A 52,688-nucleotide genomic window follows, 5' to 3' on the forward strand; every position below is an offset into this window, starting at 1 on the left:
TGCGGTGGCCATGACGTAGAGCAGCGCCTCGGGTCTGCGCCAGCGCGGCAGCTCGTGGGCCTCGTCGAGAGGGACGGATCGGAACTTCATCATGCCTTCCTTAGACGCGACGGCAGCGCCTGCGGCAAGTCTGCAAAAGGTGCGACCTGACTCAGATCAATGTGCGTTTCTGCGGTTTCTGGCAGAACCCGTGCGCGAACGGGAGATCGTATCATGGACATCATCGCACTCATCGAGCGGATCGGCGAAGGCCCCACGGCGGCGCTTTTCGGGGTGATCACCGGGCTTATCTTCGGCGTGGCCGCGCAGAAATCCAACTTCTGCCTGCGGGCCGCGACGGTGGAATTCGCGCGCGGCAAGCTGGGCGGCAAGGTCGCGGTATGGTTCCTGACCTTCTCGACCGCGCTGGTCTGGGTGCAGAGCGCGCAACTGCTCGATCTGTTCCGGCAGGGCGACAGCCGGATGATGTCGGTGCCCGGCTCGTGGTCGGGCGCGATCATCGGCGGGCTGATCTTCGGTGTCGGCATGGTGCTGTCGCGCGGCTGTTCGGGACGGCTTCTCGTGCTGGCGGCGACGGGCAACCTGCGCTCGGTCGTCTCGGGGCTGATCTTCGCGGTGACCGCCACGATGAGCCTCAAGGGCATCCTTGCGCCGCTGCGTGACCGGCTGGCGAGCCTCTGGATCACCGGCGCGCAGAACGTGAATATCCTCGACGCGCTCCACCTGCCCAACTGGACCGGACTGGCCGTCGGCATCGTCTTCGCCATCGCGGGCATGTATCTGGCCAAGCGCAACGAGATCGGCGTGAAGACATGGATCTTCGCCTCCGGCGTCGGCTTCGCCGTCGCGGTGGGCTGGGTTCTGACCTTCATGCTGAGCCAGGTCGCTTTCGACCCGGTGCCGGTGAATTCCGTCACCTTCTCGGGCCCCTCTGCCAATACGCTGATGTTCTTCCTCGACCGCAACTCGGTGCTGGAATTCGACGTGGGCCTCGTGCCCGGCGTGGTTCTGGGCGCTTTCCTGAGCTCGCTCTTCTCGCGCCAGTTCGCATGGCAGGGCTTCGACTCGATGCCGGTGATGCGGCGCTCGATGATCGGGGCGATCTTCATGGGCTTCGGCGCGATGCTCGCCGGCGGCTGCGCCATCGGCAACGGCGTGACGGGCACCTCCGTTCTGGCAGGCACCGCGTGGCTGGCGCTGTTCTGCATGTGGATCGGCGCGATGGTGACCGACTTCCTGCTCGACCAGCGCACGATGACGCCCGCCACCGCTTGCTAAGTACGCTCTCCGTCGCGTGCTTTCATATGGCGCGTCCCGGCAAGGTCGGGACGCGCCTAGGCCAGTTCCTGCCGGTTCGCTGAAACCTGCGCGAATCCTTACCTAACGTCACCCATTAGAACACGTTACGAATTCAGCATAAGACGCCTTCGGAATGCAGGTGATCGCGACCTCTTGGCTCTGCAATTCGTCGACACCGCAACCGCGTCACGAAAAACGTAGAAGAAAATCGTGTTTGGCGGAAATCGTGATCGCAACCGTGTCATATGACACTGGGCGAAATGGGTTTCTTCGGGGCATAGGTGGAATTATGAGAGCCTGCGCATGAATACCTCTATGCCCCCTCCGCTGACCGGTGAAGAACGGTCCAAACTCGCCGATCCGGCGCGCCTTCGGGCGTTGCGCGAGACCGGTCTTCTGGAGAGTGCGCCTGCGGAAATCTTCGAGCGCGCGACACGGCTCGCCACCCGTGTGACCGGAGTGCCTGTCTCGTTGGTTTCCATGGTCGATGAGAACCGACAGGTCTTCGTGGCGCAAACCGGGCTGGACGCCCCTGCCCCCTCGGAGACGCCGCTCAGCCATTCCTTCTGCCGCTATGTCGTCGAATCCGATGCCCCGCTGAACGTGCCCGATGCGCGCACGGACGCGGTGCTGCGCGAAAATGGTGCCGTGCGCGATCTGGGCGTGACCGCCTATCTCGGGGTGCCGCTGCGCACGGTCGACGGGCAGCCGCTGGGGGCGTTCTGCCTGATCGACCGGGAAGCGCGGCAGTGGACCGAGGAAGAATACGAGGCGCTGTCCGACATCGCCGCCGGGGTCGAGGCGGAAATCCGTCTTCGGCGCCAGATCAACGTCGCCCATCGTGAGGAAAACCGGTTCCGCGCTGTTCTCGACCAGATGCCGATCGGCGTCGGTGTGGCCGAGCTGGGCACCGGTCGACTTATCGATCTGAATGCCACCGCGATCGAGATGTTCGGCGTGACGGACGGCGACGTGACCAAGCAGCTCGCCTTCGACGCTTACACGCCAGAAGGGCGCAAGCTCAGCCTGAGCGAGTTTCCGATCGTGCGCGCGGCGCGCAACGAAGAGACGATCAGCCATATGGAACTGCGCTGCGTGCGCCATGACGGGCCGGAACGCAATCTCTTGGTCTCGGCGCAGCGGGTCGAAAGCGAGCCGCCCGTGGCCGTGGCCACCGCGCTCGACATTTCCGATCTGAACGCGGCGCGCGAACATGCGGCCGAAGTCGACCGGCGGCTCGCGCATTTTCACGAAATCACCTTCGACGCGATTGTCGAACTCGATAGCGAAGACAAGATCCGGTTCGCCAATTCGGTCATGCGCGCCCGCATCCGCGACTCGGTCGGAGCCGAGGCGGAAGCACAGGCGGTCGGGCGGTCGCTTTGGGAGACCGCGCCCCATCTGATCGGAAGCAATTTCGAAAAAGCTCTGGAAGAGGCCCGCCGCACAGGTGTCCCGACGGTCACCGATCAGGACGGGCGAGACGGCCGCATTCTGGAGGCACGCCTTTACCCCGAGCACGGCGCGATCCTCGCCTATCTCCGCGACGTGACCGAGGAGCGGCAGATCGCGAAAGCGCGCGACACGCTGACGCGCGAGCTCAACCACCGGGTCAAGAACGCCTTCGCAATGATGTCGGGGCTGGTCGGCATGACCGCGCGCCATGCGAAGACGCCGGAGGAAATGGCGCGGGGCCTGCGCGAGCGGATCGGTGCGCTGGCCCGCGCCCATGAGCTGATCAATCCGACCGCCACGCCCGAGCGCGATTTCCGCGGCATGGTCGAGTTGCGCGAATTGTTGCTGGGCGTTCTTTCGCCTTACACCAATCTCGACGATCCGCGCCTGATCCTCGACGGTCCTCCTGTTGCGCTGAACCACGCGGGGTCGACCAACCTCGCGCTGGTGATCCACGAACTGGCCACTAACGCCGTGAAATACGGGGCGCTTTCGCATGAAGCAGGCCTGCTGGAACTGACCTGGCGCGACACGTCCGGGCAGCTCGAACTCGACTGGCGAGAAAGCGGCTATCCCGAAGAACTGGTGCAGCCGAGCAACAGCGGCTTCGGATCCAAGCTCATCGACCTGACCATTCAGGGCCAATTGCGGGGAACCTATGGAACCGAATGGGTTCCCGACGGGTTCCAAGCTCGCATGACCGTGCCAATGGACCTGATAAAAGGGTAGTGTAGCCCATGTTACAGAGCAGTATGACTTGCCTCGAGGGCAGCAATGTCCTCGTGGTCGAAGACGAATTATTCATTGCCTACGACATCGCCTTCTCGGTCGAGGAGGCGGGCGGTCAGGTTGCCGGGCCCTTCGCGACCTTGGCGCGCGCGCGTGCCGCGCTGTCCGATAGCTCGATGAACGTCGATGGCGCGATCCTCGACATGAACCTGCTCGACGGATCGGCAGAAGCCCTGATCGTCGAGCTGTGGAAACGCGAAGTGCCCTTGGTGGTGAACACGGCCGAGCCGCTGCCGCTCGCCTTGCAATCGATCATGCCGGAAATCCCCGTCTTCTCGAAGCCGACGAACCCGTGGGAACTGGCCGAGGCGCTGGGACGCCAGATGCGCAACTGAGCTTCGGCGTGGCGTATCTGCAGCCGCCCCCTGCCCGCTTTACAGCGGCATTCCATAGTCCTTGGCGATCGCCCAGATCTCGGCATTGATCGCCTGCATTTCGGCAAGCGCGGCTTCCAACTCGGCAAGCGTCGCGCGGTCCAGAATGCTTTCCTCTCCAATCCTCAGACTGGTCTTGCGATCCGCGATCCGCATCTGGATTGCGCGCACTGGCCCGCCGCCCTCGTCGAAGGCGTAGAGGCAGTGGTTGAAGTGATTACGCAGCCCCGAGACCTTCTTCATCCGCGCGGACACCGCCAGCACCCGTTCGCAGGCCTTCGGCGCGCAGGGGCAGTCGTCGCGCTTGGCCAGCCGATCCACCAGATCGAGCCGCGCCCGCGTCGTGTTCAGCGTCAAATGGATAATCGTCGCGACGCCCTTGTCGGTCCCGGCGAGCCCCGCAATCAGATGGATCAGCAGGCTCTCGGTATTGGTCCACGCGTAGTTGATGCGCCCGATCTGCATCAGGAACTGATCGAAATCCGGCGGCCGCATCTCCGTCGGCGTGGGCGGGTCCTTAGGCACTTCGGTTTCGGTGATACCAGATCGCCGCCTCGGTGCGGTTGGTGACGCCGAGCTTCCCGATGATGCGGTGGATATGCAGCTTCACCGTATGCTCCGACAGGTTCAGCTGCCCCGCGATGATCTTGTTCGGCTGCCCCGAGGCGAGCATCTCGAGCACCTCGGTTTCGCGCGGCGTCAGCCCCGATACGTCGATCGCGTGCGACGCGTTGGCTGCAGCCGATCCGTTCAGCGCCGAGATCGGTGGATCTGCCGGACGGCAGCGCAGAAGCGCGGGCGGGATATAATGCCCCCCCGAGACGATCATCCGCAGGATCAAGAGCCACGTCGTCAGATTGACGTTCATCGGCAGCAGACTGATGTGATGGGACAGAATCGCAGCGCTATGGCGCGTCATCAGATCTTGCGCATAGGCCTCGTCTTCAATCGCGACGATCAGCTTCACGCGCGACAGAAGCGGCTCACGGCGTTCCGCCAGCGCGACGAGACCATCGGCGTGATCCTCGTCCACGATAAGCGAACAGAGCGCACCATGCTGCGCGATCCGACCATCGGGATGCAATTCCTCAAGCAGCGTCTCGAAGTCATCCAGACGCAGACATGTCGCCGGTGCCACCTCGGCATCGACGGTTCTCAATACGGTATCGGAAAAAATCTGCGACGCGCCCAGAAAACAGATCGCAGCATCCTGTTTGCGGCAAGACGGCATTACGCGTTTCCCCGCGGGTTCACTCTTATGCAACGCATTCATGGCGGCCCCCTCCTCCTACCCTGAACTCAATATGCGGACGGTTAACCCCACGTCATACCGTCCGCATCAACCATATCACGGACCAGTGAGATCAGCGTTACCCGAAGTGTTTACCCGATGGTAAGGATTCTCTTACGTAGCGTAATCTTACTCGAATCGGCGCGCGAGTGGTGGGATTTCTGCGCTGCGGCACTTACTGGCGCGCGCCAGTGGTAGCGCGCATTAGCTTCGCCACTAGACCTTGTCCCAATTTCTGCATTTGCAACGGCTTTGTGAAAATCACAGCAATCCTCCGGGATTCCGCAGGTGCCTGCGCGTGGAAATTCGGAAAATGGATGCGTTTCAGGCGGTTAATAAGATGCCCCGACCGGCTAGACCCATTTGCTAGCTAGGTCCTCAGGATCACGGGGCGCAGGATGTTGGTGTCGCAGCTGGGGGCTGTGACTCGTCTGTTTCCACACTCCGCCCGGAAAGGGTGACCCACCTGCGAATCGCTCGATTCGGGGATCGGGATCGGGGTGCCGAGCGGTTGGGGAAGCGGACATTCACCGGGGCGAAAGCCCTTAATCACGAAGGTCCGACCATATCCGTTTTAGACAGAGTGACGGATCCCGGACCGATCAACTGGGAGAAGACAAATGGTATTTAGAAATAACTTGTTCGATCCGAGCATTCAGGTGCAGGGTCAAAATCAGGACCAGACCGAAGCTCAGGGCCAGGCTCAGGCCGAAATGCAGGGTCAGGGCCAAGGCCAGGGCCAGTACCAGCACTCGACCACCGAGAACAGCAGCGACTCCGGTTCGCTGGCGGGATCGGGCGCTGGCAGCCTTGCGGGTTCGGGCGCGATGTCGGGTGCCGGTGCCGGTGCGCTTGCGGGCTCCGGCTCGAACAGCGATTCCGGCTCGCATAGCGGTTCGCATGCAGGGGCTGGCGCTCATAGCTCCAGCGACAACACGAACATGAACGGCAATGGCAACCTCAACGCCAATGCGAACCTCAACGCCAACCTGACTGCGGTCGATGTTCAGGTCGGTCTGAACCTCGACGGCTACGAGCCGTCCGATGACGACTTTGCCGATTTCGATCTGAGCGGCTCGTCGAAGATCGGCGATGTTCTGATGGCCGATGGCAACATGAACTACGCCTATGATCCCGGCGATGACATGAACTTTACCGACGTGCTCAACGGCGCTGGTAACGACAACATGCTCATCAACGCGCAGTCGAACAGCCTGAACGACAACGACACGCTGAACAATCCGAGCGTTTCCAACCACTCGAGTTTCGCGGTCGACGCTACGATCAAGGACAATTCGGCAGAGGCGGATGACGGGATCGATGCAGCCTCCGAAGGCGGCAACGGTGCCGAAGATGTCGGCTCGACCGGTGGCGCTGCACTTGCCGGTGGCGGTATCGCCCTGTCGGGCGGCGGCGTGTCGATCGCGGCCTCGGACACCGAGGGTGAAGGCGATGACGGCGGTGACGGCGGCGCAGGCCTCGGTCTCGGCGTCGGGCTGGGTGTGGGCGCCTCGGGTGCCGCAGCGCAAGACGGCGGCGCCGGTGCGATCGCTGGCGGCGGCGACACGGGAAGCCTGGACATCCTTCCGATCGTTTCGCCGGAACTGGCGACGGGCGGCGATGCCGGTGCGATGGAGTTCGGCGGCGCGACCGCAGGCTCGATGGGCGTCGGCCATGGTATGGGCCTCGGCGCCGGTGAAGGCGGCAACGGCGGTGCTGGCGGCGACGGCTACGGCTGGTCCTCGACCGGTTCGCAAGCCTCGGGCGGCGGTTCCTGGGCGACGGGCGGCTATGCTGGCGGTGGTAACGGCGGTGGCGACGTCACCGCAGGCGGCGGCGGCAATGGCGGCAGCCTCGGCAACTGGGGTTCGGGCAATGGCGATGATGGTATCGTCACCGGCCAGTCCTACGCCGATGCGAGCGCGGCCATCGACACCACCGCGTTCAACCAGTCGATCGTGATGGGTGCCAACATCCTCGGCAACGCCGTGGATACCACCGTGGTCGGTGGCTCGCTGTCCTCGACCTATATCGGCGACGACGACACCACCGGGGCATAAGCTCCTGCGCGGCGCGCCTCCCCGGAGGCGCGCCGCATCTCGTTCCCGGCGTTTCACATCGCATCACGCCCGGACCTGACCTCGGCGGCATTCGCCCGCCCGATGCGATGAACCGACAGTCTGACGACCCGCATCCAAGCGCGGGTCTCCAGCGTCATGAAGGGGGGAAGTAAGATGCTTGACCGGCAGACCGAAATCATCGCCCATTTCATCGGTGCCTTCAATCAGACGACCGAGACCTATGTCGCCCGACAGGAATACGACGCTTTCCGCGCACTGCAGGCCTCCACGCCTGCTCCGGGGGTTCTGCTCTCCGTCACTGTCAACGTCGACTCGAATTACCTGCTCGGAGATTTCGATCCGGCGCTGCAGCTGAGACTGCCACTGGCGCCGCCGCCCGGCGCGCCCTGGCTGCCCTTCGTCGACGATTACCAGTTGCGCGACATCGCACCGCCCGGGTTGCCGCCCGGCCAGTTCGCGATCCCGCCCTATGATTTTCCGCCAGTTCCGGTGCCGTTTCAGGTGTTCCTCGGAATGGCCCCGCCCTCCTCGGTGCTCCACATTACCTCGCAGATCAACACGCTGAACGATCATGACGTGCTCTACGACAAGCCCTTCATGATGCCGGCGGAGCTGATGGACGAATACGGCCCGGAGGCCTCCGCGTCGAAGCTGATGGCGCTGGCCGATTATGCCGATGCGCTGACGGTGAGCACCGCGCCTGTGGGCACGACCATCGAAGCGCAGACAGAGACGCTGATGGCTCAGATCGACGCGCTCGATCCCGAGGCCGTGCCCAGCGGCGCAACGGCCGCGATGTTCCGTAGCGAGACGATCTTCGCCGCGCCCTCCGACACCGATGCGGAAGACGACGCAGGAGCGGGCGCTTCCGATCCTGAAACCATGACCGAGTTGGAAAACGAAAGCCTCGAAGGCGGTGAAGCGGAAGCCTCCTCCCCCCTTCCGCCCGCCTTCTCCGGCCAAGTGGTGTTCGACGGACAGCTCATGGACGAGATGCCCGAGACGCTGACGCTGCGTCTGGAAGCGCGCGATCCGTCTGAGGACGAGGATGCACCGCTTGGCGAAGGTGTGGTCGAGGTCGAGATCGACGGGATCGGCGGCGAAGACGGTGCGGCCGGGCTGGTCCAAAGCCCCGACATGCCCGTTGATCCGGCCGGCTTGGCGCTGGAAATCGTGCAGAGCCTGAGCACCGGCAACAACCTTCTGCTGAACCAGTCGCAGGCGGTGCATGACTGGCTCGATGCGCCGGTCATCGCAGTGGGCGGGTCGATGACCTCGCTCTCGGTGATCTCGCAGGTCAACGTGCTGCGCGACGTGGATATGAAGCTCGGACTGGGCCATCACGGCACCGGAAACAGCGCTGGCGGGAACGGCCTCGGAAACGCGGGGGGCTATGATCCGCTCGCCTCGCAGGCTCACAACGTCGCGGTCTACACCCAAGAGGCCAATCCCGCGAACTTCCTCAATCTCGTCATGCCGGCTGGCAGCAGCCTGATCGCGATGACGGCAATTCGCGGCGACCTGATCATCGACAACCATACGACGCAGGTAAACGCGGTCTCCGACGGGGATCTGGTGAGCTTCGGATTCGGCTCCTATTCCGCCGAGATCGTGATGGGTGACAACTCGACCGTCAACTTGCAGCTGTTGCTGGAAATCGGTTCGCAGTTCGATCTGATCATGATCGGCGGCAACATGTACGAGATCGCGCAGCTCGAGCAGATCAACGTGCTGCTCGACGACGATCTGGTGATGAGCGGATCTGGCGGCGTCGGGCATGGCGGCGCGGGCCATGTGTCGAGCGAGGATAACCTTCTGTGGAACGAGGCGCATCTGACCAAGGTGGGCATCGACCAGTACATGGAGATGGACGCGCAATATCAGAGCGTCCTCGATCAGCTTGCCAAGATTTACGGCGGCCTCGGTCCGAACGCGGGCGAAGACCATTCGATGCCTCCGGGCGCGGCCTTCGAGGCGGTCGAAGGGCTTCTGGGCGATGAGCTTCTCGGCGGCCAGATGGCGCTGCGGGTGCTCTATATCGAGGGCGACCTCGTCATCCGGGACAACTTCACCCAGATCAACATTCTCGATGACGCCGACCTGATTTCGATCGACGGGCCGGGCGAGTTCGGCGTCGAGGCTGGCGGCAACACGCTTGGCAATGTCGCGTCGCTGACCGTCGCGGGCGTCGACAGCACGATCATGGCCGCCGATGGCGTCTATTCCGACGCGGTGATCTGGCAGGCGGGCATGATGGATGACGGCAGCGGTGATCCTCTGGGTCCGACGAGTTCCAGCGAAGGGGCGCTCGCCTCGGAGGCAGTCGCCTTCCTCGCGGACGGGATGATCGAGAACACGCCGAATTACGACGACGAGGAATTCCAGGTGCATCCGGGCTCCCACGGGGGAAGCGGGTCGCTCGATGCATTGCACACGGTTCTGGCCTGACGGGGGCGCGGAACTACACATACTAGGGGAACTTCGATGCAAGACAGGACTGACGACGCCGCCGGGGGGCAGGCGCACCGCCAAGATGGTCATGACGCGATGGCTCAGAACGAGGACCGGCCAGAGGTCGATCCGACAGACAAACGGCAGGCGGAAGCCACCACGGGAGACGGTCCCGAGGCGGAGACGCAAGCCGAAGAGACCGGCGCGGAGGGGACTGTCGAAACAGTCGCCGCCCGGACGGAGGGTGGTGCTGACACCCAAAAGGAGGCGGGTCGTGTCCCCGCGCAAAATGCCTCCGGCTCCCCACCGGCGCCACCCTCCACTCCAACCTTTCACAAGCGCCTCGGTCCGGTGGATTTCACCCGCACGCTGCATGACATGAAGAAGCGCCTGCGCGCGAACATTGCCTTCGTTGCTTTGATGACCTGCGCCACGAATATCCTGATCCTCGCGGTGCCGATCTACCTGTTCCAGATTTCCGACCGGGTCTTCACCTCGCGCTCGACCGATACGCTGGTGATGCTGACCATCGTGATCGTTGGGGCGATCGTGGTGCAGACGCTGCTCGACGCAGTGCGCAGGTTGGTGCTGATGCGCTCGGCGGTGGATGTGGCAGCCCGTCTGGGCGCGCCGGTCCTGTCGGCGGCGGCACAGGCCTCGCTGCATTCCAACGGGCGCGAATATCAGGTTCTGGGCGATCTCAACGCGCTGCGGAGCTTCCTCGTGTCCGGCACGCTTCTGTCCTTTCTGGACGTGCCCTTCACACCGATCTTCGTCCTCGCGGTTTTCCTGATCCACCCGCATCTCGGCACGATCGTGGTGATCACCGCGCTGATCCTGATGGTCTTCGCCTGGATCAACCAGAAGATCACCTCGGAGGGCTTCCGCCGCGCCAATATCGCGCAGACCAAGGCGAACCTTCACCTCGAGTCGATGTCGCGTAACAGCCAGATCATCAACGCGATGGCGATGATCCCCGAGGCCGTGTCGATCTGGGGCCGCGATACCGCCGCCTCGCTGCGCGCACAGACCGAGGCGCAGGACCGCAACGTCTTCACCGCCTCCGCCTCGCGGATGTTCCGCCTGTTCACCCAGATCGGGATGCTCGGCTGGGGCGCCTATCTCGCGCTCGACGGGCAGATCACCGGCGGCATGGTGATCGCCGCCTCGATCGTGGCGGGCCGCGCGCTCGCGCCGATCGAAGGGGCAATCGAGGGCTGGAACTCGTTCCTGCTGGCACGCGGCGCCTATGACCGGGTCGGTCAGCTTCTGGCCTCGGCCAAGACCCGCAACGACAAGCTGCGCCTGCCCAAGGTTGAGGGGCGGCTCGACATCGAGCGTCTTCTCTATGTTCCGCAGGGCACCAAACATGTCGTGCTCAATGCGCTGACCTTCTCGCTCGCGCCGGGCGATCAACTGGCGATCATCGGCAATTCGGGCGCGGGCAAGACGACGCTCGGAAAGATGCTGGTGGGATCGGTCCTGCCGACCTCGGGGGCTGTGCGGCTGGATCTGATGGACATCCGCAACTGGGATCCGCGGCAATTCGGGGAATGCATCGGCTACCTGCCGCAGGACGTGCAGCTCTTCCCGGGCACGATCAAGCAGAACATCGCCCGGATGCGCGAGGATGCGAGCGACGCCGCGATCCACCGCGCCGCCGCGCTCGCCGATGTGCATGAGATGATCGCCTCGCTGCCGCAGGGCTACGAGACGGTCGTGGCCTCGGACGGCTCACCGCTCTCGGGCGGGCAGAAACAGCGGATCGGTCTGGCCCGCGCCTTCTTCGGCGATCCGAAATTCGTGGTGCTGGACGAGCCCAACTCGAACCTCGACACCCAAGGCGATGCGGCTCTCGTGCGCGCGCTCGGCCATGCGAAGGCGAACGGGATCACGGTGGTCGTGGTCACGCAGAAACCCTCGCTGCTCAGCGCGGTCGACAAGATCATGCTGCTCAATGACGGCAATATCGCGATGTTCGGCTGGCGCGATCAGATGCTGGCAGAACTGGAGCGGCGCAAGCAGGCCAAGGCTCAGCAGGTCCAGCAACAGCGTGCCGCAGCCCAACCCGCTACCACCACCGCGAACGCACCCATGCAAGGAGCGCCGGCATGACACTCCTTCTGACCAACCCGATCCAATCTGCCGAAACCCGCGACTGGTCGACCGAGGTTCCGCGCAACATCAAGACTCTCGTCATCATCGGCCTGACGATCTTCGCGATGGCCTTCGGAGGCTTCGGTGTCTGGGCATTCAGCGCACCGCTCGCCGCCGCCGTGATGGCGCCGGGCTCGTTCGTGGCCACGGGCCGGAACAAGATGATCCAGCACCTCGAAGGCGGGATCATCAAGGAGATCAACGTCTCCGAGGGCGATTTCGTCACCGCAGGACAACCGCTCCTGCGCCTCGACGAGACCTCGGCTCTGGCCAATGAACGCGCGTTGTTTCTGCGCCGTGCGCGACTGACTTCGATGGAGGCCCGGATTCAGGCTGAATATGACGGCTGGCGCGAATTGGTCTTCCCGGAATGGCTTCAGGAGGCCCGGCGCGATGCGGAGATCGCCGCGATGATGGACTCGCAGCGGCTCGCCTTCGAGGTGACACGGGCGAAAGTGCAGAGCGAGCTGGACCTTCTGGCCCGCAACATCGCCGCCATGGAAAGCCGCGCGGAAGGCTATCGCGCGCAGTTGACCGCCACGGAGGCCCAGCGCGACCTGCTGGCCCAGGACCATGAGAGCAAGGCGAAACTCTACGAGAGCGGCCTGATCCGGCGGACCGAATTGAACGCAATGCTGCGCGCTCTGGCAGATGCGGAGGGGCAGATCGGACGCCTCAAAGCGGAGATCGGCGAGAGCGAGGAGATGCGCGCAAAATATCAGGCGCAGACCACGCAGACGATCGAAACCCACAAGCAGGCCGCGCTCGACGAGCTGGAGACCGTGCAGGCGGAGCTGGATTCCGTGCGCGAACAAGAGCGCAAGGCAACCTCCATCCTGAAGCGCGTCGTGATCGACAGCCCCGTTTCCGGCACCGTGGTGCGGCTGAACTATTCCGGCGCGGGCGGCGTGATCGAGGCGGGCAAGGTGATCGCCGAGATCTTGCCCTCGGAAGCGCCGCTCATCATCGAGACGATGATCGCACGCACCGATATCGACGCGATCAAGGTCGGACAGGAGGCCTCGGTGCGGCTGTCGGCGCTCAACCAGCGTACGACGCCGATCCTGATCGGGGAGGTCTATTACATCTCCGCCGACGCGATCGTGGAACGCTCGGGCGAACATCCGCGCGAGGTCTATATCGCGCGCATCCGCCTGCCCGCCTCGGAGTTGCGCCGGGTGCCGGGCTTCGCGCCGATGCCCGGGATGCCGGTCGAAGTGATGATCCAGACCGCGTCGCGAACCTTCGCCCAATACATCGCGAAACCGGTGGTGGATTCGATGAACCGCGCTTTCCGCGAGCATTGAGGGGTCGATCCGGCGGAAAACCGGCCTGAAGGCGTCGCTCCCAAGGGGGCGGCGCTTTTCTTAGTCACCTAAACGATTTCAGACACTTATCTAATAATTTAGAGTCCTTCTAAATTCCTGACTAAAATAATCGATCACGAAGGCGGGAAAATACCAGACTTCATTTGTCAGAGATCAATTTCCAGACTATCTCCAATCTGTAGGAAGCGAAGACCAACTCGCGACCCATCACGGAGGTGCCCTCATGAAGGCCAGCCCTATCGAGAACGAAACCTGCAAATGCGCGCTGCCGCTTGGCCAGTGCCGTCGTGGGTTCCGGGGCACTCTGGTATCGGTCTGCCCGCTTGCCGGGAATGACGGCTATGACGCGGACGAGTTGGAACTGCGCCTGCTGGAGCTTGGCTTCATCGAGGGCGCTTCGGTCCACATCCTTCACGAAGGTCCGTTCGGGCGCGATCCGATCGCGGTGCGCGTGAACGACACCACCGTCGCTCTGCGGCGTGCCGAGGCGATGGCCATCCTCGCGGAATGACGTCGGCACCTGCCATAAACCAGCCCAAAGCCTCTCTGACCGACCCCGACGCCCAGCCGATCGAGGCCGCGCTTGTCGGTGCGCCGAATTGCGGCAAGACGGCACTGTTCAACGCGATGACCGGCGCGACCCAGAAGGTCGGCAACTATTCCGGCGTGACCGTGGAGCGCAAAGTCGGCGTGGCCACCACGCCCGAGGGCCGCAAGTTCGCGCTGATCGACCTGCCCGGCACCCATAGCCTGCGCGCCCGCTCCCCCGATGAGGAAGTGACCCGCGACGTGCTGCTGGGCCAACGCCCGGGCGAGCGTGTCCCCGACATGATCCTCGCGGTGGGCGATGCGACCAACCTGCGCGGCGCGCTGCGTCTGGTCTCGGAACTGAAGAAGATCGGCCTGCCGATCGTGATGATCCTCAACATGATCGATATCGCGCGCCATCGCGGCTTGCAGATCGACCATGTGGCGCTGAGCGAGGAGCTGGGCATCCCGGTGATCCCGGCCACCGCCGTGCGCCGTGGCGGGCTGGACGAGCTGTGGTCCGCAGTGGACCCAATGCTGGAAGCCGGCCTAGACGCACCGCAACCGTCGAGCTGGGCCGTTCCCAGCACCCATGACATGCGGGTCTCGATGCGGGAGGCGGAACGGCTGGTGAAGACCCATGTGATCCAGCCGCCAGAGCCGGACACGGTCTCTGCCAAAATCGACCGCGTCGTGCTGCACCCGATCGCCGGGCCGATCATCCTGCTCGCGATCCTCTTCGTGATGTTTCAGGCGGTCTTTTCCTGGGCCGCGCCGTTCATGGATGCGATCGACTGGGCCTTTACCTCCGTTGGCGCGGCGGTGACGCAGCTGCTGCCGGACGGGCTGATCCAGAGCTTCATCGCGGACGGGCTGATCGCGGGCATCGGCTCGGTCATCATCTTCCTGCCGCAGATCCTGTTCACCTTCCTCTTCATCCTGCTGCTGGAAGATTTCGGCTACATGGCGCGAGCCGCCTTCCTGATGGACCGGATCATGGGCCGCGCGGGGCTGAACGGGCGCGCCTTCATCCCGCTCCTGTCGAGCTTTGCCTGCGCGATCCCCGGCATCATGGCGGCGCGGGTGATCGACAACAAACGCGACCGGCTGACGACGATCCTCGTGGCACCGCTGATGACCTGCTCGGCGCGCATTCCCGTCTATACGCTGATCATCGCGGCCTTCATCCCGAACACGAAAGTCCTCGGCGGGCTGAGCCTGCAGGGTCTGGTGATGTTCGGCCTCTATGCGGCGGGCGTCTTCTCGGTCCTCGCGGTGGCCTTCGTCGCGCGCTACCTCTTTGCCCGAGAGGAGCGCTCGGCGCCGCTGATGCTCGACCTGCCCGACTACAAAACGCCGATCCTGCGCAATATCGCGCTGGGGCTTTACCAGCGTGCGCGGGTCTTCCTGCGCCGCGCGGGCACGGTGATTTTCTGGGCGATGGTCGTGATCTGGTTCCTGTCGACCTTCCCGATGGCCCCAGAAGGCGCGACGGAGCCCGCAATCAACTACTCCTTCGCCGCGATCATCGGCCATTTCGTCGCCCCGATCCTGCATCCGCTGGGCTTCGACTGGCATATCGCGGTGGCGCTGGTGCCGGGCATGGCCGCGCGCGAAGTCGCCGTGGCCGGGCTTGCGACGGTCTACGCGGTAGGCGGCGAGAACGGGCTGATCCACACGCTTTCCGATCAGTGGAGCCTCGGCACCGCGCTGGCGCTGCTCGCATGGTATATCTTCGCGCCGCAATGCATCTCCACGCTGGCGGTGATCCGGCGCGAGGCAGGTTCGGCGAAATGGATGTGGGTCGCCGTAGTCTACATGTTCGCGCTGGCCTATCTCGCAGCCTTCGCGACCTATCAGATTTCCGCGCTGCTCGGCGCAGGCTGAGCGCGCGCCCGGCCCCTTCAATCGATGGTGAGGCGCGGTGAGCGATTTGCCGCCTTGAGTTTCGCGTCCCGATCCGGATGATGCCGCCCAACAATCACGGGACAGAGAACCATCGCATGATCCATCGCCGCCTTGCCGCCCTCGCGGGCCTCGCGGGCCTCGTCGCCCTGATGCTGCCGCAGGTGGCCGCCGCCCATATCACCGCGACCGGTTCGGGCGGGTTCACCGCGGGGTTCGAGCATCCGCTCTCCGGTTATGACCATTTCCTCGCGATGTTCGCCGTGGGCCTCTGGGGCGCGCAGATGGGCGGGCGGCAGGTCTGGCAATTGCCGGTGACCTTTCCGCTGATCATGGTCGTGGGCGGCGTGATCGGCATTCTCGGCCTGCCGCTGCCGGGAATCGAGATCGGGATCGCCCTGTCGATCGTGGTGCTAGGCCTCGCCATCGCCGCCGGGTGGAAACCCTACGAATGGGTCGCGTTGGCGATCATCTCGGTCTTCGCGCTCTATCACGGCTATGCGCATGGGGCGGAACTGCCGCTGGCCGCCGATCCGGCCGATTTCGCGATCGGCTTCGTGCTGGCAACCGGAATGATCCACGTGATCGGCGTCGGCGTGGGCCTCATCCTCGAGCCGATCCGGGGCGGGCAACTCTCGCGCGGGCTGGGTGCGATCATCGCGGTGGTGGGGCTCGGCTTCCTTGCGTTGGCGCTAGGTTACCTGCAATCTCAGCTCGGGTTCCTGCAAGGTGGGCTAAGCCTCTTTGGCCATTGATGCATCGCATAACCGTTCCGGCCTCGGCTGGCTGCGTCACCTCTGGGTGCTGGCCGGGCTGACCGCCCTGATCGTGCTGGCGGTCATCCCGCCCGCGGACCGCGGCGAGACCGGGGCTTGGCTGATCCGCGATGCGGTCGCGATCGAACGTCTGTTTCCGCTGTTCGGCTTCGGGATCGCGCTGGCCTTGGTCGGGCGGCGCGCGGCACTGATCGCGGCGCTGCTTTGGGCCGTCGGGATCGCGCTCGGCTTCACCTTCCGCATCGAGCTGATGGCCGCGTTGCAACAACTCCCCGGCGCGATCACGCATCACTTCCTGACCATGCCGATCTCGGCCATCGCCATTGGCGCGACCCTCGCACTGGGGCGGTGGTCGCGGCCCGCGCTCATCGCGCCTGCGGGCTTTGTTCTGGGGGTGATGTATGCGCTCTCGGTGAAGCTGTCCGATCCGAGCTATGGCGGCAAACCGTGGGTCTTCCTCGCCGGGATCGGGCTGGGTATCTGGCTGATTGGTGCGGTCTATCTGGTGCTGCGCAGCTGGCAGGCGCGCTGGTTCGAGATCGCGGGCCGGATCGTCGGCAGCTGGCTGGTCGCGATAGGGCTCCTTTATGGCGGGGTCGCGCTGATGGGCGGCAAGCTGAAGCCCAAGAATGCCGATCCCTCGACCGCGGCCTCCGAAAACGCGCCCGCCGCCGAGGCCGCCGTGCCCGAGGCCGATGCGTTCCCGAGCTTCGGCGCGCCACCGCCCGCCGCCCCGCCCGGTAGCAAGAAACCGGATTTCCAGCCGTGATCCGCCGCACTGTTCTCACCCTCGCCGGTCTGGTCGGGTTACTGCCAGGCATCGCGAACTCCCACCCGGAAGACGAAATCCTGATCCGCCTTCTCGTCGGTATGGAGAGCGGCAAGGTCACCCATATCGGCGAAAGCTGGACTTTCGATCCGACCGTTTCCGACTGGCTGATACAGACCTTCGACAAGAATGGCGACGGGGCTTTCACCGGAGACGAGCTTGCGCCGCTGCAAGACGCGGCGAAGCAGAATTCGGAAGGCTCGTTCTTCTACACCCGGTTCTGGAAAGGGGCCGAGCAACTGCCCAACCCGCAGATCTACGGTTTTCAGGCGACGGTGAAGAATGGCGCGGTCACGATGGCCTTCGCGCTCGCCCTGCCCCAAGCCGAGAACCCGAACGATCTGCGCATCGAGATGTATGATCCGGAGAACCTGACCGGACTGGTGCCGGTGAAATCCAACCCGGTGGTGATCCGGGGGCTGGCCGACGGCGCGACCTGCGTGCCGAACGTGTCGGTCAACCAACCGGATGTGCATGGCGGGCCGGACAATATCCCGATCGCGCTGACGCTGGCTTGTAATGGGTGACGCCGCACGCGCCGGCGTGCAAAACTGAAGTCGGGAGGGGGCGCTGCCCCCGCGCTGACGCACCCCCCGGTATATTTCCACCAAGAGGAAGAGACTATTCGACCTTTAGCTTAGGGGCAGGTTTCGGATCGGCAAGCGGGGTGTCCGAGAAACGGATCGGCGTGCGGATGCCGGGGATGCCCTCGGCCTCGATCCGCATCCCCCGCGCCTCAACCTGCGGGTCGGCGAAGACCTGATCGACGGAGTTGATCGGGCCTGCGGGGACCGTCGCTTTTTCGAGCGCGGCGAGCAGATCGGCACGCGGCCATTGCGCGAGCGCGGGCAGGAGCGTTTCGCGCATCGCTGCGCGATTGGCCACGCGGGCCTCATTCGTGGCGAAGTCCGGGTTGGTTGCAAGGTCGAGGCCGAGCACCTCGCAAAGCCGCTTGAACTGCCCGTCATTACCGACTGCGAGGATCAGGTCGCCATCCTTGGCGCTGACGACCTCGTAAGGCGCGATGTTGGGATGCGCATTGCCCAGACGCTGCGGCGCGTTGCCGGTCGCGAGGAAGTTCATCCCCTGATTGGCGAGCACGCCCACCGCGCAATCCAGAAGCGCCATATCGACCAACTGCCCGCGCCCGGTGCGCGCCCGCGCGGCCAGCGCAGCCTGAATGCCGATCACCGCGTAAAGCCCGGTGAAGATGTCCGCGAAGGCGACACCCACCTTTTGCGGCTGGCCTTGCGGGTCGCCGGTCAGGTCCATCCAGCCCGCCATTCCCTGAATGAGGAAGTCATAGCCCGCGCGGGACGCATAGGGCCCGTCCTGCCCGAAACCGGTGATCGAGCAATAGACGAGACGCGGATTGATCGTCGAAAGGCTCTCGTAATCGAGCCCGTATTTCTTGAGCCCGCCGAGCTTGAAGTTCTCGATCACCACATCGGCGTCCTTGACCAGATCGCGCACGATCTTCTGGCCTTCCTCGGTGCGAAAATCGGCCACGACCGAGATCTTCCCGCGATTGGTCGCGTGGAAATAGGCGGCAGAGCGCCCCTCCGGCCCGTCGCCGTCGCGCGCGATGAAGGGAGGGCCCCAACGACGCGTATCGTCGCCTTCGGGCGCTTCGACCTTGATCACCTCGGCGCCGAGATCGGCCAGCACCTGACCGGCCCAAGGACCGGCCAGAATCCGCGCCAGTTCGACGACTTTCACACCTTCGAGCGGGGCCATCAGAAGAAGGCCTGCAGGCCCGTTTGCGCACGGCCCAAAATCAGCGCGTGGACGTCATGGGTGCCCTCGTAGGTGTTCACCGTCTCAAGGTTGACCATGTGGCGGATCACCTGAAACTCGCCTGAGATCCCGTTGCCGCCATGCATGTCGCGGGACATCCGCGCGATATCCAGCGCCTTGCCGCAATTGTTGCGCTTGATGAGCGAGATCATCTCGGGCGCGGCATCGGCTTCGTCCATCAGACGGCCCACCTGCAGCGCAGCTTGCAGGCCCAACGTGATCTCGGTCTGCATATCGGCGAGCTTCTTCTGGAAGAGCTGCGTCTGCGCGAGCGGCTTGTCGAACTGCTTGCGGTCGAGCCCGTATTGGCGCGCGGCGTGCCAGCAGAACTCGGCCGCGCCCATCACGCCCCAGGCGATGCCGTAGCGTGCACGGTTGAGGCAGCCGAACGGGCCTTTCAGCCCCTCGACATGCGGCAGCAACGCGTCTTCGCCGACCTCGACGCCGTCCATGACGATCTCGCCGGTGATCGAAGCACGGAGCGACAGTTTCTGGCCGACCTTCGGCGCGCTCAGCCCCTTCATGCCCTTCTCCAGCACGAAGCCGCGGATCTTGCCGCCATGGGCTTCGGATTTCGCCCAGACGACGAAGACATCGGCGATCGGCGAGTTGGTGATCCACATTTTCGAGCCGGTGAGGCGGTAGCCGCCCTCGGTCTTCTCGGCGCGGGTCTTCATGCCCGCCGGGTCCGAGCCCGCATCGGGTTCGGTCAGGCCGAAACAGCCGATCCACTCGCCCGAGGCCAGTTTCGGCAGGTATTTCTGTCGCTGCGCCTCCGAGCCATAGGCGTAGATCGGATACATCACGAGGCTGGATTGCACCGACATCATCGAGCGGTAACCGCTATCGACCCGCTCGATCTCGCGCGCGATCAGCCCGTAGGAGACATAGCCCGCGCCGATCCCGCCATATTCCTCGGGGATCGTGGCGCCCAAGAGGCCCATCTCGCCCATCTCGCGGAAGATCGCGGGATCGGTGGTCTCACTCTCGAAGGCCTCGATCACGCGCGGCTGCAGCTTGTCCTGCGCATAGGCGCGGGCCGCATCGCGCAGCATCCGCTCGTCTTCGCTCAGCTGGGTTTCGAGACGCAGCGAGTCGTCCCAAGTGAACTTGCCCAGATCGGGGGCATCCTTGGCTTTGAGCGTGGGGCGGTCGGTCATGGCGGCTCCTCGGAGGCTATCTTTGGTGCGTCGGACTCTATGCATCGGGGCGCGCAGCGCAAACGATTAAATTTGCGAAGATGATGAGTTTTGCGCATGATCCAGCGAACCACAGTGGAGCACCCTCGCGACCATGCGCAAGAGCTATACCCCGACGATCAACGAACTGCAGGCCTTCGCCGCCTGTGCGCGCTTGGGCACGACGACACGGGCGGCGGCAGAGCTGAACCTGACGCAATCGGCGGTGTCGCGCTCGCTCGGGACGTTGGAAGAGCGGCTGGGCGTGGCGCTGTTCGACCGGGTGCGCAAGCGGCTGTCTCTGTCGCCTGCGGGTCAGGTTTTTCTGGCGCAGGCTGAGGAAATTCTGGGCCAGATCGACCGGGCCGCGATGGGGGCGATGGCTTTCGGCGGCGCGCGGGCGGTGCTGCGCATGGCGGTGCTGCCGAGCTTTGCGCGGTCCTGGCTGATCCCACGGCTGGCAGGCTTTGAAGCCGCGCAGCCGGAGGTGAGCCTCGATCTGAGCGCGCGGCTCTTGCCCGTGGAGTTCGAGCATGAGCCCTTCGATCTGGCGATCATGCGCTCAAGGCATGAACCGGCAGGGGCGGAGGTCGAGAATCTGGTGGCGGAGGAGTTGATCGTCGTGGCCGCGCCGAACCTGATGGCGGGGCGTGCGGCGCTGGAGGACGATGCGCTACTGGCCCTGCCCTTGTTGCAGCAATCGACGCGCCCGACGCTCTGGCTCGACTGGTTTCGCGAAAGCGGGCGCGATGCGCGGCATATCCTGCGCGGCGCGCGGTTCGATCATTTCGACATGATCCTCGATGCGGCGAGCGCGGGCATGGGCCTCGGGCTGGTGCCCGCGATCATCGCCGAAGGGGCGCTGGCCTCGGGGCGGCTGGTGCAGGCGACGCCGCGCCGGTTTGCTACCGGCGAGAATTACGCGCTGATCCTGCCCGAGCGCGCGCGGGAGGCGCCGCATGTCAGCGCCTTCCGCGATTGGTTGCGCGCCGAGATCGGCGCTTAGTCGAAGACGATGACCTGCCGGATCGCCTCGCCCGCCGCGAGCCGCTCGAAGCCTTCGTTGATGTCTTCGAGCTTGAGGCGATGGGTCATCAGATCGGGGATCGGCAGCTGCCCCTGCACCATCATCTGCGCGAAGCGCGGGATGTCGCGGACCGGCACGCAGGAGCCCATGTAAGAGCCTTTCAGCGCGTGCTCATTCGCGGTCAGCGACACGGCGGGGATTTTGAACTCCGCCTGCGGATTGGGCAGGCCCGCCGTGACGGTGGTGCCGCCGCGCCGGGTGATGGAGTAGGCGAATTGCAGCGCTGGGGCCGCGCCTGCCAGCTCGACCGCGAGATCGACGCCGCCGCCGGTGAGGTCGCGCAGCTTTTGCACCGCGCCCTCCTCGGTCGGGTCGATGGCGTGGGTCGCACCAAGCTTCAGCGCGAGGTCGCGTTTATCCTCAGCGAGATCGACGGCGACGATGGTGCGCGCGCCCGCCGCAACCGCGCCCAGAAGCCCCGCCAGGCCGACGCCGCCAAGCCCGATGATCGCGCAGCTTTGCCCGGTCTTCAGCCCGCCCGAGTTCAGCACCGCACCGACGCCGGTGAGCACCGCGCAGCCCAGAAGGGCCGCCTGGTCGAGCGGGATCGACTTGTCGATCTTCACGCAGGACGCCTCGGAGACGACTGCGTAATCCGAGAAGGCCGACACGCCGATATGGTGGTTCACATGCTCGCCCCCGACCGAGATGCGTTTCGACCCGGTGATCAGGCTGCCCTTGCCCGCCGCGACCGCTGCAGGTTCGCAAAGCGCAGGCCGCCCCTCGGCGCAGGGCACGCAATGGCCGCAGGACGGCGCGAAGACGAGAACGACGTGATCGCCCGGCGCGAAGCGCGTGACATACGGGCCGACAGCTTCGACGACGCCTGCCGCCTCATGGCCCAGCGCCACGGGCATGTCGCGCGGGCGGTCGCCGTTGATGACGGACAGGTCCGAGTGGCACAGGCCCGCAGCTGACATCTTGATGAGCAGCTCGCCCGGGCCGGGATCTTCCAGCTCGGCCTCGACGATCTCCAGCGGCTTGCTGTCGGAATAAGGGCGCGCTTTGCCCATTTCGCGCAGAAGTGCGATCCGCGTTTTCATTCTTGCTCCTCCCCAAAACGATTTGGCGCAGCTTGGGAAAGTTCCGCGGAAGTGTCCATGCCCCTTTGACGAAGGGTCAGGCGATGACGGTGAAGGGGGTGTCCAGAGGGTACTCTTCGAGGTTCGCGCTCTCGCCGATCCGGTCGACCACAGCGAAAAGACCGGGCGCTGCGAGCGGCGTCAGCACCCCGTGCCAGGTGCCGCGATGGAGGTTGATCCCCTGCGCGCCGTTGGTGAGAAACGCGCGCGGCGTGCCGGGTTTACCGTCCGCATCGGGGGCGACGATCACGAGGAACGGATCCGCGCTCATCGGGAGGAAAGCCTGCGAGCCTTCGGGGTGCCGCTCCAGCAGATCGCAGAGATAAGGCAGCGCGCGCGGTTCTGCCTTGAAGATCGAAATGCCGGCGCGACCGCCCGTCTCCGCCCCGAAATCGAGCTGCGCGCGGTCGTGATAGCGCCCGCACATCCCGGCATTGATGATCTTGTCGGGGTCGCCTGCGGCGTCGAGCACATCACCGAAGGGCGCGAAGGCCTCTGGCGTCAGCGGTTCGGCTTTGATCTGCATCGCGGGCCTCCGGTTGCGCGGGAAAGAGAGGGGACGCTGCCCCCTCACCCCCGGGATATTTCAACCAAGCCGAAGGGGGATCAGCCCGAGATGGGCGAGCCGAGCTTCGGGTGGCGGTTCACGTCCTTGTAGAGCAGGTAACGGAACGGGCGGCGGCCCGCGGCGTAGCAGGCTTGCGGGCAGAAGGCGCGCAGCCACATGAAATCGCCCTCTTCCACCTCGATCCAATCCTGATTGAGCAGGTAGACGCCCCGGCCCTGCAGCACGAAGATGCCATGCTCCATGACATGGGTTTCCGCGAAGGGGATGGTGCCGCCCGGCATGAAGGTCACGATATTGACGTGCATGTCGTGGCGCAGATCGTTCGGATCGACGAAGCGCGAGGTCGACCAATAGCCCGAGGTATTAGGCATCTCGAGCGGCGGCTTGTCCTGATCGGCGGTGACGAAGCTTTCCGGTGCGTCGATGCCGGGCACGCGCTCGTAGCGTTTGCGGACCCAGACGAAGGTGCCGGGCGTGTCCTGATCGTTGGCGACCGACCATTGCGCGCCCGGTGCGAGATAGGCGTAGCCTCCCGCGTCCAGCTCATGGCCGACGCCCTCGATCACGAGGCGGATGTGACCGGCGAGCACGAAGATCACGCTCTGGCCCTCGGGGTCGGGTTCGGGATTGTCAGAGCCGCCGCCCGGCGCGACTTCGACGACCAGTTCGGCGAAGGTCTCGGCGAAGCCGGAGAGCGGACGGGCGAGTACCCAGGCGCGAGTGTTTTCCCAGCCGGGCAGCAGCGAGATGGTGATGTCGGACAGCACCCCGCGCGGAATCACCGCGTAGGAGGTGTTGAATTGCGCGCGCTCGCGGGCGCGCTGGTTCTGATCGGGCAAACCGCCCGTCGGGGCGTAATAGGTGTATTCCATCAAAGGTCCATGGCGTTCAGGCGATGCCACGCGATCCGCTCGACCTGCTTGCAGGCCTCACGGAATTCCGTCTCGCGGTCTTGGTCAAGCCGGCGGCGGAAGGCGTGGAGGATTGACGCCTTGGTATTGTCTTTTACCGCAATGATGAAGGGGAAACCGAATTTTTCGGTATAGGCGGCGTTGAGAGCCTCGAATGTGGCGCGCTCTTCATCGGTCAGCTCATCGAGCCCGGCGCTGGCCTGCTCGGAGGTACTCTCAGCGGTGAGGCGCTTGGCCTGGGCGAGTTTACCCGCGAGATCGGGGTGCGCGGTCAGCACGCCGAGGCGTTCGGCCTCCGACGCCGAGCGGAAGATACGGGCCAGCGCCGAGGCCACGCCCTCGAGGCAATCATGCGCCGGGCCGAGTTCCAGATCGAAGGCACGCTGCGCGATCCAGGGCGAATGTTCGTAGATGCCGCCGAAGGCTTCGACGAAACGCTCCCGGCTCATCTGGCTCGGGCGTTCGCGGCGGGTATGCGGGTGGGTCGCGGCCCAATGCGCGGCGATCTCTCCCCGGGTCGCGAACCAGACGCCCTCATGCGAGAGCGCGTAATCGAGGAAGCGTTTCAGCCCTGCGACTTTGCCGGGCCGCCCGATCAGCCGGTTATGCAGACCGACCGAGAACATCTTCGGCGCACCCTCCAGCCCTTCGGCATAGAGCGTGTCGAAACTGTCCTTGAGATACTGGAAGAACTGCTCGCCCTCGATATAGCCCGGCGCGGTGGCGAAGCGCATATCGTTGGCTTCCAACGTGTAGGGGATCACGAGCTGGTCGCGCGCGCCGACCTCGAGCCAATAGGGCAGATCGTCGTCATAGGTGTCGGAAATCCAGTCGAAACCGCCCTCCTCCGCCGTCAGCCGCACCGTGTTGGCGGAGCAGCGCCCGGTATACCAGCCGCGCGGACGCTCTCCGACGACTTCCGTGTGCAGACGGATGGCTTCGGCGATCTGGCGGCGCTCTTCGTCTTCCGCCATGTCCTTGTGCTCGACCCATTTGAGGCCGTGCGAGGCGATTTCCCAGCCTGCCTCTTTCATCGCGGCGACCTGTTCGGGGGCGCGAGCCAGCGCGGTCGCGACGCCGTAGATCGTCAGCGGCACGTTCAGCCCGGTGAACAGCCGATGCAGCCGCCAGAAGCCTGCGCGCGCGCCGTATTCGTAGATCGACTCCATGTTCCAGTGCCGCTGGCCGGGCCACTGCGCGGCGCCCGCGATATCGGACAGGAACGCCTCGGAGGCCGCGTCACCATGCAGGACGTTGTTCTCGCCGCCCTCTTCGAAGTTCAGCACCATCGAGATCGCAACGCGCGCCTCGCCCGGCCAATGCGGATCGGGGGTCGTGCGGCCATAGCCGCGCAGATCGCGGGGGTAGCGGGTCATTAGGTGGCTCCTGTCTTCGGGTCGGATCGGGACAAGAAAGAGCAAAACGCGCGAAAGGGAAAGCCCTCTCTCGGTGTCGGAGAGGGCTTGGCAGGCGGGGCACAGAATCGTTGCGCGATTTGAGGGCCCTTGGCATGATTTCGGGCATCAAGACATTGCGTACCCTGCCCTTTCCGCTCTGCCCGGAGGCCCTCCCATGCGCCAATTACTTCGTCTTATCGCCATCATCCCCCTACCGCTCATTGGATTGCCCGGCCTGTCAGCCGCACAGGACTGGACCCAGATTGCGGCCTACTCCGCCTTCATCGGCCCGCAGGACATGCGGAATTCGAAGGGCGCGGCCCTGAGATCGCTCGGTGCGGCCTTGCAGCAGGATCGGGCGAATTTTCATCGCTTCGGGCTAAGAGATGCGCGCGACGAGTCCGATCCGGTCTTCGCAGATCGCGCCACGCGGGCGCGTATCCCCGCGATGGTCGAGGCAGGCGGCGATACGCGGGGCAGCTTCACGCAAATGGTCCGCGCGGGGCAGCCCTTCGGCGTCTATGTCTTCGTCTGCGGCTACGGGCGCACCCCGTCCGTGATCTATATCGCCGGCTGGGGCGAAGATCACTCGGGCTGCTACTGAGTGATCGAGATCGCCGCGGCGACCGCCTTTTTCCACTCTGCATATCGCGCTTCGCGCTTGGCCTCGTCCATCTCGGGGGCGAAGTTGCGATCGAGCGCCCAGCCCTTCGCGAACTCCTCGGGTTCGGGGTAGAGCCCGGCCTTGTAGCCCGCGAGCCAAGCCGCGCCGAGCGCCGTGGTTTCCAGCACTTCGGGCCGGTCGACAGGCGCGCCGAGGATGTCCGACAGGAACTGCATCGCCCAGTCCGAGGCCGTCATGCCACCGTCAACGCGCAGGGTCGGGCGGGCGTCATCCGACCAATCCGCCTGCATCGCCTCCAGCAGATCGCGGGTCTGAAAGCCCACCGATTCCAGCGCCGCACGGGCGAACTCAGCGGGGCCGGAGCTGCGGGTCAGGCCGAAGACCGCGCCGCGGCAATCGGGGTTCCAGTAGGGCGCGCCGAGGCCGGTGAAGGCGGGCACGATGATCACGTCCTGCTCGGGGTCGGACTGCTCGGCCAGCGCCTGCGTCTGATCGGCGGCCTCGATGATCTTCAGCCCGTCGCGCAGCCATTGCACCACGGCCCCGGCGACGAAGATCGAGCCTTCGAGCGCGTAGGTGACCTTCCCGTCGAGCTGATAGGCGATGGTCGTCAGCAGGCGGTTCTCGGAACGCACCATCTGATCGCCGGTATTGAGCAGCGCGAAACAGCCCGTGCCATAGGTCGACTTCAGCATCCCCGGCTTGAAACAGGCCTGCCCCACGGTCGCGGCTTGCTGATCGCCCGCGACGCCGAGGATCGGGATGTCCGCACCGAAGAGGTCGGGTTGCGTAACGCCGAACTCGGCCGCGCAATCCTTGACCTCGGGCAGCATCTCAATCGGCACGCCGAGTTTCTTCGCGATGGTCGTGGACCAGCGGCCCTTGGCGATATCGTAGAGCATCGTGCGCGCGGCGTTGGTCGCGTCGGTCACATGCGATTTGCCGCCGGTCAGTTTCCAGATCACCCAGCTGTCGATGGTTCCGAAGGCGAGCTTGCCCGCCTCGGCCCTCTCGCGCGCGCCGTCGACATTCTCCAGAAGCCAGCGCAGTTTCGTCGCCGAGAAATACGGGTCCACGATCAACCCGGTGCGCGCGGTCACGGTCTCCTCGAACCCATCCTCGCGCAGCTCGCGGCAAGATTCGGCGGTGCGGCGGTCCTGCCAGACGATGGCGTTGTGGATCGGCTTGCCGCTCTCGCGATCCCAGACCAGCGTCGTCTCGCGCTGGTTGGTGATGCCGATGCCGGAGATATCGGAGGCCTCGACCCCGGCTTTCTCGATGGCACCGCGCACGGTCGCCAGCACGCTCTCCCAGATCTCCTCGGCATCATGCTCGACCCAGCCGGAATGCGGGAAGTGCTGCGTGAATTCCTGCTGCGCACTCGCCACGGGGCGCAGCGCAGCGTCAAAGACGATCGCGCGCGACGACGTGGTGCCTTGGTCGATTGCCAGAATATAGGTCATGAAGTCCTCCCGTTTCGCGCCTCAGGCTGCGTGCTCCTCCAGCCACGCGGCGACAGAGTTGACCTGATCGGCATCGAGCCGCAAGCCCAGCTTGGTGCGCCGCCAGATCACGTCCTCGACCTTGCGCGCCCACTCCTTCCCGACGAGCCAGCGCAGCTCGGCCTCGGTCAGCGTGCCGCCGAAATCGCGGCCCAGATCGCCCAGCGCCTTGGCATCGCCGAAGATATCCCACGCCTCGGTGCCGTAATGGCGGATCATCCGCTCGGCCCATTTGCGATCCACGAAGGGGTAGTCCTGCGAGAGCTTTGCGATCTTGGCGCCGACCTCTTCGGGGGCGAAATCGCCGCCCGGCAGGCGCGCGCCTTTCGTCCACGACCCGCCCATGCCCGGGAGATGCGGGCGCAGCTTGGCGAGCGCATCTTCGGCCAGACGCCGATAGGTCGTGATCTTCCCGCCGAATACATGCAGCGCCGCGGGTTGGCCTGCGGGTGCATCGAGCGAGAGCACATATTCGCGCGTCGCCGCGGTGGCCGAACTCGCGCCGTCCTCGTAGAGCGGGCGCACGCCGGAATAGGTCCAGACGACATCGTCGGGCGTGACCTCTTCCTTGAAATATTCGGACGCGAAATCGCACAGGTAATCGCGCTCGGCCTCGGTGCATTCGGCGGCGAGCGGCGAGTCCTCATGGGCGGCCTCGGTCGTGCCGATCAGGGTGAAGTCCTGCTCATAGGGGATCGCGAAGATGATCCGCCCGTCCGCACCCTGGAAGAAGTAGCATTTGTCGTGATCGTAGAGCTTGCGCGTCACGATATGGCTGCCGCGCACGAGGCGGATATGCTCGCGGCTGGCGCTGCCCATCGTGCCTTTCAGGATCTGTTCGACCCACGGGCCACCGGCATTGACCACGGCGCGGGCCATATGTTCCTCGCGCCCGTTCGGGCCTTCGGTCACGATCACCCAATGGCCGCCGTCGCGATGCGCCTCGACCACCTTGGTCTGCACACGAATATCCGCGCCATGCGCCTCGGCGTCGCGGGCGTTGAGCACGACGAGCCGGGCATCCTGCACCCAGCCATCGGAATACTCAAAGGCGTGGGTGAAGCTGTCCTTCAGCGGCGCGCCCTCCGGGGCGTTGCGCAGGTCGAGCCGCTTGGTGCCCGGCAGCAGCCCCTGCCCGCCCAGATGGTCATAGAGAAACAGCCCCGAGCGGATCATCCAGGACGGGCGCTTGCCCTTCATCCACGGCATGACGGTGGAGAGCATTTTCGAGACAGGCGTATCGCTCTCGAAACGCATATCGGCGCTATAGGGCAGCACGAAGCGCATCGGCCATGAGATATGCGGCATTGCGCGGATCAGCACTTCGCGCTCGGACAGCGCCTCGCGGACCAGTTTGATCTCGAGATATTCGAGGTAGCGCAGCCCGCCGTGGAACAGCTTGGTGGAGGCCGAAGAGGTCGCCTGCGCAAGATCGCCCATCTCGGCCAGACGCACCCGCAGGCCCCGTCCGGCCGCGTCGCGCGCGATCCCGCAGCCGTTCACCCCGCCGCCGATCACGAAGAGATCTACTGCTTGTGGCATTTTGCGTACTCCCGCTAGCGCCTGTCGCTTGTGCACCAAAAGGCGCGTTAACTTTCGTTATTGCCAGATATAATGAATTTTCGCGCAAAATCGAGCATGAATACCTCTGCACACAAGATTCCGCGTGCTCATCACGAAACTTTTAAGGAACAATTGCGTTGGGTATGATGTGGCTCGGGATGTGCGGCCCGCGCCCAAAGCGCTGAAAGTGGCGATGTAGCTAACTCGCCTCAGGTATTGATCGAGATTAAAGTCATAACGTGAAGAGAGGGTTACGCTAGGTTAGCCTCGTCGAGAAACGGACAGGACACAGCATGTTCGATCACGAATCAGAACTGGAGATCGGGCTTGCATCAGGGATGCTGGTGCGCATCGATCCAAAGGGCGCGCGACTGACAAGCGTTGTGCTGCCAAGCGACGACGGTCCGGTCGAGCTTCTCATCGGCCCCGATCCGAAACAGAAGACACGCGATTTCCACGGAGCGACGATCGGGCGCTATGCCAACCGCATCGCCGGAGCGCAATTCACGCTCGATGGCGAGCAGTTCCAGCTAGATGCGAACGAAGGCGGGAACTGCCTTCACGGCGGTGGCAAGGGGTTCGACCAATGCGACTGGACCGTTGTCGCGCATTGGATCAACGCGGCGACACTGCGGCTCGAAAGCCCGGATGGCGATCAGGGCTTCCCCGGAAATCTCGTCGCGGAGGTGAGCTTCGCGGTATCGGACCCAGAAACTTTGAGCATCACTTACCGCGCATGCTGTGATCGTGCCTGCCCGGTCTCTCTGACCTCGCATGGCCATTTCAATCTCGCGGGTGGCGGATCGATCGCCGATCACCGGCTGAAGATCAATGCCGAACAGGTTCTCGAGGTCGATGCCGAGAAACTCCCCGTCGGGGATCCGCGCGACGTGGCTGGCACACGCTTCGATTTCCGCGAACCGGCCCCGGCGCTGGGTCCGGATGGCGAGGGCTTCGATCACAACTTCTGCGTCGGCTCCGGCGGGATGCGCGAGGTGGCGGTGCTGAGCGATCCGGCCTCCGGACGCAGCATGACGATGCTGAGCAACCAGCCCGGATTGCAGGTCTACACCGCACCGTCCGGCGACAGCTTCAACGCGATCTGCCTGGAGCCGCAAGCTTGGCCCGATGCGCCCAATCACCCTGAGTTCCCCTCGACGATCCTGCGACCGGGCGTGGAATATGTGAACCGGATCCGGCTGCAATTCTCGAGCTGATCTCCGCGACGCCGCGCCGATCGCTACCGCGCGGCGCGATGTAGATCAGGTCAAACCCCGCAGCGCAGCACCGGCCTGACGGTAGCGGTCGTAACTTTCGTCGAACGCTTCGCGCAAAGCGAAGACCGGCTCGATCGTCGCGGCGATCTCCGGCGGGCTCGCGATGTCCAACCCGCCGCCGGTCGCGGCCATCATGCCCAGCCTCGCCGCGCCGAACGCGCCACCGTAATCGCCCGCCACCGGCAGGGCCACGGGCGTGTCGAGCGCGGTTGCGATCGCCTCGCACCAATAGCGCGAGCGCGTACCGCCCCCGACGCCGAGCAGCGTCTCGATCCGGGTGCCGGTGCCAGCCAGCGCATCGCGGCAATCGCGCAGCGCGAAACTCACCCCCTCCAGCACGGCGCGCGTGGTCGCAGTGCGATCGGTCGCGTGCTCAAGCCCAATGAACGCGCCGCGGATCGCCGCATCGTTGAGCGGCGTGCGCTCGCCGCCGAGATAGGGCAGGAACCGCGCCTTGCCCGGCGCCTGCAGCGGGCCGAGGCCTTCGGTCAGTTGCTTGGCGTCGCTCTCCAGAAGCCGCGCATACCAGTTCAGCGCGTCGGTCGCGGCCAGCACCACGCCCATCTGGTGCCACGTCTGCGGCAGGGCATGGCAGAAACTGTGAACCGCGCTCGCCGCATCTGGGCGATAGCCATCATCGGCGGCAAACAGCACGCCAGAGGTGCCGAGCGAGACGAAGGCCTGTCCCGCCGCCACGACGCCGACGCCCACGCCCGAAGCCGCGTTGTCGCCCCCGCCGCCCGCAACGACGACGGTGTCAGAGAGGCCAAAGCGTGCCGCGATCTGCGGGCGCAGCGTGCCGGAGACGTCCGAGCCCTCGACGAGGCGCGGCATCTGCTCGCGCCGCATCCCGGTGGCCGCAAGCAGCGCATCCGACCAGTCGCGCGCGCCGGTGTCGAACCAGCTCGTCCCGGCGGCGTCCGACATCTCCGAGACATGCTCTCCGGTCAGCCAGAGCCGCAGGTAGTCCTTCGGCAACAGCACTTTCGCCACTTTCGCGAAACGCTCCGGCTCGTGCTTGGCGAGCCAGACAAGTTTCGGCGCAGTAAAGCCGGGGAAGACGATATTGCCGCTGATCTCGCGGAATTGCGGATCCGCGTCGAGCGCCGCCGCCTCGCGATAGGCGCGGGTGTCGTTCCACAGGATGCAGGGCCGCAATACCTCGTCCTGCGCATCCAGCAGCGTCGCGCCATGCATATGGCCCGAAAGCCCGATCCCGCGCACCGCCGACAGATCGTGCTGCGCGAGCGAGCCGAGCACTGCCTCCATCGCCGCGATCCATTCGGCAGGATCCTGTTCCGACCAGCCCTCGTGCGGGCGCGAGACGGTGAGCGGATGCGTCGCCTCGGCAACCACGCGCTGCGCCTCGTCAATCAAGAGGCCCTTCAGCCCCGATGTGCCCAGATCCAATCCGATAAACATGCTTGTCCTCCCGCGCGCTGATTGGCGCCGACACTAACGTCTCTGTCGGGCATGTCGACTCCCCCGGCCCTCTGCAGAGGCACCCAGCCGTCGCGCACTTAACGGAACCGTGAGCGCGCAGCGCGGTTGCCTTTCGAACAGCGACACCGGAGCCTTCATGATCGCCCCTCTTTCGACCCCGCTTCTGCTCGGCGTCTTCACCCTCGCCGGGCTGATCGTCGTCTTCTCCTCCATCAAGGCGACCGGGCTGGCCGATGTGATCGCGGATCGCACGCGCATGGGCGAAGCGCTGGCAGGCGGGATCGTGCTGGGGGCTGCGACTTCGCTGTCGGGGATCGTCGTTTCCGTGTCGGTCGCCGCACAGGGCGATGCGAGCTTCGCCTTCTCCAACGCCGTGGGCGGGATCGCTGCGCAGACCTTCTTTCTGGCGCTGGCCGACATGCTGCACCGACGCGCCAATCTCGAACACTCCGCAGCAGAACCTGCGAACCTCTTTCAGGCGGTGATGCTGATCGTGCTGCTGTCGATCCCGCTCGCCGCGACCGCCGCGCCGGACTTCGCGATCTGGGGGATCAGCCCGGCCTCGGTGGTGCTGTTCCTCGCCTATCTCGGCGGCACGAAACTCGCGACCCAGGTGTCGGAAACGCCGATGTGGAAACCGGTGGAAACCCGCGAGACACGCCGTGACGAACCCGAAGACGAGGAGGAAGCGAACCGCTCGCCGCGCGGGCCGATTATCGTCTTCATGGGCCTCGTGGTCATCATGGGCCTCAGCGGATGGGTCATTTCGCAAGCCGGGCAGGAATTCGTCACCCGCTTCAGTCTCAGTTCGTCGCTGGTGGGCGCGCTGCTGACGGCGGTCGTGACCTCGCTGCCCGAGCTGGTAACGACGCTGACCGCGGTCCGTCGCGGCGCGCTGCAACTGGCCATCGGCGGGATCATCGGCGGCAACACTTTCGACACGCTGTTCCTCGTCTTCTCGGACGGGGCGTATCGTGGCGGCTCGCTGTATCACGCGGTCTCGATGTCGGACCTCTACTGGCTCGCGACGGGGCTGATGATGACGGGCGTGCTGCTCGGCGGGCTGATCCTGCGCCAGAAAGACGGGCCGGCCCGGATCGGGATCGAGAGCCTGCTGCTGGTCGCGATCTACGCCTCGGCGGTGGTGCTGCAAGTCATCGCCTGACCAAGAATTATTGCCCATAACGGGCGGATTCCCCAAATAGGCAATATACATTTGCCGCAGGGACCGTTATGCAGGCGCCTTCCGCACGGGCTGCCAGCGCAGAGCGGCCCGTCCCTAACGTCATTGCTTGGACGACTTTCCGATGATCCCCTCCCTTTCCGCAGCGCTCGCCGAGCGCGGCTACGACACTCTCACTCCCGTGCAGGACGCGGTGACCGATCCCGCGCTGGAGGGCAAGGACCTGCTGGTCTCGGCCCAAACCGGCTCGGGCAAAACGGTCGGCTTCGGTCTCGCGATCGCCCCGACCCTGCTGGGCGAGGCCGAAAGCTTCGGCCCGGCTGGCACGCCGCTTGCACTCGTCGTGGCCCCCACGCGGGAACTCGCCTTTCAGGTCATGCAGGAATTGCGCTGGCTCTACGCCAAGACCGGCGCCATCGTCAGCTCCTGCGTCGGCGGCATGGACCCGCGTCAGGAGCGCCGCGCGCTCGAACGCGGCACCCATATCGTGGTCGGCACGCCCGGTCGCCTGAGCGACCATATCCGCCGCGGCGCGCTCGATCTGAGCGACATCCGCGCGGTCGTGCTCGACGAGGCCGACGAGATGCTCGATCTGGGCTTCCGCGAAGACCTCGAATTCATCCTCGGCTCCGCCACGGAAGAGCGGCGCACGCTGCTGTTCTCCGCCACCGTCTCGCCGATGATCGCGAAGCTGGCCGAGCAGTTCCAGAACGACGCGCAGCGCATCTCGACGATCAACACCGCGCAGCAACACTCCGATATCGCCTACAAGGCGCTGAAGGTTGCGGCCTCGGATAGCGATCATGCGATCTTCAACCTGCTGCGCTATCACCATGACGAAAGCGCCATCGTTTTCGCCAACACCCGTGCCGCGGTGAACCATCTCAGCGCACGTCTCGGCAATCGCGGCCTCTCGGTCGTGACGCTGTCGGGCGAGCTGTCACAGGCCGAACGCAGCCACGCGCTGCAGGCGATGCGCGACGGGCGGGCACGGGTTTGCGTCGCGACCGATGTGGCTGCGCGCGGCATCGACCTGCCGAACCTGAGCCTCGTGATCCACGCCGATCTGCCGCAGAACACCGAGAGCCTGCTGCACCGTTCGGGCCGGACGGGCCGCGCCGGGCGCAAGGGCATGTCCGCGCTGATCGTGCCGCCGCGCATGGTCAAACGTGCCGAACGCCTGCTGAAATTCGCGAAGATCAACGCCGAATGGAGCGTCCCGCCGTCGGCCGAGTCGATCATTGCGCGCGATGAAGAGCGCTTGTTGACCGATCCCGATTGGCGCGAGCCGGTCAGCGAGGATCAGGCGGCGTTTGCGCGCAAGTTGCTCGACCGGCACGGGGCCGAGGCTGTCGCCGCCGCCTTCCTGCGGCTGCAGCAATCGCGCAATGCTCCGCCCGAAGACCTTCTGCCGCCGGACACCAAGGGGCAATCGGAGCGTCAGGAATTCGGCCCGAGCCGTTGGTTCACGCTGTCGGTCGGGCGCAACGACCGGGCAGAGCCGCGCTGGCTGCTGCCCTTGCTGCGCCGCCATGCCGATCTCGACAAATCGTCGATCGGTGCGATCCGCGTGCGCGATGACGAGACCTTCGTCGAGATCGCCGAGAAGAGCGTCGCGAAATTCGCGGCCTCGCTTGGTCCCGATGGCGAGCTCTCCGATGAGATCAAGGCCCGCGCCCTGAACGGTGAACCTGATTTCGGCCCGCCGCCGAAAAAACGCCGCGCAGACAAGCCGCATGGCAAACCGGAACGCGGCGACCGTGGCGAGCGCCCAAACAAGGCGCCCCATCGCAAAGGCCCGCCCAAGGCACCGCGCGACGACGCCCCGGAGGAGAGCGCGAAGACCAGCGGTTGGAGCCCCGACGACGAGGCCGTGTTCGCAGCCCTCGCGGACATCCCGCCGAAGAAACGCAAGCCCAAGCCCGAAGGCGGTGCCGCCCCGAAGGCCAAGAAGCCCCGCGCGAAATATGCAGGCCCCGGCAAAGGGCCGCATCCGGGCAAAGGCGGAAAGCCCAAGCCCGGCGGCCCGAAGAAGCCGCGCAAGTGATGGTATAATTTTGCAAAGGGCCCGCGGCGATGCGGGCCTTTTTCATATGCTCTCAGAAGCGCCGGGGTCAGCGCCCCGTTACCTCGTCAGCCGGAGATAGAGCGACAAAAGCTTGTCCGGCAGCGTGCTCAGCTCGTCGATCTGGATGAACCCGTTGCGCCCGAAAATCGCGGCCTCTTGCTCCTTGTTTCGCGGCCCGAGCCCCACGCAGAAGACATCGATCCCCAGCGCGCTCAGGCTGCGAACGGCGCGCTGCGCGTCGCGGACAAGATAGTCCGGATCGGGCGAGTCGATATCCGAGGGCTCCCCGTCGGTGATCAAGAGCAGCAGGCGACGATGCCGCGGCACCTGCGCGAGGTCCTTCCCGGCATGGCGCAGGGCGGCCCCGAGCCGCGTCGAATAGCCCGGCTTCAGGCCCGACAGCGCCGAACCCGTCTCTTCATCCAACGCATCGGAGAACCGCTTCACCGCAACGACGCGCACGTCTTCGCGCCCGGCCGAGCAGAAGGCGTTGATCGCGAAAGGATCACCGATTTCGTTCATCGCATGGGCGAGAACCGCTGTCGCATCGCGTTCCATGTCCAGAATACGATGCTGCGTTCCGGGGACGAGATCGGCGGTCGATTGCGAGATGTCGAGCAGCAGGCTGACCGCGAGATCGCGCGTCGGCGGGGCCTGCCGCTCGTAGAGGCGATGATCGGGAAACTCGCCTGCCCGCAGGGCTGTCGCCGCCTCGATACAGGCGTCGAGATCGAGAACCTCCCCCTCCGCCTGCCGTTTTTCCCGGCGCGCGCGCCCGATCTGCGCCGAGCGCACGAGACCGGTGATGCGCGACAGAAGCGGCCCCTGCGCGTCCTGCAACTCCTGCCAGAAGCGGCGATTGCCGGGCGTAGCGGGGTATTCCTTGACCACCGTCCAGTTGGCGCGCTCCCGGCCGATCTCGTAGTCGTATTCGGGATAGGAAGCGACCGCCCGCCCCTCTTCGGCCGCCTCGGTCACGGGGGCGACTTTCTCGACCCTGTCGCTTTCGGTCTGCTCCTGCTGTTGCGATTGCTTGCCAGCGCCCGGGGTCGGCTCGGAGCGACGCAGTTGCACGGTGTCGACCTGAACTTCGAGGGTCTGCGCCTCTTCCAGGGGTGGCTCGTCGAGCGCCCAGAGCCCGAGGTTGTCGTCGCGATAGGCGGGCTGGACCACGTAATCCTTCGCATTGAACTGCACGCGAAGCTGCCCGAGATCGTTGCCCAGCAGGTTGCCGATCTCGCGGCTGATCGCCGGATCGGCCCAGCGCTCGCGCGCCTCCATGAACATCCGGCGGCCTTTTTGCACCCATCCGTCGGGGTCGTCGAAATCGGGATCGATCAGCGCCCGCGCCAGCCGTGCGAACAGGCTGGGCGCGGTCGGTAGCCCTCCGGGTTGGGCGACGTGAAACCCTTGCCAGAGCCTGCGCAACCCGGGCATTTCCTGCGCCGCCAGTTCCTCGACCCGCGCATCTTCGATCAAGGACACGACCGCCATCTGAAGCGGCTTGAGCTGCCCAATCTCGAAACGGGTTTTGGTGAAGTTGATATGCGCCCCGATATGGGCGAGCGCGGCGCGGAACAGGGGCTCCGTCTCGCCGCGATAGCCGGGCAAGCTGGGCGGTACGAGAATGACATTGCCCGCGAAGGACACCCGCCGCGCGGCTTTCTCTCCCATGCCCGTAGGCGCGACACGCAGCGGCGGTGTCGCGCCGGAAATCGCCGTGAGATAGGCCCGCAACCGGCGCTCGTGATCGTAGAAGCTTTGCTCTCCGCTTTCGTGTTCAAGCGCGCGCTGCGCCTCCGCGGTCTGCAAAGAGAAATAGGCGCTTCGCTTGTCGGCATCGCGCCCCGCCAGACGCAATCCGGTCGCAACCCAGTCCTCGAGCGCCTGTTCGGAGAGCCGCCCGACAAGCCGCTCCATATTATCGAGAAAGGGATACACGGACTCCGGCGCTTGCGTGGTAATCCGTGTCATCAGCGCGAGCCACGCCGTGAACGCCTGCGGCTCGTATCTCTGCGCGACCGTGTCCGCCGCAGTGCAGACGCGCTCCGCCGCGCGGGGCGAGACCCGGATCGCGACATGGGACACGAGCTTTGCCAAGGCGACCGTCGGCCCAGCCCCGAGTTTCGGCGCCAGAGCCAGAGAGCTACGCTCATAGGCGCGGGGGACCGTCCGCCCGTATCCCGCGCCCCGCAGCCGTTCGCGCGCCCGCAGCCAGTCGGCTATCTCGGGCGCCGAGAAGGCGCTGCGGATCGCGCCCGGCAGGTCAGGGGTGGCTTCGACATTCATGCTGTCAGGCACAGGCATCGACGACCGCGTCGAGCGCACCGCGCATATCCGGGTCATCCGTGATGGGAACGATGATCGCGTGCTTGCAGGCGTCGGTCAGCGTCATGCCTGTCTTGATGAGGCGACCGGCATGGATGAGCATCCGCGTGGACGCCCCTTCCTCGAGCCCCTGCCCGCGCAGATGCCGCGACTTCTCGGCGATCTTCACCAGCTTGTCGGCGATGTCGGCGGCAATATCCGCCTCGGACGCGACGATGGAAGCCTCAACCGAGGCCATCGGATAGGTGAAATCGACCGCGCTGAAACGCTGCTTCGTGGATTCCTTGAGGTCCTTGAGAACGCTCTGGTAGCCGGGATTGTAAGAGATCACGAGCTGGAAATCGGGATGCGCATGGACCAGTTCGCCCTTCTTCTCGAGCGGCAATATCCGGCGATCATCGGTCAGCGAATGGATCACCACCGTCGTGTCCTGACGCGCCTCGACCACCTCGTCGAGATAGCAGATCGCCCCGTGACGTACCGCCATCGTGAGCGGCCCGTCCTGCCAATGCGTGCCCTCGGGGCCGAGCAGAAACCGCCCGACAAGATCCGAGGCGGTCATGTCCTCGTGGCAGGACACCGTGATGAGCGGCTTGCCCAGACGCCAGGCCATATGCTCGACGAAGCGGGTCTTGCCGCAACCGGTCGGCCCCTTGAGCATCACCGGAAGCCGCGCCGCATAGGCGGATTCGTAGAAGGCCACCTCGTCGCCGCTCGGGTGGTAGGTCGGCTCTTCCTCAAGCCGGTACTGATCGATCGTCATAGAAGATCCTCGCGTTTGATTGGCCGGCGGATGTCTCCGCCGGCCCTGCTCGCCTGCCTCACCGGTGAGTGGGGTCGGACTTTTCGTTGGGGATACCGTCGATCGGGCATTCCTCGGTGCCGACGGTCGAGCGGGTCATCGCCTCGACCATCTCGCGCGTGCCTTCCGGATCTTCCGCCCATTTGGTGTAAAAGTCGTAGGGGCACTCGGCGAGACCGTTGGTGTCGTCACCCGAGTTGATCATGCCGGTATAGCCACGGTGCACGAGCTTGAAGAGGTGGTTCTGGCTCTGCATGTTCTTGCGCGCATCGCGGATCGCCGAGACCGAGAGCTGGCCGTATTGAATGCCGTATTCCTCTTCGCCGCATTCGCCCAGCGTGCGGCCGTCGAAGCCGACGATGGCCGAATGGCCGAAATAGGAATAGACGCCGTCGAAGCCTGCCGCGTTGGCGACCGCGACATAGGAATTGTTCGCCCAGGCCATCGCCTTGGCCATGATCACCTGCTGGTCCTTGGCCGGATACATGTAGCCTTGGCAGCGGATGATCAGCTCGGCGCCCTTCATCGCGCAGTCGCGCCAGATCTCGGGGTAGTTGCCGTCATCACAGATGATCAGGCTCATCTTCATGCCCTTCGGGCCTTCCGAGACATAGGTGCAGTTGCCCGGATACCAGCCCTCGATCGGAACCCAGGGCATGATCTTGCGGTATTTCTGAACGATCTCGCCCTCGTTGTTCATCAAGATGAGCGTGTTGTAGGGCGCTTTCTTCGGGTGCTCTTCGTGGCGCTCGCCGGTCAGCGAGAACACGCCCCAGACATTGGCCTCGCGGCAGGCGGCGGCGAAGATTTCGGTCTCTTCGCCCGGGACCGACGAGGCGGTCTCGTACATCTCGGTCTCGTCATACATGATGCCGTGTGTCGAGTATTCGGGGAAGATCACCAGATCCATGCCCGGCAGACCCTTCTTCATGCCTTTCACCATGTCGGCGATCTTGTGGCAGTTCTCGAGAACCTCGGCCTTCGTGTGAAGACGCGGCATCTTGTAGTTGACGACGGCGACGCCCACGGTATCGGCGCTGCTCGAAATATCTCCATGATACATGTTGTTACCTCTGCTGTTGGTGGAGTTGTCGAATGCCTTTCCGGTTGATCCGGGAAGGCGGGTTTATGGGGTCAGATCGCCATGTGTTTGGTGACCGTTTCCTCGGTGAGATCCGCGATCGCGCCATCGGCCACGACGCGACCGTTCTCGAGCATCGTGAAGTTCTGCGCGGCACGGCGCGCGAATTTCACGTTCTGCTCGACAAGGAGGATCGTCAGTCCGAGTTCGGCATTGAGGCGGATGATGATGTCCTCGATCTGCTCGACGATATTGGGCTGGATGCCCTCGGTCGGCTCGTCCATCAGGAGGACCTTGGGGCCGCTTGCGAGCGCGCGGGCGATGGCAAGCTGCTGTTGCTGACCGCCCGAGAGCACGCCCCCGGGCCGGTCGAGATTTTCCATCAGATAGGGAAAGATCTTCGGGACGATTTCGGGAATGGCGCGCGGGCCCTGCGCCGCGAAGCCGCCCATCAGGATGTTCTCGCGGATCGTGAAATCGGGGATGATCATCCGGCCCTGCGGCACATAGGCGATCCCTGCCCGCGCGCGCCGGAAGGTCGCGTCGGCGGAGATGTTCTGCCCGTCGAGCACGACGTCGCCGCTCTGGCGGTCGGTCAGCCCAAGGATGGAACGCAGAAGCGTCGTCTTGCCCACGCCATTGCGGCCCAGAACGGCGAGGATCGTGCCGCTCGGCGCGCTCATCGAGACGTCGTGCAACGCCTGGCTGCGGCCGTAGAAGCTGTCGAGGTTGCTCAGAGAAAGCATCAGTGAATCCCTCCCGAACCGAGATAGGCTTCGCGCACCTTTGGATCGGTCTCGATCTTTTCCATCGGGCCCTCCGCGAGCAGCTTGCCCATGTGCATGACCGTGATCCGCTCGGCGATCTTGCGCACGAAAGCCATGTCGTGCTCGACCACGAGGATCGTGTGGCTGCCCTTCATTTCGTTGATGATTTCGGCGGTGCGGAAGGTCTCGGCATGGGTCATCCCCGCGGTGGGTTCATCGAGAAGGATGACCTTCGCCTGCTGCGTGATCAGCATCCCCAGTTCCAGCCACTGCATCTGGCCGTGGGACAACTCGCCCGCGACCGTATCGAGCACCGGCTCTAACCGCGTCATCGCGATTACGTCCTCGACCCGCGCCCGGTCCTCCGCCACCATGTGCAGGCGAAGGTTGCGGAACACGCCGGGCTCTCCCGAGGCCGCGACTTCGAGGTTCTGCCGAACGGTCAGATCGCGGAAGACGCTCGGGATCTGGAATTTCCGCCCGATCCCGTGCCGCGCGATGATGTGCTCGGGGCGGTTGGTGATGTTCTCGCCAAAGAGATGGACGCTGCCTTGGGTGGAAGCGGTCTTGCCGCTGACGAGATCCATCAGCGTGGTCTTCCCGGCGCCGTTGGGGCCGAGGATGACCCGCAACTCGCCTTTCTGAACCACGGTGGTGAACCCGTCCACGGCCTTGAACCCGCCGAAATCCACCGTCAGCCCGTCGATCGTGAGTGCTTCATTCATGTCCGTCCCTCCTATTCCGCGGCTTTCGGGGCCGTCTCTGCGGGCGTGCCCTTCCGGCGGCGTTCGAACCGCCCCAGAAGATCGCGCGCGATGCCTGCAAGCCCGTTCGGCAGGTAGAGAACGACGAGAACAAAGATGCCCCCGATGATCAGCTTCCACGCTTCCTTGAAGATTTCGGTCTCGCTGACCGTGGCCTCGACCGTGTTGATCAGGATCGCCCCGATACAGGCGCCGAGCAGCGAGTTGCGCCCGCCCACCGCGGCCCAGACGACCATCGAGATCGAGAAGCCGATATCCATGAAGCTCGGCGAGGCGAATTCGGCGGCGACCACATAGAGGAGCCCCGCGAAGCCCGCGATCCCGGCGGAGATCGTGAAAAAGAAGATCTGATAGGCCGCGACGTCGTAGCCGAGATAGCGTGCCCGGGTCGGATCATCGCGCGTCGATTGCAGGATCAGCCCGGCCCGTGTCGAGACCAGCCAGCGGCCCAGTAGAAGCACGACCGTGAGCGAGACGGCGACCACGTAATAGGTCTCGACCATATAGGGGTCGAATTCGAACCCGCCGATGGTCAGCCAGCCCAGATCGGTCAACCCGTTGAAGCCGTTGGTGATCGGCTGCGCATCGATGAGCAGCAGCCGCACCAGAAGCACGAGCGCCAGCGTGATGATCGCGACATATACGCCCGAGACGCGCAGTCGGAAGATCGACGAGGAGAGCACGAAGGCGACGATCAGCGGGATCACGATCGACATCGCCATGCCGAACCATTGCGACTGGAACGGGATCCAGAGGAACGAGCCCTTGTTGATGCAGCACAGATCGGTGACGGCGCCCGGCTCTGCGTTCCAGAGCATGAAGTCCGGCACCGGTTTGTCGGAGCCCTGCTGGAGGCTGGTGGCGCTCATCAGCTTGAGCGACATCGCCGTCATATAGGCGCCGAGGCCGAAGAAGAGCCCCTGCCCCAGATTGAGGATCCCGGCATAGCCCCAGGACAGTGCGATCGCGATGCCGAGCATGCCGAAGACGAGATATTTGGCGATGCGGTTGAGCCAGAACACATCGTCGATCACCAGGGGCGCGCCGAGAACCATCACGATGAAGACGGCGTAGACGGCCCAGTCGGCATGTCGCTGAAGACGGCTCGTGGAGCTGGGAAGTGTGGAGGACGTTTCGCTGGACATCGCTTACCTCGACTTGAAGGAGAACAGGCCGCGCGGGCGCCACAGGATCAGGGCGATGACCACCGCGAAGACGACGGCGCGGGCGATGATGTCATTGGACGCCAAGGCGACGATGCCGTTGATCTGTCCGAGAATGCCCGCGGCGAGGATCGTTCCGAGAAGGCTGCCGACCCCTCCGACGACGACGACGAGGAAGCCATCGACCACGACGGATGCGCCCATCTCGGGCATGACCGTCTTGAAGCCTGCGAGCAGCACACCGGCGATCCCGGCAAGGCCCGAGCCATAGGCGAAGGTCAGCGCCGAGACGCGGCGCACGTCGATGCCGCAGGCGGCCGCGATCTGGGGATTGCGCATGATCGCGCGCACCTGCACGCCCATCGGGGTGCGATACATCAGCCACCAAGTCAGCCCCGCGAGCATCAGCGTCACGACGATGATGAATGTGCGATAGGGCTGGATCGTCATGCCCGCCACGTCGATCGGCTGGGTGAGGAAGGCCGGGACCGTCATGTTCTGAAGGCCCGGTCCGAGACCGTCGATATGGATACCGAAGAAGCTCAGGCCGAATTCGAGGCGGATCAGCTGTTGCAGCAGGATTGCCACGCCCCAAGTCGCGAGCAGCGTGTCGATGATCCGTCCGTAGAGCCTTCGGATCACCAATCGCTCGATCACGAGCCCCACGAGCCCGGAGGTCACGAAGGCCAGAGGCAGCGCGAAGAACAGATTGAGCCCAAGATGGAGCCCGGCGAGCACCGCCGTATAGGCCCCGATCATGACCAGCTCGCCATGCGCCATGTTGATGACGCCCATCGCGCCGTAGGTGATCGACAGGCCAAGCGCGATCAGCAGCAGGATCGAAGACAGGGACAGGCCGATGAAGATGATGTCAGACATAGGGAATTCCGCCTCGCTCGGATGGGCACCGGACATCAGCCCGGTGCCCGGTTTGCGTCACAGCTTGGTGGTGTCGAGACCGGCGCCGGTGCAGAACAGGTTCTCTGCCGTCTCGCCGTAAGCGACGTAGGGCAGCGGCTTGGTCGGTGCGTCATAGGCATTGACGATCGTGCCCTGACCATCGGCGCCCCACTGCGCGATGCGCGGCGTGAGATAGGTGTGCAGGTTTTCCGGATCGACGGTGACGGTGCCGTTCGGGGCCTCGAAGACCTGACCCTTGATGCCTTCGCGCACCGCATCCGCCGAGATGTCGCCGGCCTTCTCGACCGCCTGTTTCCACAGATAGACCTGGAAGTAGCTGCTCTCGAGCGCGTGGTGCGTCACCGCCTTGGGATCGTTGACATATTTCCGATAACGCTCGATGAAATCGCGGTTGCGATCGGTGTCGATGGCCTGGAAATATGGGAAGGAGGTGTAGCTGCCTTCGGCGAATTCCGGACCCATCGCGGCGATCTCGATTTCCGAGGTGACGGTCGCGCAGATCGGCAGTTTGTCGTGGGTCAGGCCCTGGTTCTTGAACTCGCGGTAGAAGGCCACGACCGAGTCGCCCACGACATTCGACAGAACCACGTCGCAGCCGCTTTCCTTGATCTTGGAGACCATCGCGCCCCATTCGGAATGGCCGAGCTCGAGATATTCGTCCGCGACCCACTCGCCGCCATTCTGCTCGATGAGGATCTTCGACACTTTCGCCATCTCGCGCGGGTAGATGTAGTTCGAGCCGACGATGAAGAACTTCTTCTTGCCGAGCGTGTTGGTGATCCACGGGATGAAGTTCGACAGCTGCTGGTTCGGCACCGCGCCCGTGTAGACCACGTTCTTGGAGCACTCGAAGCCTTCGTAATAGGTCGGGTAGAAGTAGAGGCTGTTGCGCTTTTCGAAGACCGGCAGAACGGCCTTGCGGCTCGCCGATGTGTAAGAGCCGAACACGGTCTGCAGGCGATCGCGGATCACCAGCTTCGAGGCCTTCTCGTTATAGGTCTTCGGGTCGGATGCGCCGTCTTCGAGGATCGGCTTGATCATCATCCCGTTCACGCCGCCTGCGGCGTTGATCTCGTCGATCGCCATCATCGTGGCATCGGCGAGCGATTTCTCGATGATCGAAAGGCCGCCGGTCAGCGAGAACAGGACGCCCACTTCGATTTCACCCGAGGCGCGCGCGGGGCTCCCGATCATCGACGGGCCGAGGGCGGCTGCGGCGCCGAAAGCGGTCGTGTGTTTTAGGAAGTTTCTCCGGTTCGTTTTCATTTCTGTCTCCCGTGTTGAGGTTTTGTTTTGATTTTTCAGGCCGTAAATGCGCAGGGAGGACTCCCGTGCACGAGCGTTTGGTATGTGACCGATTGTGTGAGGTGCCGTGACCGGACCGCGGGGGTCCGGATCATTTTGGCGAAGGGGGCTCCGGGTGTTCGGAGCGATTGGCATCGTTGCCATTCAGCGCCGCCACGAGGGCGGGGTTGCGTGCGCTCTGGTACGCCCGCAGCGATGGCGCGGCCTTTGCACCATCCTGAAAACCAAAAAAGCCCGCGAAGACACTACAGTGTCTTCAGCGGGCTTTCTGTGCCGAACCGATGGACATCATTGGCCATCGATCTGATTCGACTATACATCATCCGGTCTTGATGACAACAATTCGTTTGCGTTGATGATCGCGACCGCCATTTCCTCTACGGAAATCCGCTTACCCATCGCCTGCGCACGAATGGTGCCATAGGCTTCCCTCTCGGAAATCTTGTGCATTTCCATGAGGATAGACTTCGCCTTCGAGATCTTCTTCTGACCGGAAATCTTCTTTTCGAGCTTGCCGATCTTGTCGTGGAAATCCGCCGCCTGCATCCAATTGGAGCGTGCGACGACAAGATTTGTCAGCATACCGAAAGTCCGGACCGGCTTCGAAATCACCGCGAATGCGTTGATGTCGAGCACCAGTTCGATCATCGCCGGGTTCTCGTAATTCACGATGCCGATCACCGTCGGGCCGGGTTTCTCGGACTTCCGCAGCATGCTGCTCAGGGCACTCTGGCTCTCGAAGAAGACGCCTGCAAAAACGACATCCGTCCCGCTCGGCAGCGCCTTGGCGGGGGGCCACATCAGTTCCGCGCGGCAGCCGATGCGTTTGAGCTGATCCATGAGCGCCTTGCCATCTGCGTCCGGTGGATGGACGACGATGACCGAGAGGTCGCGCAAATCCTTGAGACGCAGCCGGGGCATCAGCTTCCGCCCCCTCCGGCTCCGAATTGCGGAGACGTCATCTGCAAGTCTTCATCATATTCAACGAGATAAGGGTCCGGTCGCACCGGCGCCTGCGCTTCGCGCACGATCTCGAAAGCACCGCTTTCGCCGACGACGGCAACCCGGGGCCAGAGGCTCGTGTGATGGGTATCGCCTTCGACCTGCACGGGGCCCTGGGGTGCCTCGAAGCTGAAATTCGGCAAGGTACGCAAGACGCTATCGCGATCGGTCGCCCCGGACCGGCGCACGGCTTCCGCAAAGAGATAGACTTGGAAATAGGCGGCTTCCGTCCCCGCAGAAATCGGCTGATCCGGCCCGAACCGGCGCGCATAAGCGGTGACGAAGCGACGGTTCGCCTCGGTATCGAGCACGCTGAAATAGGGCGCGGCCGTCACGTTGCCGATCGAGGCATCCTTGCCGACCGCGAGCAGTTCGGGCTCGCCCGAGGTCAGGCTTGCGATGGGCTGTTTGCTGCGATCGAAGCCCGCGCGGTCATAGGCCTGGTAGAAGCGGACCGATCCTTCACCCACGACCGTCGAGAACACGACCGCAGGCCCCGCAGCCTTGATGCGCGAGATCGCCCGCTCGATATATTCCTCGTTATGGCGCAGGGGGATGTAGATTTCGTCGACGACCTTCGCCCCGCGATGCATCAGCAGATCCCGCATGATCCGGTTGGATTCATAGGGGAAAACGTAGTTCGACCCGACGAAGACAAACCGGTCGCCATAGGTCTGCGTGAGATAGTCCGCCAGCCAGCGCGAGTTCTGGTTCGGGGCTGCGCCCGAATAGACGCAGCTGCTCGAAAACTCGAACCCTTCGTAAAGCGTGGGGTAGAACAGCAGCGCGCGGCGTTGCTCGACCACCGGCAAGACGGCCTTGCGCGCGGAGGACATGTAGCAGCCGAAGATAGTCTTTGCGCCGACATCGATGAGGCGCTCCGCCTCGCTCTTGAAGCGCAACGGATCGGAAGCCGGGTCGCTGTCTTCGATCAGAAGTTCACGACCATCGATACCGCCTGCATTGTTGATTTCTTCGATCGCCAGCAGCGCAGCCTGACGCTGCGTGCGCTCGATCACCGACGTTACACCGGTTTGGGAAAAAAGGAGGCCAACTGCGACCGGCTCGTTGTCAAAAGCCATTAATACGGTTCCATATCTTTCAACGAGAACTCCCGCGAATGCGGAGTCCGGGGGGAACGGTCACATAAGAATCGAATAGCAAATGACTGACGTCACGGCAAGCGCGACGCATTGCAAAACGCATCTGAAATCATGCGATGAAATTTTTTCCGCATTATTTTCAGCACCTTACATCGTTACATCAAAACATTTGCATATTGAAACGAATCACGCCATCGTGTTGACGTAGCGTTCAACGAAGAGCGCCGCATCTGGCAATGAAAGCCCCTTACGAACCATGTGAATGGATTCGTGAGGGGCTTTTGCGTTTTCGGCCCGGCGATTTGCCGCCCCAAATGGAGAGACCACAGAGCCCTAACCCGATTGGCGCACGCGCCCAATAACTCTGAGATCAGTATAACCGGTCACAAACGACGGCAGGATCAAGCTGCCGAACTGATCGACCCCTTATCCACTCCGCCCCGGCGAGACTTTCGTCAGCGTTTGCCCACGGCAAGCGCCCGGCCTTCGCATGCCTGCAAAAACAAGAACATCAGAAACAGTCCAACAACGAGGAACATCATGACCACGACGGAAAAGCATCTCGAGCCAGAGGCGCTCGAACATATCGAAGAAGAGATCGATCACGCGCTCGGCGATGAATACGAACATGAACCGGTCCCGGCAAAAGCCCGGCGGAGCATGTTCTCCGTCACGATGGTCTGGATGGGTTTCCCGATGATCATCACCGGCGCGATGACCGGCTCGATCCTCGTGCTCGGCATGGGGTTCAGCTCCGCGCTGACGGCGATGATCATTGGCAACCTGATCATGCTGGTCTATGTCGGCCTGCTCGGGCAGCTCGGCGCGACGAAAGGGATGAACTTCGCCCTGCTCGCCAGCATCGTCTTCGGCCGCAAGGGCTATGTCTTCGCCTCCGGCCTGCTCTCGACGCTTCTACTTGGCTGGTACGCGGTGCAAACCGGGATCACCGGCGCGCTCGTCAGCTCCACCTATGACCTGAACTACGTCGTCATGACGCTCATCGCCGGTGCGCTTTATATCGGCGTCACCTTCGTGGGCGTGAAAGGCCTGCACCTGATCGGCATGATCTCGGTGCCGCTCTTCGTCATTCTGGGCCTCTTCGTCGTCGGCGACGCGGCTTCGACGACCAGCTGGGACGCGATCATGTCCCACCCGGGCAATAATGGCGTCGCGACGATGTCGATGGGCGTCGGCCTGACCGTGGTCATCGCGCTTTTCATCGACGCCGGCACCGTGAGCGCCGACTTCAACCGCTGGGCCAAGGACACGAAAAGCTCCTGGGTCGCGACCTTCAGCGCCTTCCCCTTCGCCAACCTCGCCGCGATGCTGGTCGGCGGCATCATGACCGCAGCCCTGGCCGTTCCGGATGCCAACCCCTTCGGCACCGACAACATGTTCGGCTACATGAACAACATGCAGATGACCTGGCTGAGCGTTCTCGCCTTCCTCTTCCTCTACGTGAACCTTGGCTCGGTCTGTGCCCACTGCCTCTATAACGCAGCGACCGGCTGGTCGCGCATCCTGCGCAGCCACATGCGTCTTTTCGCGGTGATCCTCGGCGCCATCGGCATCGTCATCGCGGCCACCAATGTCTGGGCCTTCTTCATCGAGTGGCTGTCCCTGCTGGGCATCCTCGTGCCGCCGATCGGCGCGATCATCCTCGTGGATCAGTTTCTCGTGCGCAAGAACTCCGAGATCGACCGCGACTGGCGCTGGACGGCCTTCATCGCCTGGGCCTGTGGCTCCGCGGTGGCCTTCGTCGTCGAGTGGTATCTGCCCCATCTGTCGACCGCCATCTCGGCCGGACTTGTCGGCGGCGTCGCTTACTACCTGATCTCCACGCTGAGCGGGAAAACCGCGACTGCCTGATCCGTAACGATCTTCCGGAGCGTCGCCTGAGATAGGGCGTCGCTCCATTTTGACATGAGGAAAAACCATGACCCTTGATTATGAAATCTTCGAGCTTGGCACCTTCGAGTTCCAATGCGGCCTCGCCGTGCCCAACACTCGTCTCGCCTACAAGACCTTCGGCAAGCTGAACGCGGCCAAGGACAACGTGATCGTCTACCCGACGTGGTATTCCGGGCAGCATTACGACAATGAATGGCTGATCGGGCCCGGCATGGCGCTCGACCCCGAGAAATACTTCATCATCATCCCGAACATGTTCGGAAACGGGCTCTCCACCTCGCCCTCGAACACGCCGGAGCCCTATAACGCGGACCGTTTTCCGAACGTGACCGCCTATGACAACGTCAAGGCGCAGCATCGTCTGGTGACCGAGAAGTTCGGCATCGAGAAGATCCGCATGGTGACCGGCTGGTCGATGGGCGCGCTTCAGACCTTCCACTGGGGGGCGATGTATCCCGAGATGATGGATCTGATCGCCCCGTTCTGCGGGTCGGCGAAATGCTCGCGCCACAACTATGTCTTCCTCGAAGGGGTGAAGGCGGCGCTGCGGGCCGACGCCGCGTGGGAAAACGGGCGCTACACCTCTAAGCCCGAAAAAGGCCTCCGCGCGGTTGGCCGCGTCTATGCAGGCTGGGGCTTCTCACAGAGCTTCTATCGGGAAGAGCTCGACCTGAAGACCCTCGGCTACGCCTCGCTCGAAGACTTCCTGATCGGGTTCTGGGAAGGGTTCTTCCTGCCGAAAGACGCCAACAACCTGCTGACCATGGCCTGGACCTGGCAGAATGGCGATATCAGCGCGAACGAGCTGTATAACGGCGATTACAAAGCGGCGCTCGGCGCGATCAAGGCGAAAGCCTATGTCATGCCCGGCCAGACCGACCTCTATTTCCCGCCGGAAGACAGCGAGATCGAAGTCGCCAACATGCCCAACGCCGAGTTCGTCCCGGTTCCGTCGATCTGGGGCCATTTCGCTGGCGGCCCCGGGACGAACCCCGACGACGTCAAATTCATCGACGACAAGCTGAAAGAGCTTCTGGCCTCGTGAACCGAGCCGAAGCTTTGCGGATATCGGAAAGGGCGGCTCATGGCCGCCTTTTTCATTGGCGCGCCTGATGACGATGCACGAATACATAACGCGCCCTTTTGGGCGTGATCAGACTTTAATTTCTGGGTATAGGATTTGGTTGCGGGAGGGTGCAACCACCGAAGTCTACGCAGCGTCCGCGCCCTCATATGAAGCAAGGTTTCAGCACTAATCTGACTCGAAAGTCACCGATTGCTACAGAAAACGCGATGCGCGCGTCGACACGCCGGAATGCACGCGCTCATCCTCTTGCCCTGTAGGGCTTCGCTGAACCAATCGGCGTCATAGCTTCGGTCGGCGAGCAGCCATTCCTCAGCGGACAGACGGCGCGGAAGCGCCGCAGCGCCAATTTAGTCAGTGACTTGACCGCTGGGCATGAAGAACTTGGTCGGTCGTCTTCTCGTGTCAGTCAACGCATTAAGCCTGGGGTTCACTCCGCACTTGGCGCGGCCGAACAGTCATCCACGTTTCCTCTTTAGCTCGGCAAGCTCGAGCCCGTGCGATGCGCATTCGGGTAAATCGCGTCGATAATGATCTTTGCCGGCTCCGCCTTATCGGCTCCCTGCCCTTGGGTGAACCGGACGAACGCGCCGATGTCGCTCCAGCATTTCCGGCGATTGCAGAGAGTCATGGCAGGACCTTATTCCGGGGCGCATCACGCCATCGCAAGCTGTTACGATTAATGAAAATTACACCGCTTAGCACGCGCTGGTTATCAATCCTAGGGAAGGCTAAGACTCTTAGAGAAGAACACTACAGTCACGCCAACTGCGCTTCGCTCAACCAGATCAGGTGGATCATCACGCCCTCCATAGATGAAGAGTCCATAGATGAAGTGCATGCCATCACGCGGACAAGACGCTCGCACGCCTATCCAAAGGCCCTGAGCCTAAGTTAAGGGAGGAAACGCGGCTCCACGAGGGGGACTGACACAAAGCCGGGCGTTCCATTCCGAAAATGCGCCTGTCTATACTCTTGAGCGGGCGGTCTTATTAGTATAACGATCCGCCATAGTTTTCCTCGGGAGGCAGATCGATGGGCGCACGACGGTTTTTTTCACGATTGCTAAAACCGTTTGGGCTGGTCGTTCACCGCCGGAACTCCGCTAATAAACATTATTTTATAGAGGCTTATAGTGATTTCAAAAAAGGGCTAATCACTGAGCTCGCTCAACGGTTCGATTATACTATCCGCAGAGGTCCCTTTTCTGGGATGCGCCTTCCCCATGGGGGATCATGGAGCGATTACGACCTGGGCTCAAAAATTATTGGCTCATACGAAAGCGAGTTATTTTCCTCTTTGGAAGATGCGATTAACTGGAGACCCGAGGCAATTGTAAACATAGGGGCATCCGAAGGGTATTATGCGGTTGGGCTCTCTCGTCGAATTAAAACTGCAAGCGTTTTTGCATATGATACGGATTTGGAATCGCGGCATACGCTGGCGACTTGCGCTAAGATAAATAATTCGGACGTTCAAATAATTGAATCTCTCGACCTCTCTGACGCTAACTCTTACTTTTATCGAGAAATTGAGAAATTCTCCAAAATTCTTTTTGTAGTTGACTGCGAGGGCTGCGAGATCGGCCTAAAAAACGTTCCATCAAATATCTCAGTGAAATCAGCTTTTATTATTGAGATACACAAAAAAGCGCGCCCCGACATGAGCTCAAAACTCAAAGATTTTTTAAAGGAAAGCCACACTCTTGTTGAAATTCATCAAGAAACAAAAAAAGTTGAAGATTACGATGAGCTTGATGAATTCATGCCGCTCTTAGGCGCGGTGGTTCTTGATGAGTTTCGCGAATATCGTATGTCTTGGCTTGTAGCGTGGCCAAAATGAGAAATGCTATTTTTTTCGTTGTGGATGCCAAATTCTTTGAGCTCGCATTCGCGTTGTCGAGACGGCTTTCTGACGACTGGTCCGTCGACGTCCACGTGTTCGTGGAAGATCCCGACACCGACTGCCATTTTCTCAATGACTCCATAGAAATTATTGAGGCCTCCGAGAAGCAAAAAATCTTCATTCACAATAACGAACTCACGCACTTACTGCCTAACAAGTTGCCTGCTAGCGCAATGTGGCCGCCAATAGTTTATTTGAGGATTTTCGCTCCTTTCGCTCTTAAAGAGTACGATCGCGTTCTATATCTCGATGCGGACATAGCGCCACTTCGAGTCGATCACAAAATATGGTCGACAAATTTGCCGGCTGGAATTGCCGCGGTATCAGATTTCGGGATGATTGCCAACGCGTCAATTAGGAAAGTATCGATCAAAGACTGGGTCACCATGTTGGGCATACGTTCCGAACGATATTTCAATTCTGGCGTTATGCTTATTGATCCGAAAAGATGGATCGAACACGATTTTAGGTCGTTACTCAAAGCTTTTGTGGATGCGCACGAAAATGAGATCATACACTTTGACCAAGACTTTTTAAACTGGGTATTTCAGGATGCATGGGTAGAATTGCATCCATCTTGGAATTTCCAAGCCAAGCTCTTCAATGCTAACGTTGAGGAACTATTCCCCCCAATATTCTTGCACTTTAGCAAAGCAGAAAAGCCGTGGCACCGACTTCACGATGACAATATAGACGACTTTGATCGTTGTGGATTTTTATTTTTTCAGCGCCTATTGGGTGATAGGTTCGACGCGCTCTCTTCATTGTTCACGGAAAAAAAACCTAAATTCATTTCTCGCCTTAAGGCGATATCGCGCTCGAAACTTAGCAAGCTAGGCATTCAGAGTCGGAAAGAAAAAAGACTGAGAGCAGCGCTTAAGGAAGGGAGAAATAAAATTTTGAAGCATCTTGAGAACGGTGATTTTATTGATAAAACCGACATAAATAAATATTATTCCGATTACCATGTGGCTTTTGACGGAAAAACCCTGAGGAAACCTGTTAATATTGAAAAAATACTAGGTAGCGGCAGCGATCGCGTCGAAAAAATCGAAAGGTGAATCGAGCGCCTCGACTTGTTTCGGCGATATGGTCCTGCGCTCGACGGCATCTTGCGGGAAGATAATCAAGATGAGCAGTCAGGTGGAGCGACTCTCCTCTCGTGGTCCAAGACCTAGCGTGGGCTTCATCTTATCATAGCTAATTTTCGACGGCTGGTAGGCTTTCGCTCAGGGCCAAGTGCGTCAATCGGCACGCAATCTTGACCCCCAATCGCCGCCCAAACAGCCCCCCTTTGGCACAACGCGAGCTGGCTCGATGCGGTGTAGTTCAGAAACCCATCTTTGAAACTTGGGACCCGGCTATGGCCATCCGCTGCGCGACGGGGGCTGCTCGCGCTGACCTGCCACTGAACTTTCATCCAGCCGCGACCGGAGCCCGGTTGGTGTTGATCCGCACCCCAGAGCTCTACCGCCCTTAGGCAGAGTTTCCCGGCTTTGCTCAGGGTGACGGGCTGGTGACGCCCCCCGATTTCGTCAGCGTGATCGGGGCCTTGTTCCCGATCGCGCCGTGTGGCCGTTCCTCATTGTAGTATCTACGCCAAGC

Annotated in this window: 44 protein-coding genes (1 of these 44 only partly in view); 21 read left to right on the forward strand and 23 right to left on the reverse strand. The window is 63.2% G+C overall.

The features are described 5' to 3' along the window. Window positions 1-90, reverse strand: partial view of an MFS transporter gene (locus BMI87_RS13205; RefSeq protein WP_078522071.1) — the 5' portion only. It extends 1,143 nt beyond the left edge of the window; the window shows 90 of its 1,233 coding nt (coding positions 1-90); it begins with the start codon at window positions 88-90; its stop codon lies off the left edge, out of view. Window positions 91-213: 123 nt separating this feature from the next. Here BMI87_RS13205 and BMI87_RS13210 point away from each other — a divergent pair, with 123 nt between their 5' ends. From BMI87_RS13210 to BMI87_RS13220, 3 genes are all read left to right on the forward strand, one after another. Further along, on the forward strand, window positions 214-1,278 hold the full coding sequence (locus BMI87_RS13210; RefSeq protein WP_078522072.1) for a YeeE/YedE family protein: 1,065 nt from the start codon (window positions 214-216) through the stop codon (window positions 1,276-1,278). Window positions 1,279-1,602: 324 nt separating this feature from the next. Beyond that, window positions 1,603-3,483: a GAF domain-containing protein gene (locus tag BMI87_RS13215; RefSeq protein WP_078522073.1), complete on the forward strand. Its 1,881-nt coding sequence runs from the start codon at window positions 1,603-1,605 to the stop codon at window positions 3,481-3,483. Window positions 3,484-3,491: 8 nt separating this feature from the next. Next, window positions 3,492-3,878, forward strand: a complete 387-nt coding sequence (locus tag BMI87_RS13220; RefSeq protein ID WP_133051988.1) for a response regulator — start codon at window positions 3,492-3,494, stop codon at window positions 3,876-3,878. A 39-nt stretch (window positions 3,879-3,917) separates the two neighbouring features. On the opposite strand, the gene BMI87_RS13225 is transcribed toward BMI87_RS13220, so the two are convergent. Continuing rightward, on the reverse strand, window positions 3,918-4,442 hold the full coding sequence (locus BMI87_RS13225; RefSeq protein WP_246832696.1) for a hypothetical protein: 525 nt from the start codon (window positions 4,440-4,442) through the stop codon (window positions 3,918-3,920). Beyond that, window positions 4,435-5,148, reverse strand: coding sequence for a response regulator transcription factor (locus BMI87_RS22775; protein ID WP_246832697.1), 714 nt, complete (start codon window positions 5,146-5,148; stop codon window positions 4,435-4,437). Before BMI87_RS22775 ends, BMI87_RS13225 begins: the two co-directional genes overlap by 8 nt. Window positions 5,149-5,828: 680 nt before the next feature. Between BMI87_RS22775 and BMI87_RS22940 the strand changes: the two genes are divergently transcribed. The 9 genes from BMI87_RS22940 to BMI87_RS13275 all read left to right on the forward strand — a co-directional run bounded on the left by BMI87_RS22940 (window position 5,829) and on the right by BMI87_RS13275 (window position 17,790). Further along, window positions 5,829-7,268, forward strand: coding sequence for a hypothetical protein (locus BMI87_RS22940; protein WP_078522076.1), 1,440 nt, complete (start codon window positions 5,829-5,831; stop codon window positions 7,266-7,268). Window positions 7,269-7,442: 174 nt separating this feature from the next. Further along, window positions 7,443-9,737, forward strand: a complete 2,295-nt coding sequence (locus BMI87_RS13240) for a hypothetical protein (RefSeq protein ID WP_078522077.1) — start codon at window positions 7,443-7,445, stop codon at window positions 9,735-9,737. A 36-nt stretch (window positions 9,738-9,773) separates the two neighbouring features. Further along, a complete protein-coding gene (locus BMI87_RS13245; protein WP_146681600.1) occupies window positions 9,774-11,855 on the forward strand; it encodes a type I secretion system permease/ATPase in 2,082 nt (693 codons plus the stop codon). Beyond that, window positions 11,852-13,204 (forward strand): HlyD family type I secretion periplasmic adaptor subunit, encoded by a 1,353-nt coding sequence (locus BMI87_RS13250; protein WP_078522078.1) that lies wholly within the window; start codon window positions 11,852-11,854, stop codon window positions 13,202-13,204. The genes BMI87_RS13245 and BMI87_RS13250 overlap by 4 nt, the downstream gene beginning before the upstream one ends. Before the next feature lie 244 nt (window positions 13,205-13,448). Further along, window positions 13,449-13,736: a FeoA family protein gene (locus BMI87_RS13255; RefSeq protein WP_078522079.1), complete on the forward strand. Its 288-nt coding sequence runs from the start codon at window positions 13,449-13,451 to the stop codon at window positions 13,734-13,736. Further along, on the forward strand, window positions 13,733-15,640 hold the full coding sequence (locus tag BMI87_RS13260; RefSeq protein ID WP_078522080.1) for a ferrous iron transporter B: 1,908 nt from the start codon (window positions 13,733-13,735) through the stop codon (window positions 15,638-15,640). Before BMI87_RS13255 ends, BMI87_RS13260 begins: the two co-directional genes overlap by 4 nt. 116 nt (window positions 15,641-15,756) lie before the next feature. After that, window positions 15,757-16,413, forward strand: coding sequence for a HupE/UreJ family protein (locus BMI87_RS13265; RefSeq protein WP_146681601.1), 657 nt, complete (start codon window positions 15,757-15,759; stop codon window positions 16,411-16,413). Further along, the gene (locus tag BMI87_RS13270; protein WP_078522082.1) at window positions 16,403-17,203 is read left to right on the forward strand and encodes a hypothetical protein; all 801 of its coding nucleotides are present in this window, start codon (window positions 16,403-16,405) and stop codon (window positions 17,201-17,203) included. The genes BMI87_RS13265 and BMI87_RS13270 overlap by 11 nt, the downstream gene beginning before the upstream one ends. Next, on the forward strand, window positions 17,200-17,790 hold the full coding sequence (locus tag BMI87_RS13275; protein ID WP_078522083.1) for a DUF1007 family protein: 591 nt from the start codon (window positions 17,200-17,202) through the stop codon (window positions 17,788-17,790). Before BMI87_RS13270 ends, BMI87_RS13275 begins: the two co-directional genes overlap by 4 nt. A gap of 94 nt (window positions 17,791-17,884) precedes the next feature. Here BMI87_RS13275 and BMI87_RS13280 read toward each other — a convergent pair whose 3' ends face one another. Together BMI87_RS13280 and BMI87_RS13285 are read right to left on the reverse strand one after the other, a co-directional pair. Further along, window positions 17,885-19,000, reverse strand: a complete 1,116-nt coding sequence (locus BMI87_RS13280) for a CaiB/BaiF CoA-transferase family protein (RefSeq protein WP_078522084.1) — start codon at window positions 18,998-19,000, stop codon at window positions 17,885-17,887. After that, window positions 19,000-20,220 carry an acyl-CoA dehydrogenase gene (locus BMI87_RS13285; RefSeq protein ID WP_078522085.1) on the reverse strand — a complete coding sequence of 407 codons (1,221 nt, stop codon included), beginning with the start codon at window positions 20,218-20,220 and terminating at the stop codon, window positions 19,000-19,002. Before BMI87_RS13285 ends, BMI87_RS13280 begins: the two co-directional genes overlap by 1 nt. A 133-nt stretch (window positions 20,221-20,353) precedes the next feature. Here BMI87_RS13285 and BMI87_RS13290 point away from each other — a divergent pair, with 133 nt between their 5' ends. Continuing rightward, the gene (locus BMI87_RS13290; RefSeq protein WP_078522086.1) at window positions 20,354-21,244 is read left to right on the forward strand and encodes a LysR substrate-binding domain-containing protein; all 891 of its coding nucleotides are present in this window, start codon (window positions 20,354-20,356) and stop codon (window positions 21,242-21,244) included. Here BMI87_RS13290 and BMI87_RS13295 read toward each other — a convergent pair. From BMI87_RS13295 to puuE, 4 genes are all read right to left on the reverse strand, one after another. After that, window positions 21,241-22,368 carry a zinc-dependent alcohol dehydrogenase family protein gene (locus BMI87_RS13295; RefSeq protein WP_078522087.1) on the reverse strand — a complete coding sequence of 376 codons (1,128 nt, stop codon included), beginning with the start codon at window positions 22,366-22,368 and terminating at the stop codon, window positions 21,241-21,243. The two genes, BMI87_RS13290 and BMI87_RS13295, sit on opposite strands and share 4 nt — an antisense overlap. Before the next feature lie 76 nt (window positions 22,369-22,444). After that, window positions 22,445-22,933 carry an ureidoglycolate lyase gene (locus BMI87_RS13300; protein ID WP_078522088.1) on the reverse strand — a complete coding sequence of 163 codons (489 nt, stop codon included), beginning with the start codon at window positions 22,931-22,933 and terminating at the stop codon, window positions 22,445-22,447. An 80-nt stretch (window positions 22,934-23,013) separates the two neighbouring features. Further along, window positions 23,014-23,847 (reverse strand): bifunctional allantoicase/(S)-ureidoglycine aminohydrolase, encoded by an 834-nt coding sequence (locus tag BMI87_RS13305; RefSeq protein ID WP_078522089.1) that lies wholly within the window; start codon window positions 23,845-23,847, stop codon window positions 23,014-23,016. Continuing rightward, the gene (puuE, locus tag BMI87_RS13310) at window positions 23,847-25,262 is read right to left on the reverse strand and encodes an allantoinase PuuE (RefSeq protein ID WP_078522090.1); all 1,416 of its coding nucleotides are present in this window, start codon (window positions 25,260-25,262) and stop codon (window positions 23,847-23,849) included. Before puuE ends, BMI87_RS13305 begins: the two co-directional genes overlap by 1 nt. Window positions 25,263-25,458: 196 nt before the next feature. On the opposite strand from puuE, the gene BMI87_RS13315 reads away from it, so the two are divergent. After that, the gene (locus tag BMI87_RS13315; RefSeq protein ID WP_078522091.1) at window positions 25,459-25,887 is read left to right on the forward strand and encodes a hypothetical protein; all 429 of its coding nucleotides are present in this window, start codon (window positions 25,459-25,461) and stop codon (window positions 25,885-25,887) included. Here BMI87_RS13315 and glpK read toward each other — a convergent pair. Together glpK and glpD are read right to left on the reverse strand one after the other, a co-directional pair. Then, a complete protein-coding gene (glpK, locus tag BMI87_RS13320; RefSeq protein WP_078522092.1) occupies window positions 25,881-27,371 on the reverse strand; it encodes a glycerol kinase GlpK in 1,491 nt (496 codons plus the stop codon). The genes BMI87_RS13315 and glpK overlap by 7 nt on opposite strands. Window positions 27,372-27,392: 21 nt before the next feature. Then, window positions 27,393-28,952 (reverse strand): glycerol-3-phosphate dehydrogenase, encoded by a 1,560-nt coding sequence (glpD, locus tag BMI87_RS13325; protein WP_078522093.1) that lies wholly within the window; start codon window positions 28,950-28,952, stop codon window positions 27,393-27,395. 314 nt (window positions 28,953-29,266) lie between these two features. Between glpD and BMI87_RS13330 the strand changes: the two genes are divergently transcribed. Then, window positions 29,267-30,190: an aldose epimerase family protein gene (locus tag BMI87_RS13330; protein WP_078522094.1), complete on the forward strand. Its 924-nt coding sequence runs from the start codon at window positions 29,267-29,269 to the stop codon at window positions 30,188-30,190. Window positions 30,191-30,235: 45 nt separating this feature from the next. Here BMI87_RS13330 and xylB read toward each other — a convergent pair whose 3' ends face one another. Beyond that, window positions 30,236-31,672 carry a xylulokinase gene (xylB, locus tag BMI87_RS13335; protein ID WP_078522095.1) on the reverse strand — a complete coding sequence of 479 codons (1,437 nt, stop codon included), beginning with the start codon at window positions 31,670-31,672 and terminating at the stop codon, window positions 30,236-30,238. 157 nt (window positions 31,673-31,829) lie between these two features. Between xylB and BMI87_RS13340 the strand changes: the two genes are divergently transcribed. Beyond that, window positions 31,830-32,858: a sodium:calcium antiporter gene (locus tag BMI87_RS13340; protein ID WP_078522096.1), complete on the forward strand. Its 1,029-nt coding sequence runs from the start codon at window positions 31,830-31,832 to the stop codon at window positions 32,856-32,858. A gap of 142 nt (window positions 32,859-33,000) precedes the next feature. Further along, on the forward strand, window positions 33,001-34,923 hold the full coding sequence (locus tag BMI87_RS13345) for a DEAD/DEAH box helicase (protein ID WP_078522097.1): 1,923 nt from the start codon (window positions 33,001-33,003) through the stop codon (window positions 34,921-34,923). A 78-nt stretch (window positions 34,924-35,001) separates the two neighbouring features. Here the strand turns inward: BMI87_RS13345 and BMI87_RS13350 are convergent, their stop codons facing one another. From BMI87_RS13350 to BMI87_RS13395, 10 genes are all read right to left on the reverse strand, one after another. Next, a complete protein-coding gene (locus BMI87_RS13350) occupies window positions 35,002-37,251 on the reverse strand; it encodes a nitric oxide reductase activation protein NorD (RefSeq protein ID WP_078522098.1) in 2,250 nt (749 codons plus the stop codon). Beyond that, window positions 37,238-38,035 (reverse strand): CbbQ/NirQ/NorQ/GpvN family protein, encoded by a 798-nt coding sequence (locus BMI87_RS13355; RefSeq protein WP_078522099.1) that lies wholly within the window; start codon window positions 38,033-38,035, stop codon window positions 37,238-37,240. Before BMI87_RS13355 ends, BMI87_RS13350 begins: the two co-directional genes overlap by 14 nt. Before the next feature lie 58 nt (window positions 38,036-38,093). Beyond that, window positions 38,094-39,137, reverse strand: coding sequence for an aliphatic amidase (locus BMI87_RS13360; protein WP_078522100.1), 1,044 nt, complete (start codon window positions 39,135-39,137; stop codon window positions 38,094-38,096). Window positions 39,138-39,208: 71 nt separating this feature from the next. Continuing rightward, window positions 39,209-39,901 (reverse strand): urea ABC transporter ATP-binding subunit UrtE, encoded by a 693-nt coding sequence (urtE, locus tag BMI87_RS13365; protein WP_078522101.1) that lies wholly within the window; start codon window positions 39,899-39,901, stop codon window positions 39,209-39,211. Further along, window positions 39,901-40,647: an urea ABC transporter ATP-binding protein UrtD gene (gene urtD / locus BMI87_RS13370; protein WP_078522102.1), complete on the reverse strand. Its 747-nt coding sequence runs from the start codon at window positions 40,645-40,647 to the stop codon at window positions 39,901-39,903. Before urtD ends, urtE begins: the two co-directional genes overlap by 1 nt. A gap of 11 nt (window positions 40,648-40,658) precedes the next feature. Beyond that, entirely contained in the window at window positions 40,659-41,831 is a 1,173-nt protein-coding gene (gene urtC / locus BMI87_RS13375) for an urea ABC transporter permease subunit UrtC (RefSeq protein ID WP_078522103.1), read from the reverse strand. Window positions 41,832-41,834: 3 nt separating this feature from the next. Further along, on the reverse strand, window positions 41,835-42,728 hold the full coding sequence (gene urtB, locus BMI87_RS13380) for an urea ABC transporter permease subunit UrtB (protein WP_078522104.1): 894 nt from the start codon (window positions 42,726-42,728) through the stop codon (window positions 41,835-41,837). A gap of 57 nt (window positions 42,729-42,785) precedes the next feature. Then, window positions 42,786-44,036, reverse strand: coding sequence for a transporter substrate-binding protein (locus tag BMI87_RS13385; protein ID WP_078522105.1), 1,251 nt, complete (start codon window positions 44,034-44,036; stop codon window positions 42,786-42,788). Between the two features lie 351 nt (window positions 44,037-44,387). Further along, on the reverse strand, window positions 44,388-44,996 hold the full coding sequence (locus tag BMI87_RS13390) for an ANTAR domain-containing response regulator (protein WP_078522106.1): 609 nt from the start codon (window positions 44,994-44,996) through the stop codon (window positions 44,388-44,390). Continuing rightward, entirely contained in the window at window positions 44,996-46,159 is a 1,164-nt protein-coding gene (locus tag BMI87_RS13395; protein ID WP_078522107.1) for a transporter substrate-binding domain-containing protein, read from the reverse strand. The genes BMI87_RS13390 and BMI87_RS13395 overlap by 1 nt, the downstream gene beginning before the upstream one ends. Before the next feature lie 561 nt (window positions 46,160-46,720). On the opposite strand from BMI87_RS13395, the gene BMI87_RS13400 reads away from it, so the two are divergent. From BMI87_RS13400 to BMI87_RS13410, 4 genes are all read left to right on the forward strand, one after another. Continuing rightward, complete coding sequence (locus BMI87_RS13400; RefSeq protein ID WP_078522108.1) at window positions 46,721-48,052, forward strand: cytosine permease; 1,332 nt, start codon at window positions 46,721-46,723, stop codon at window positions 48,050-48,052. A gap of 67 nt (window positions 48,053-48,119) precedes the next feature. After that, window positions 48,120-49,139, forward strand: coding sequence for an alpha/beta fold hydrolase (locus BMI87_RS13405; protein ID WP_078522109.1), 1,020 nt, complete (start codon window positions 48,120-48,122; stop codon window positions 49,137-49,139). 1,074 nt (window positions 49,140-50,213) lie between these two features. Then, on the forward strand, window positions 50,214-51,020 hold the full coding sequence (locus BMI87_RS22130; RefSeq protein WP_146681602.1) for a hypothetical protein: 807 nt from the start codon (window positions 50,214-50,216) through the stop codon (window positions 51,018-51,020). A gap of 101 nt (window positions 51,021-51,121) precedes the next feature. Beyond that, entirely contained in the window at window positions 51,122-52,144 is a 1,023-nt protein-coding gene (locus BMI87_RS13410) for a glycosyltransferase (protein WP_168175215.1), read from the forward strand. 439 nt (window positions 52,145-52,583) lie between these two features. Here BMI87_RS13410 and BMI87_RS22135 read toward each other — a convergent pair. Next, on the reverse strand, window positions 52,584-52,688 hold a 105-nt coding region (locus BMI87_RS22135), incomplete at its 5' end, for an integrase core domain-containing protein (RefSeq protein WP_146681604.1).

Origin of the sequence: Thioclava sp. F28-4 (assembly GCF_002020045.1) — a bacterium.
Lineage (GTDB): Bacteria > Pseudomonadota > Alphaproteobacteria > Rhodobacterales > Rhodobacteraceae > Thioclava > Thioclava sediminum.

What these genes read in the sequence shown, in the direction of transcription:
- urtE (WP_078522101.1), bottom strand. Translation starts at nt 39,901, where the DNA reads ATGCTTTCTCTGAGCAACCTCGACAGCTTCTACGGCCGCAGCCAGGCG.
- BMI87_RS13355 (WP_078522099.1), bottom strand. Translation starts at nt 38,035, where the DNA reads ATGACGATCGATCAGTACCGGCTTGAGGAAGAGCCGACCTACCACCCG.
- BMI87_RS13240 (WP_078522077.1), top strand. Translation starts at nt 7,443, where the DNA reads ATGCTTGACCGGCAGACCGAAATCATCGCCCATTTCATCGGTGCCTTC.
- BMI87_RS13280 (WP_078522084.1), bottom strand. Translation starts at nt 19,000, where the DNA reads ATGGCCCCGCTCGAAGGTGTGAAAGTCGTCGAACTGGCGCGGATTCTG.
- BMI87_RS13300 (WP_078522088.1), bottom strand. Translation starts at nt 22,933, where the DNA reads ATGCAGATCAAAGCCGAACCGCTGACGCCAGAGGCCTTCGCGCCCTTC.
- BMI87_RS13255 (WP_078522079.1), top strand. Translation starts at nt 13,449, where the DNA reads ATGAAGGCCAGCCCTATCGAGAACGAAACCTGCAAATGCGCGCTGCCG.
- BMI87_RS13395 (WP_078522107.1), bottom strand. Translation starts at nt 46,159, where the DNA reads ATGGCTTTTGACAACGAGCCGGTCGCAGTTGGCCTCCTTTTTTCCCAA.
- BMI87_RS13295 (WP_078522087.1), bottom strand. Translation starts at nt 22,368, where the DNA reads ATGAAAACGCGGATCGCACTTCTGCGCGAAATGGGCAAAGCGCGCCCT.
- BMI87_RS13340 (WP_078522096.1), top strand. Translation starts at nt 31,830, where the DNA reads ATGATCGCCCCTCTTTCGACCCCGCTTCTGCTCGGCGTCTTCACCCTC.
- BMI87_RS13220 (WP_133051988.1), top strand. Translation starts at nt 3,492, where the DNA reads ATGTTACAGAGCAGTATGACTTGCCTCGAGGGCAGCAATGTCCTCGTG.
- BMI87_RS22775 (WP_246832697.1), bottom strand. Translation starts at nt 5,148, where the DNA reads ATGCCGTCTTGCCGCAAACAGGATGCTGCGATCTGTTTTCTGGGCGCG.
- BMI87_RS13360 (WP_078522100.1), bottom strand. Translation starts at nt 39,137, where the DNA reads ATGTATCATGGAGATATTTCGAGCAGCGCCGATACCGTGGGCGTCGCC.
- urtD (WP_078522102.1), bottom strand. Translation starts at nt 40,647, where the DNA reads ATGAATGAAGCACTCACGATCGACGGGCTGACGGTGGATTTCGGCGGG.
- glpD (WP_078522093.1), bottom strand. Translation starts at nt 28,952, where the DNA reads ATGCCACAAGCAGTAGATCTCTTCGTGATCGGCGGCGGGGTGAACGGC.
- BMI87_RS13290 (WP_078522086.1), top strand. Translation starts at nt 20,354, where the DNA reads ATGCGCAAGAGCTATACCCCGACGATCAACGAACTGCAGGCCTTCGCC.
- BMI87_RS13350 (WP_078522098.1), bottom strand. Translation starts at nt 37,251, where the DNA reads ATGCCTGTGCCTGACAGCATGAATGTCGAAGCCACCCCTGACCTGCCG.
- puuE (WP_078522090.1), bottom strand. Translation starts at nt 25,262, where the DNA reads ATGACCCGCTACCCCCGCGATCTGCGCGGCTATGGCCGCACGACCCCC.
- BMI87_RS13250 (WP_078522078.1), top strand. Translation starts at nt 11,852, where the DNA reads ATGACACTCCTTCTGACCAACCCGATCCAATCTGCCGAAACCCGCGAC.
- BMI87_RS13315 (WP_078522091.1), top strand. Translation starts at nt 25,459, where the DNA reads ATGCGCCAATTACTTCGTCTTATCGCCATCATCCCCCTACCGCTCATT.
- BMI87_RS13215 (WP_078522073.1), top strand. Translation starts at nt 1,603, where the DNA reads ATGAATACCTCTATGCCCCCTCCGCTGACCGGTGAAGAACGGTCCAAA.
- BMI87_RS22940 (WP_078522076.1), top strand. Translation starts at nt 5,829, where the DNA reads ATGGTATTTAGAAATAACTTGTTCGATCCGAGCATTCAGGTGCAGGGT.
- BMI87_RS13330 (WP_078522094.1), top strand. Translation starts at nt 29,267, where the DNA reads ATGTTCGATCACGAATCAGAACTGGAGATCGGGCTTGCATCAGGGATG.
- BMI87_RS13400 (WP_078522108.1), top strand. Translation starts at nt 46,721, where the DNA reads ATGACCACGACGGAAAAGCATCTCGAGCCAGAGGCGCTCGAACATATC.
- BMI87_RS13245 (WP_146681600.1), top strand. Translation starts at nt 9,774, where the DNA reads ATGCAAGACAGGACTGACGACGCCGCCGGGGGGCAGGCGCACCGCCAA.
- xylB (WP_078522095.1), bottom strand. Translation starts at nt 31,672, where the DNA reads ATGTTTATCGGATTGGATCTGGGCACATCGGGGCTGAAGGGCCTCTTG.
- BMI87_RS13405 (WP_078522109.1), top strand. Translation starts at nt 48,120, where the DNA reads ATGACCCTTGATTATGAAATCTTCGAGCTTGGCACCTTCGAGTTCCAA.
- BMI87_RS13285 (WP_078522085.1), bottom strand. Translation starts at nt 20,220, where the DNA reads ATGACCGACCGCCCCACGCTCAAAGCCAAGGATGCCCCCGATCTGGGC.
- BMI87_RS13305 (WP_078522089.1), bottom strand. Translation starts at nt 23,847, where the DNA reads ATGGAATACACCTATTACGCCCCGACGGGCGGTTTGCCCGATCAGAAC.
- BMI87_RS13385 (WP_078522105.1), bottom strand. Translation starts at nt 44,036, where the DNA reads ATGAAAACGAACCGGAGAAACTTCCTAAAACACACGACCGCTTTCGGC.
- BMI87_RS22130 (WP_146681602.1), top strand. Translation starts at nt 50,214, where the DNA reads ATGGGCGCACGACGGTTTTTTTCACGATTGCTAAAACCGTTTGGGCTG.
- urtC (WP_078522103.1), bottom strand. Translation starts at nt 41,831, where the DNA reads ATGTCCAGCGAAACGTCCTCCACACTTCCCAGCTCCACGAGCCGTCTT.
- BMI87_RS13390 (WP_078522106.1), bottom strand. Translation starts at nt 44,996, where the DNA reads ATGCCCCGGCTGCGTCTCAAGGATTTGCGCGACCTCTCGGTCATCGTC.
- BMI87_RS13210 (WP_078522072.1), top strand. Translation starts at nt 214, where the DNA reads ATGGACATCATCGCACTCATCGAGCGGATCGGCGAAGGCCCCACGGCG.
- glpK (WP_078522092.1), bottom strand. Translation starts at nt 27,371, where the DNA reads ATGACCTATATTCTGGCAATCGACCAAGGCACCACGTCGTCGCGCGCG.
- BMI87_RS13345 (WP_078522097.1), top strand. Translation starts at nt 33,001, where the DNA reads ATGATCCCCTCCCTTTCCGCAGCGCTCGCCGAGCGCGGCTACGACACT.
- BMI87_RS13265 (WP_146681601.1), top strand. Translation starts at nt 15,757, where the DNA reads ATGATCCATCGCCGCCTTGCCGCCCTCGCGGGCCTCGCGGGCCTCGTC.
- urtB (WP_078522104.1), bottom strand. Translation starts at nt 42,728, where the DNA reads ATGTCTGACATCATCTTCATCGGCCTGTCCCTGTCTTCGATCCTGCTG.
- BMI87_RS13260 (WP_078522080.1), top strand. Translation starts at nt 13,733, where the DNA reads ATGACGTCGGCACCTGCCATAAACCAGCCCAAAGCCTCTCTGACCGAC.